The sequence below is a fragment of the Zobellella iuensis genome (assembly GCF_016746085.1).
Taxonomy (GTDB): Bacteria; Pseudomonadota; Gammaproteobacteria; order Enterobacterales; family Aeromonadaceae; genus Oceanimonas; species Oceanimonas iuensis.
The window spans coordinates 341,734-399,404 of record NZ_JAERTZ010000025.1 but is presented as its reverse complement, the minus strand read 5'-3'; the positions used below and the strand labels follow the sequence as shown (position 1 = coordinate 399,404).

Annotated in this window: 46 protein-coding genes, 1 tRNA gene and 1 other RNA gene (1 of these 48 running past the window's edge); 31 read left to right on the top strand and 17 right to left on the bottom strand. The window is 61.5% G+C overall.

What is annotated here, in order from left to right; all coding sequences use genetic code 11:
* Positions 1–66: 66 nt before the first annotated feature.
* Positions 67–143, bottom strand: a tRNA-Pro gene (locus tag JKV55_RS12640).
* Positions 144–321: 178 nt separating this feature from the next.
* On the opposite strand from JKV55_RS12640, the gene tadA reads away from it, so the two are divergent.
* Positions 322–813, top strand: coding sequence for a tRNA adenosine(34) deaminase TadA (tadA, locus tag JKV55_RS12635; RefSeq protein ID WP_202085952.1), 492 nt, complete (start codon positions 322–324; stop codon positions 811–813).
* A 3-nt stretch (positions 814–816) separates the two neighbouring features.
* Here tadA and ppx read toward each other — a convergent pair whose 3' ends face one another.
* The 3 genes from ppx to JKV55_RS12620 form a co-directional block, all read right to left on the bottom strand.
* The gene (ppx, locus tag JKV55_RS12630; RefSeq protein WP_202085950.1) at positions 817–2,304 is read right to left on the bottom strand and encodes an exopolyphosphatase; all 1,488 of its coding nucleotides are present in this window, start codon (positions 2,302–2,304) and stop codon (positions 817–819) included.
* Between the two features lie 6 nt (positions 2,305–2,310).
* Positions 2,311–4,365, bottom strand: coding sequence for a polyphosphate kinase 1 (gene ppk1 / locus JKV55_RS12625; RefSeq protein WP_202085948.1), 2,055 nt, complete (start codon positions 4,363–4,365; stop codon positions 2,311–2,313).
* A 76-nt stretch (positions 4,366–4,441) separates the two neighbouring features.
* Positions 4,442–4,942 carry a glycine cleavage system transcriptional repressor gene (locus JKV55_RS12620; protein ID WP_202085945.1) on the bottom strand — a complete coding sequence of 167 codons (501 nt, stop codon included), beginning with the start codon at positions 4,940–4,942 and terminating at the stop codon, positions 4,442–4,444.
* Between the two features lie 153 nt (positions 4,943–5,095).
* Between JKV55_RS12620 and JKV55_RS12615 the strand changes: the two genes are divergently transcribed.
* Genes JKV55_RS12615 through phoU form a run of 4 tightly spaced genes read left to right on the top strand, consistent with a single transcriptional unit; the run spans position 5,096 to position 10,549 of the window.
* Complete coding sequence (locus tag JKV55_RS12615) at positions 5,096–7,315, top strand: ABC transporter permease subunit (RefSeq protein WP_202085943.1); 2,220 nt, start codon at positions 5,096–5,098, stop codon at positions 7,313–7,315.
* A 15-nt stretch (positions 7,316–7,330) separates the two neighbouring features.
* Entirely contained in the window at positions 7,331–8,980 is a 1,650-nt protein-coding gene (gene pstA / locus JKV55_RS12610) for a phosphate ABC transporter permease PstA (protein ID WP_202085941.1), read from the top strand.
* A 30-nt stretch (positions 8,981–9,010) separates the two neighbouring features.
* On the top strand, positions 9,011–9,829 hold the full coding sequence (pstB, locus tag JKV55_RS12605) for a phosphate ABC transporter ATP-binding protein PstB (RefSeq protein ID WP_304952623.1): 819 nt from the start codon (positions 9,011–9,013) through the stop codon (positions 9,827–9,829).
* Between the two features lie 12 nt (positions 9,830–9,841).
* The gene (gene phoU, locus JKV55_RS12600) at positions 9,842–10,549 is read left to right on the top strand and encodes a phosphate signaling complex protein PhoU (protein ID WP_202085939.1); all 708 of its coding nucleotides are present in this window, start codon (positions 9,842–9,844) and stop codon (positions 10,547–10,549) included.
* 35 nt (positions 10,550–10,584) lie between these two features.
* Here phoU and JKV55_RS12595 read toward each other — a convergent pair whose 3' ends face one another.
* Entirely contained in the window at positions 10,585–11,448 is an 864-nt protein-coding gene (locus tag JKV55_RS12595; RefSeq protein ID WP_202085937.1) for a MurR/RpiR family transcriptional regulator, read from the bottom strand.
* A gap of 879 nt (positions 11,449–12,327) precedes the next feature.
* Here JKV55_RS12595 and JKV55_RS12590 point away from each other — a divergent pair.
* From JKV55_RS12590 to JKV55_RS12570, 5 genes are all read left to right on the top strand, one after another.
* Positions 12,328–13,464, top strand: a complete 1,137-nt coding sequence (locus JKV55_RS12590) for a Gfo/Idh/MocA family protein (RefSeq protein ID WP_202085935.1) — start codon at positions 12,328–12,330, stop codon at positions 13,462–13,464.
* 36 nt (positions 13,465–13,500) lie between these two features.
* Positions 13,501–15,414 carry a bifunctional 5-dehydro-2-deoxygluconokinase/5-dehydro-2-deoxyphosphogluconate aldolase gene (locus JKV55_RS12585; protein ID WP_202085933.1) on the top strand — a complete coding sequence of 638 codons (1,914 nt, stop codon included), beginning with the start codon at positions 13,501–13,503 and terminating at the stop codon, positions 15,412–15,414.
* Between the two features lie 2 nt (positions 15,415–15,416).
* Positions 15,417–17,270, top strand: coding sequence for a 3D-(3,5/4)-trihydroxycyclohexane-1,2-dione acylhydrolase (decyclizing) (gene iolD / locus JKV55_RS12580; protein ID WP_202085931.1), 1,854 nt, complete (start codon positions 15,417–15,419; stop codon positions 17,268–17,270).
* Positions 17,271–17,495: 225 nt separating this feature from the next.
* The gene (iolE, locus tag JKV55_RS12575; RefSeq protein ID WP_202085930.1) at positions 17,496–18,386 is read left to right on the top strand and encodes a myo-inosose-2 dehydratase; all 891 of its coding nucleotides are present in this window, start codon (positions 17,496–17,498) and stop codon (positions 18,384–18,386) included.
* 14 nt (positions 18,387–18,400) lie between these two features.
* On the top strand, positions 18,401–19,903 hold the full coding sequence (locus JKV55_RS12570; RefSeq protein ID WP_202085928.1) for a CoA-acylating methylmalonate-semialdehyde dehydrogenase: 1,503 nt from the start codon (positions 18,401–18,403) through the stop codon (positions 19,901–19,903).
* A gap of 43 nt (positions 19,904–19,946) precedes the next feature.
* Here JKV55_RS12570 and JKV55_RS12565 read toward each other — a convergent pair whose 3' ends face one another.
* A complete protein-coding gene (locus JKV55_RS12565) occupies positions 19,947–22,250 on the bottom strand; it encodes a putative bifunctional diguanylate cyclase/phosphodiesterase (protein ID WP_202085926.1) in 2,304 nt (767 codons plus the stop codon).
* 335 nt (positions 22,251–22,585) lie between these two features.
* On the opposite strand from JKV55_RS12565, the gene JKV55_RS12560 reads away from it, so the two are divergent.
* The 16 genes from JKV55_RS12560 to serA all read left to right on the top strand — a co-directional run bounded on the left by JKV55_RS12560 (position 22,586) and on the right by serA (position 42,681).
* The gene (locus tag JKV55_RS12560; RefSeq protein ID WP_202085924.1) at positions 22,586–24,757 is read left to right on the top strand and encodes a malate synthase G; all 2,172 of its coding nucleotides are present in this window, start codon (positions 22,586–22,588) and stop codon (positions 24,755–24,757) included.
* 188 nt (positions 24,758–24,945) lie between these two features.
* Complete coding sequence (locus JKV55_RS12555) at positions 24,946–26,310, top strand: MFS transporter (protein WP_202085922.1); 1,365 nt, start codon at positions 24,946–24,948, stop codon at positions 26,308–26,310.
* Between the two features lie 78 nt (positions 26,311–26,388).
* A complete protein-coding gene (locus tag JKV55_RS12550) occupies positions 26,389–26,565 on the top strand; it encodes a hypothetical protein (RefSeq protein WP_202085921.1) in 177 nt (58 codons plus the stop codon).
* Positions 26,566–26,804: 239 nt separating this feature from the next.
* On the top strand, positions 26,805–27,836 hold the full coding sequence (epd, locus tag JKV55_RS12545; protein ID WP_202085919.1) for an erythrose-4-phosphate dehydrogenase: 1,032 nt from the start codon (positions 26,805–26,807) through the stop codon (positions 27,834–27,836).
* 21 nt (positions 27,837–27,857) lie between these two features.
* Positions 27,858–29,021, top strand: coding sequence for a phosphoglycerate kinase (gene pgk, locus JKV55_RS12540; protein WP_202085917.1), 1,164 nt, complete (start codon positions 27,858–27,860; stop codon positions 29,019–29,021).
* A gap of 66 nt (positions 29,022–29,087) precedes the next feature.
* Positions 29,088–30,167: a class II fructose-bisphosphate aldolase gene (gene fbaA, locus JKV55_RS12535; protein ID WP_202085915.1), complete on the top strand. Its 1,080-nt coding sequence runs from the start codon at positions 29,088–29,090 to the stop codon at positions 30,165–30,167.
* Positions 30,168–30,539: 372 nt separating this feature from the next.
* Positions 30,540–32,678 (top strand): type I secretion system permease/ATPase, encoded by a 2,139-nt coding sequence (locus JKV55_RS12530; protein ID WP_439654912.1) that lies wholly within the window; start codon positions 30,540–30,542, stop codon positions 32,676–32,678.
* Entirely contained in the window at positions 32,671–34,056 is a 1,386-nt protein-coding gene (locus JKV55_RS12525; protein ID WP_202085911.1) for an HlyD family type I secretion periplasmic adaptor subunit, read from the top strand. The genes JKV55_RS12530 and JKV55_RS12525 overlap by 8 nt, the downstream gene beginning before the upstream one ends.
* 19 nt (positions 34,057–34,075) lie before the next feature.
* A complete protein-coding gene (locus JKV55_RS12520) occupies positions 34,076–35,389 on the top strand; it encodes a TolC family outer membrane protein (RefSeq protein WP_202085909.1) in 1,314 nt (437 codons plus the stop codon).
* Between the two features lie 13 nt (positions 35,390–35,402).
* Positions 35,403–35,999 carry an OmpA family protein gene (locus tag JKV55_RS12515; protein ID WP_202085907.1) on the top strand — a complete coding sequence of 199 codons (597 nt, stop codon included), beginning with the start codon at positions 35,403–35,405 and terminating at the stop codon, positions 35,997–35,999.
* Between the two features lie 15 nt (positions 36,000–36,014).
* Entirely contained in the window at positions 36,015–36,701 is a 687-nt protein-coding gene (locus JKV55_RS12510; protein WP_202085905.1) for a transglutaminase-like cysteine peptidase, read from the top strand.
* A gap of 2 nt (positions 36,702–36,703) precedes the next feature.
* Positions 36,704–38,614, top strand: coding sequence for an EAL domain-containing protein (locus JKV55_RS12505; RefSeq protein WP_202085901.1), 1,911 nt, complete (start codon positions 36,704–36,706; stop codon positions 38,612–38,614).
* A 122-nt stretch (positions 38,615–38,736) separates the two neighbouring features.
* On the top strand, positions 38,737–39,945 hold the full coding sequence (locus tag JKV55_RS12500; protein ID WP_202085899.1) for a retention module-containing protein: 1,209 nt from the start codon (positions 38,737–38,739) through the stop codon (positions 39,943–39,945).
* 45 nt (positions 39,946–39,990) lie between these two features.
* A complete protein-coding gene (locus tag JKV55_RS12495; RefSeq protein ID WP_202085892.1) occupies positions 39,991–40,491 on the top strand; it encodes a hypothetical protein in 501 nt (166 codons plus the stop codon).
* Between the two features lie 55 nt (positions 40,492–40,546).
* The gene (locus tag JKV55_RS12490) at positions 40,547–41,257 is read left to right on the top strand and encodes an SIMPL domain-containing protein (RefSeq protein ID WP_202085890.1); all 711 of its coding nucleotides are present in this window, start codon (positions 40,547–40,549) and stop codon (positions 41,255–41,257) included.
* Between the two features lie 194 nt (positions 41,258–41,451).
* Positions 41,452–42,681 carry a phosphoglycerate dehydrogenase gene (gene serA, locus JKV55_RS12485; protein ID WP_202085880.1) on the top strand — a complete coding sequence of 410 codons (1,230 nt, stop codon included), beginning with the start codon at positions 41,452–41,454 and terminating at the stop codon, positions 42,679–42,681.
* 98 nt (positions 42,682–42,779) lie between these two features.
* Here serA and JKV55_RS12480 read toward each other — a convergent pair whose 3' ends face one another.
* Together JKV55_RS12480 and rimK are read right to left on the bottom strand one after the other, a co-directional pair.
* A complete protein-coding gene (locus JKV55_RS12480; RefSeq protein WP_202085878.1) occupies positions 42,780–43,799 on the bottom strand; it encodes a succinylglutamate desuccinylase/aspartoacylase family protein in 1,020 nt (339 codons plus the stop codon).
* Entirely contained in the window at positions 43,799–44,701 is a 903-nt protein-coding gene (rimK, locus tag JKV55_RS12475; protein WP_202085876.1) for a 30S ribosomal protein S6--L-glutamate ligase, read from the bottom strand. Before rimK ends, JKV55_RS12480 begins: the two co-directional genes overlap by 1 nt.
* Before the next feature lie 297 nt (positions 44,702–44,998).
* Between rimK and acnA the strand changes: the two genes are divergently transcribed.
* Entirely contained in the window at positions 44,999–47,713 is a 2,715-nt protein-coding gene (acnA, locus tag JKV55_RS12470; RefSeq protein ID WP_202085874.1) for an aconitate hydratase AcnA, read from the top strand.
* A 178-nt stretch (positions 47,714–47,891) separates the two neighbouring features.
* On the opposite strand, the gene JKV55_RS12465 is transcribed toward acnA, so the two are convergent.
* The 9 genes from JKV55_RS12465 to JKV55_RS12425 all read right to left on the bottom strand — a co-directional run bounded on the left by JKV55_RS12465 (position 47,892) and on the right by JKV55_RS12425 (position 53,587).
* Positions 47,892–48,665 carry a TOBE domain-containing protein gene (locus tag JKV55_RS12465; protein ID WP_202085871.1) on the bottom strand — a complete coding sequence of 258 codons (774 nt, stop codon included), beginning with the start codon at positions 48,663–48,665 and terminating at the stop codon, positions 47,892–47,894.
* Between the two features lie 65 nt (positions 48,666–48,730).
* On the bottom strand, positions 48,731–49,798 hold the full coding sequence (modC, locus tag JKV55_RS12460; protein WP_202085863.1) for a molybdenum ABC transporter ATP-binding protein: 1,068 nt from the start codon (positions 49,796–49,798) through the stop codon (positions 48,731–48,733).
* Complete coding sequence (gene modB, locus JKV55_RS12455; protein ID WP_202086898.1) at positions 49,795–50,472, bottom strand: molybdate ABC transporter permease subunit; 678 nt, start codon at positions 50,470–50,472, stop codon at positions 49,795–49,797. Before modB ends, modC begins: the two co-directional genes overlap by 4 nt.
* A 54-nt stretch (positions 50,473–50,526) precedes the next feature.
* Positions 50,527–51,282, bottom strand: coding sequence for a molybdate ABC transporter substrate-binding protein (modA, locus tag JKV55_RS12450; protein WP_202085861.1), 756 nt, complete (start codon positions 51,280–51,282; stop codon positions 50,527–50,529).
* 178 nt (positions 51,283–51,460) lie between these two features.
* Positions 51,461–52,120, bottom strand: coding sequence for a ribose-5-phosphate isomerase RpiA (gene rpiA / locus JKV55_RS12445; RefSeq protein ID WP_202085859.1), 660 nt, complete (start codon positions 52,118–52,120; stop codon positions 51,461–51,463).
* Between the two features lie 66 nt (positions 52,121–52,186).
* Complete coding sequence (locus tag JKV55_RS12440; protein WP_202085857.1) at positions 52,187–52,765, bottom strand: 5-formyltetrahydrofolate cyclo-ligase; 579 nt, start codon at positions 52,763–52,765, stop codon at positions 52,187–52,189.
* Positions 52,766–52,833: 68 nt separating this feature from the next.
* Positions 52,834–53,067 (bottom strand): VF530 family protein, encoded by a 234-nt coding sequence (locus JKV55_RS12435; protein WP_202085855.1) that lies wholly within the window; start codon positions 53,065–53,067, stop codon positions 52,834–52,836.
* A 19-nt stretch (positions 53,068–53,086) separates the two neighbouring features.
* Positions 53,087–53,269: non-coding RNA, 6S RNA (ssrS, locus tag JKV55_RS12430), on the bottom strand.
* An 18-nt stretch (positions 53,270–53,287) separates the two neighbouring features.
* Entirely contained in the window at positions 53,288–53,587 is a 300-nt protein-coding gene (locus JKV55_RS12425; protein ID WP_202085853.1) for a cell division protein ZapA, read from the bottom strand.
* Between the two features lie 149 nt (positions 53,588–53,736).
* On the opposite strand from JKV55_RS12425, the gene JKV55_RS12420 reads away from it, so the two are divergent.
* From JKV55_RS12420 to gcvT, 4 genes are all read left to right on the top strand, one after another.
* On the top strand, positions 53,737–54,303 hold the full coding sequence (locus JKV55_RS12420; protein ID WP_202086890.1) for a UPF0149 family protein: 567 nt from the start codon (positions 53,737–53,739) through the stop codon (positions 54,301–54,303).
* Between the two features lie 22 nt (positions 54,304–54,325).
* Positions 54,326–55,516, top strand: a complete 1,191-nt coding sequence (gene ubiH, locus JKV55_RS12415; RefSeq protein WP_202085851.1) for a 2-octaprenyl-6-methoxyphenyl hydroxylase — start codon at positions 54,326–54,328, stop codon at positions 55,514–55,516.
* Positions 55,517–55,519: 3 nt separating this feature from the next.
* Positions 55,520–56,731 carry an FAD-dependent monooxygenase gene (locus tag JKV55_RS12410; protein ID WP_202085849.1) on the top strand — a complete coding sequence of 404 codons (1,212 nt, stop codon included), beginning with the start codon at positions 55,520–55,522 and terminating at the stop codon, positions 56,729–56,731.
* Between the two features lie 320 nt (positions 56,732–57,051).
* Positions 57,052–57,671, top strand: the 5' portion of a protein-coding gene (gene gcvT / locus JKV55_RS12405) for a glycine cleavage system aminomethyltransferase GcvT (RefSeq protein ID WP_202085847.1). The gene runs 484 nt beyond the window's last position; only the first 620 of its 1,104 coding nucleotides appear in the window; the start codon lies at positions 57,052–57,054; its stop codon lies off the right edge, out of view.

Below are 57,671 nucleotides of genomic sequence, written 5' to 3'. Positions count from 1 at the left end.
TTCCGTTGCCGGCCGGATTGCAGGCAACAAAAAACCCACCTGAAGGTGGGTTTTTCGAGGGTATTTTGGTCGGCGTGAGAGGATTTGAACCTCCGACCCCTGACACCCCATGACAGTGCGCTACCAAGCTGCGCTACACGCCGAAGTGGGGCTAACTATATAGATGGCCCGCACCCGCTGCAAGCCTCTTTTTTATGATTTTGGCGCGTTTGGCGCTTTCTTGGGCATTGTTGTGCTTTTTTCATCATTTTCCTTATCAGTTCCGCCTTGGCTTGCAGCCGTGCCGGCTTTTGCCATAATACGCGGCCTACGGAGGCGGTGATGAACGAACAAGACGAATACTGGATGCGCCGGGCCATGACCCTGGCGGCGCGGGCCGAGCTGGAAGGGGAAGTGCCGGTGGGCGCCCTGGTGGTGCTCGACGGCAACTGCATCGGCGAGGGCTGGAACCAGTCCATCGGCAGCCACGACGCCACCGCCCATGCGGAGATCATGGCGTTGCGCCAGGCCGGCCAGGCCATCGGCAACTACCGGCTGCTGGACTGCACCCTTTATGTGACCCTGGAGCCGTGCATGATGTGCGCCGGCGCCATGGTGCACAGCCGTATCCGGCGGCTGGTTTACGGCGCCGCCGACGCCAAGACCGGGGCGGTGGACTCGGTGCTGCGGCTGCTGGCCACCCCAGGCCTCAACCATCAGGTGCTGTGGCAGCCGGGGGTGCTGGCCGAGGCCTGCTCCACCCAGCTCAGCCGTTTCTTCCAGCGCCGCCGGGCGGAGAAAAAGGCCGCCAGGAAGCAGGCGGCCGGACAATAACCGTCAACCTTTCACCAGCACCATCTTCCAGTCCACCTTGGCCTGATAGGCCTGCTCCCGCTCCAGGGTGGTGAGCAGCAGGTGGTTGCTGTCGCACCAGTCGGCGGGCAGGTTCAGGCGCAGTTCGTCGTTGGCTCCGAGGCCGAGCTCGAGGGGGGGCAGCACCCCGTCCTGGCGGCGGCGGTTGAGGGCCACCGCCAGGCGCAGCAGCCGCACCAGGCGCCACAGCTGCTGCTCCGGCAGGTAGTTGAGGGGCTCAAGCTCCGACAGCCTGAGCGCCTTGCGATGAAAGCGCACGAGGGCGGACAGGGCCTTCTGCTCTTCCTGGGTAAAGCCGGGCAGGTCGGCGTTGCTCAGGATATAGGCGGAATGGCGGTGGATACCGGTAAAGTTGATATGCAGCCCCACCTCATGCAGCAGGGCGGCCCCGCCCAGCAGATCGGCGAAGCCCTCGTCCAGCTGCCAGCCGGTGCGCACCTGCGCGAACAGCGCCAGCGCGGTTTGTCTGACCCGCTCGGCCTGGCGGGTGTCGATGGCGTATTCCCGGCTCAGGGCCTGGACGGTGTTGACCTGGGTATCGTGGTGGGTGGCCCGGCCGAAGAAGGCATAAAGCAGGCCTTCGCGCAGGGCGCCGTCGGAAAAGCCCATCTTGTCGAGATTGAGGCTGCGGAAGAGGCCGAGCAGTATCGACAGGCCGGCGGCGATCAGCGGCTTGCGATCCTCGCCCAGGCCGGCGATGTCCGCCTTGTCGATATGACCGGCCTTGATCAACTGGCTCTTGATGTGCAGCAGGCCGGGCAGATCGATCACTGGTTCCTGGGTGATGGCCGAGCACATTTCCAGCAGGGTCTTGATGGTGCCGGAGCAGCCCTGCACCTGGTCCCAGCCCAGGCTGAGGTAGCGGCCCATCACCGGCGCCAGCTGGTACTCGGCCGCCTCGATGGCCTGTTCGAAGTTCTCCTCGGCCAGGCGGCCGTCGGCGAAGTACTTGCGGGTGAAGCTCACGCAGCCCATGCTGCGGCTGGACACCAGCTTGCAGTCGAAATCCCGGCCTATGATAAGCTCGGTGCTGCCGCCGCCGATGTCGATCACCAGCACCTGGCCCTGGGTGTTCTGGGTGTGGGCCACGCCCTGGTAGATCAGGCGGGCTTCTTCGTTGCCGCTGACGATGTCGATGGGAAAGCCCAGGATCTGCTGGGCCTGGCGCACGAACTCCTTGGCGTTGGCGGCTTCGCGCAGGGTGAAGGTGCCCGCCACCCGCACCTGGGTGGCATGAAAGCCGCGCAACCGCTCCCCGAACAGCCGCAGGCAGGCGAGGCCCCGCTCCATGGCTTCCTGGCTGAGCAGGTTCTGGTCGTCCAGGCCGTCGGCCAGCCGTACCCGCTCTTTCAGGCGGTCGACGATGCGCAGGCTGTCACCGTGGTAGCGGGCAATCACCATATGGAAGCTGTTGGATCCGAGATCGATGGTGGCAACGTACTGATCGGTCATGCGGGGTTATCCCTCCAGGGCTTTCAGATAATCATAAATAGCGGTCTGGGAGCGGATTTTACGCCTGTTGCCTCTGTCTACATAGCGATTAGTCTGCTCGGCATCGATGAGCCGTGCCTTGGTGGTGTCGTTGAGCTGGATCTCGAGGATGTCGATGATGCGCTGGCGCAGCACCGGATCCAGGATGGGGGTGGCCACTTCCACCCGGAAGTCCAGGTTGCGGGTCATCCAGTCGGCGGAGGAAATATACACCCTGGGCTGGCCGTTGTTGTGGAACACCATCACCCGGGGATGTTCCAGATAGCGGTCCACTATGCTGATGGCGCGGATATTATCGCTCACACCGCTCACCCCCGGCACCAGGGAGCACATGCCGCGCACGATGAGATCGATACGAACCCCGGCCTGGCTGGCGCCGTAGAGCCGGTTGATCAGGCCTTTGTCCACCAGGTTGTTGAGCTTGAGGGTGATGCTGGCGGGCAACCCCTGACGGGCGTTGGCGATTTCCGCGTCGATCAGGCCGTAGAGGCCGCGCCGGGAGTTGATGGGCGACACCAGCAACTGGTTGAACTTGGCCCGGCGGTAGGGCTGGCGGATAAAGTCGAACACCGCCGCCACCTCGCCCGTGATCTCCGGGTTGGCGGTGAGCAGGGAGAAATCGGTGTAGATATTGGCGGTTTTCTCGTTGAAGTTGCCGGTGCCCACATGGGCGTACTGTACCAGTTGCTCCCCTTCCCGGCGGGTGACCAGGCACAGCTTGGAGTGCACCTTGAGGCTGGGCACCCCGAATTCCACGGTGACACCGGCCTCGGTCAGGATCTTGGCCCATTCGATATTGGCGGCCTCGTCGAAGCGGGCGCGCAGCTCGATCACCACGGTCACCTTCTTGCCGTTGTTGGCGGCATCCAGCAGCGAATACATGATGCGCGACAAGGAGGCCACCCGGTACACGTTCATCTTGATGCTGAGCACCGCCGGGTCGAAGGAGGCCTGGCGCACGAATTCGGTGACATGGCTGAAGCTGTGGTAGGGGAAATACAGCAGTATGTCGCGCCGGCGGATGGCATCGAAGGAGGAGGGGCTGTCCTTGAATTCACGGCTCTTGAGCGCGGGCAGCGGCCTGTTCACCAGGTGCTTGCGGCCGACGTTGGGAAAGCCGATGAAATCCTTGAAGTTGTGGTAGCGGCTGCCGGACATCACCGCATCGTGGCCCTGGATCCTGAGCTTGCGCACCAGGGTCTGCACCATCTCCGGCGGCATTTCCCGGTCGTGCACGAAGCGCACCGGCAGGGCGGTGAGCCGCTGCTTGAGGCCGTCGCTCATCTTTTCGAGCAGGCTCTGGTCGAGCTGGTCGGACAGATCGTATTCTGCGTCCCGGGTCATCTTGAAGGAATAGGCGTGGATATCGTCGTACTCGAAAAAGCCGGCGAACAGCTCGTTCAGGCACAGCCGGATCACGTTGTCCGTGATGAGGATGCTCTTCTTGCGCCGGCTCTTGCCCGGGGGCAGCACCACGAAGCGGGGCAGCACGTCGGTGGGGATCTCCACCAGGGCATAATGGCGCTCCTCGCCCTTGATCATGCCCACGCACAGGTAGGTGTATTCGTCCTTGAGAAAGCGCACCGGATCGATCTCGGCGCGCAGTATGATGGGGGAGAGGTAGGCCCGCACCTCGTTGTCGAAATAGCGCTTGACCCAGGCTTCCTGCTCCGGGGTCAGCTGGTTTTCGTTGAGCAGGAAGATGTTCTGCCGGGCCAGGGTGACGATCAGCTCCTTGTAGACCTCGTCGAAGGTGTTGGCGAGCCTGACCACCTTCTGCTGGATATTCCTGAGCAGGGAGGCGGCGCCGTTGGTCTTGCCCTGATCCGCGTCTATCATCACCTGGCGCTTGACGTCGGACACCCGTACCTTGAAAAACTCGTCCTGATTGTTGGAAAAAATACCCAGGAAGCGCACCCGCTCGATCAGGGGTACGCTTTTATCCATGGCTTCCTGCAAGACCCGTTCGTTAAACGACAGCCAGCTTAACTCTTTTTCCTGATACCACTTGTCCGTGCTCATTATTATTCCTGTCAAACGGGATTCTTCAGTTTCAGGCACTTTTTATGACAGAGTTTTATGACAGTTTTGTGACGACTCAGCCGAGTTCGATGTCCACCACCAGATCGTCGCTCAGGGCCTCCAGCCGGGATTGCAAATCGCCCAGGGTCTGGCCGTGGGGCAGGATCAGGGTGCTGCTGGCCTCGAACAGCATGATGCCGGTAACCGGGGCCGGATGGCTGTCGGTCTTCAGGGTTTTGACGCTGATATGGAGCTGGTTCAGCACGTCGGTGACTTCGTCGACGATACCGAGGCGATCGTTGGCGGTTACGGTCAGGGTCAGGTGCTGGCCCTGGGGCTGGGGCTGCCGGCCTTCCACCAGTTGCACCTGGAAGTCGGGCAGCCGGGTCAGGGCCTGGCTCAGGGCCTGGCAGTGTTCTTCCGGTACCCGGATTTCGACGATACCGGCGAAATAGCCGGCCAGTTCGCTCATGGCGCTGCCTTGCCAGCTGCCGTGGTGCTGTTTGATAAGGGCGGCCAGTTGTTTGACCAGGCCGGTCTTGTCGGGACCAATGAGGGTGGCGACCAGGGTTTTCATCCGTTCTCTCCTTGGAAAAATAAGTTACCGCCTGTTCAAGATACACCTTTCCGACATTTTTTACAGGCATCTGCCCGCTCGGGCCCGGGTGTAACAAAACTGTCATCTGCCCGCCATAGAATGGGCGCAACTGAACATCTACCGAGGTGACTGATGTCAACCGAAACCCAAACCATGGCGCTGTCGGGCAGCAAGGGCCGCTGGCTCAAAGACCGACTGGCACAAATCGGGGTAACCACCGGCGGGATACTGGTGCTGGTTGCCCTCTTGTTGATTTTTTTCTACCTGCTGTACGTGGTGAAGCCCATCTTCGACGGCGCCAAAGTGGAGCCGGGGCAGCAGATCGCCCTGGCAAGCCAAGGCCGTACCCTGCTGCTGGGGGTGGAAGAGCAGAACGAGCTGGTTTACCACTTCGACGACCGGGGGGAAGTCGGCTTCTACTCCCTGCCCCGGCGGGGCGAGCGGGTGTTCGGCGCCCGGGTGGAGGGCGAAGTGACCAGCGTGGCGCGCAGCACCACCGGTAACATGGTGGCCTACGGCCTGGCCGACGGTCGCTTCCTGGTACTGGCACCCAAGTTCAACGTCAGTTATCCGGACAATATCCGTACCATTATGCCCGAAGTCGTGTTTCCCTTCGGTGAGCGTCCGCTGGTGCTGGACGAGCAGGGCCGCAGCCTGAGCCAACTGCACTTCGCCCGCAGCGGCAACAACCTGCTGGCCGCGGCCGTGACCGAGGACGGCCGTGGCATCCTGACCCGCTTCGCCGGCAAGGAGAACTTCCTCACCGGCGAGCTGGAGCTGACGGCGGAACAGGTGACCATTCCCGGCCTGCCCGAGCGGGTCGATCAGCTGTTGTTGACCCCCAACCTGCGTTTTATGTTTGCACGCAGCGGCAACGCCGTGTCCATCTATGACGTGCGCAATATCGACAGGGTAAGTCTGCGCAATGTGCTGGAAATGAATACCCCCGGCGGCAACATCACCACCCTGGCCCTGCTGGCCGGCGGCAACTCGCTGCTGGTGGGCAACGACAACGGCAAGGTGTCCCAGTGGTTCGAGGTGGCCAAAGACGGCAAGCGCGAATTTACCTTTATCCGCGAGTTCCAGGCCGGCGGCGCCGTCGAGCTGATCACCCCGGAAGTCCATCGCAAGGGTTTTATCACCGCCTCCGCCAACGGCAGCCTGGATATCTTCCACACCACCGGCGGCACCCGCCTGTTTTCCGAGCGACTGGCGGGGGACGGGGTCTCGGCCCTGGCCATTTCGCCCCGTAATTCCCTGTTGTTGTTGCTGGACGGCGAGCGGCTGTCTACCTTCCGTATCGAGAACGAGCACCCCGAGGTGACCTGGCGCGCCCTGTGGACCAAGGTCTGGTACGAAGGTTATCCCGAGCCCCAGTACGTGTGGCAGTCCACCTCCGGCAGCAATGATTTCGAAGCCAAGCTGAGCCTGGTACCCATCTCCTTCGGTACCCTCAAGGCCGCCTTCTACGCCCTGCTGTTCGCGGTGCCCATCGCCATCGCCGGCGCCGTCTATACCGCCTATTTCATGTCGCCGGGGCTGCGCAAGGTGGTCAAGCCGACGGTGGAGATCATGGAGGCCCTGCCCACCGTTATCCTCGGTTTCCTGGCCGGACTCTGGCTGGCGCCGCTGATCGAAAGCCACTTGCCGGGGGTGGTGATACTGCTGGTGCTGCTGCCCCTGTCGGTGCTGGTGACGGCCTTCGTCTGGCACCACCTGCCCAAGCAAGTCAAGAACGCGGTGCCGGAAGGCTGGCAGAGCGTGCTGCTGCTGCCGGTGGTGGTGCTGGTGGGCTGGGCTTCCTTCGCCTTCAGCCCGGCGGTGGAGAACATCTTCTTCGGCGGCAATGCCAGGAGCTTCCTCACCAACGAGCTCGGCATCGGCTTCGATCAGCGCAACTCCCTGGTGGTGGGCATCGCCATGGGCTTCGCGGTGATACCGACCATCTTCTCCATCGCCGAGGATGCGGTGTTCTCGGTGCCCAAGCACCTGACCAACGGCTCCCTGGCCCTGGGCGCCACGCCCTGGCAGACCCTGACCCGGGTAGTGATGCTGACCGCCAGCCCCGGCATCTTCTCGGCGGTGATGATGGGCCTGGGGCGGGCCGTGGGCGAGACCATGATAGTGTTGATGGCCACCGGCAACACCCCGGTGATGGATTTCAGCATCTTCGCCGGCATGCGCACCCTGGCTGCCAATATCGCGGTGGAAATGCCGGAAGCCGAGGTCAACAGTTCCCACTACCGGGTGCTGTTCCTGGCGGCCTTCGTGCTCTTTGTATTCACTTTCCTGTTCAACACGGTCGCGGAATTCGTTCGCCAGCGGCTGCGTGACAAATACAGCTCAATGTAAGGGGCGAGACGACTCATGACTAAATGGTTTAAATCGGGGGCGCCCTGGATCTGGCTGACCGGCGGCGCGGTCAGCCTCAGCCTGGTGGCGGTGTTGGGCCTGTTGCTGCTGATCGGCTGGCGCGGCCTCACCTACTTCTGGCCCCATACCATCTATGAATGGCAACTGAGCTCGCCCGAGGGGGAGCGTTATACCGTCATCGGCGAGATCCACGATCGGGAAGCGGTGCCCGTGGCCCAGCTGCGCGGCGCTGGCCTCACCCTGGAAGGGGTGACCGAGGACACCCTGACCCGTTACCTGGTGAAGACCGGCAACCGGGAATTCGTGCCGCTGGACTTCCGCTGGCTGTTGGAGACCAATATTGTCTCCCGCGACACCCCGGCCGGGCTGGCGGTGCTGGAACGCTCCAACCACGGCAACTTCTACGGCTACGTGGAACGGGTGCTGGAAGGCGATCGGGCCCAGGGCGGTGACCTGCGCGAGCAGCTGCAAAGTCGTATCGAGCGGGTGCTCGAACTCAACAAGCAGATGAAGCAGCTGCAGCGGGGCGAGATCGGCAAGATCAACTTCCAGCTGGAAAAGCTGCGCCTGCAACAGCGCAAACTGGAGCTGGACGGCAAGGCCACCGAGGAGGCTATCGCCGATATCCGTGCCCGGGAGCAGCAACTGCGCGCCGACTATCAGGTACTGGAGCGGGAACTGTTCGAACTGCGCGATCAGGCCCGCCGCGACAGCGTGGTGGTGCGCGACATGCGCGGCCAGGAAGTGACCCTGTCGCTCGGCAACCTGCTGGACGTGGCCTGGCCCAACGACATGGGCACCCTGGCCAAGACCGCGCACTGGTTCAAGCAAATCGGCAAGTTCATCACCGGCGAGCCGCGGGAAGCCAACACCGAGGGCGGGGTCTTCCCGGCCATCTTCGGCACCGTCTTCATGGTGATACTGATGGCCATCATCGTCACCCCCCTGGGGGTGGTGGCTGCCATCTACCTGCACGAATACGCGGGCAAGAACAGCCTGACCAAGATCATCCGCATCGCGGTGATCAACCTGGCGGGGGTACCTTCCATCGTCTACGGGGTGTTCGGCCTGGGCTTTTTCGTGTACATGCTGGGGGGCTCCCTCGACAAGCTGTTCTACCCGGAGGCGCTGCCCACGCCGACCTTCGGCTCGCCCGGGGTGCTGTGGTCGGCCCTGACCCTGGCGATACTGACGCTGCCGGTGGTGATCGTCTCCACCGAGGAAGGCCTGTCGCGCATTCCCAGCGCGGTGCGCCAGGGCTCCCTGGCCCTGGGCGCGACCCAGGCGGAAACCCTGTGGCGCATCATCATCCCCATGGCCAGCCCGGCGATCATGACCGGCCTGATCCTGGCCATCGCCCGGGCCGCCGGGGAAGTGGCCCCGCTGATGCTGGTGGGGGTGGTGAAGCTGGCGCCCAACCTGCCGGTGGACGGCAACTTCCCCTACCTGCACGTGGAGCGCAAGTTCATGCACCTGGGTTTCCATATCTACGACGTGGGCTTCCAGAGCCCGAACGTGGAGGCGGCGCGGCCCCTGGTGTACGCGACCTCCTTCCTGCTGGTGACCGTCATCGTCGGGCTCAACCTGACCGCCATCGGCATTCGCAACCACCTGCGTGAAAAATTCCGCTCGCTTGACCAGTGATCAAGACAGCCATAGCTTTGAGGTAACAAGATGATTAACGTAGCACCGACCATGACCCAGGACGCCGTACTCGATATCAGCCAACTGAGCGAAGAGCAGACCGCCCTGGAAATCCGCGATCTCAGCCTGTTCTATGGCGACAAGCAGGCGCTGTTCAACGTGGACATGAAGATCGCCAAGGGCCAGGTGACCGCCTTTATCGGCCCGTCCGGTTGCGGCAAGTCGACCCTGCTGCGCTGCATCAACCGGATGAACGATCTGGTGGACAGCTGCCGCATCGAAGGCGAGATCCTGCTGCACGAGCAGAACATCTACGGCAAGGGGGTGGATGTGGCATCCCTGCGCCGTCGGGTGGGCATGGTGTTCCAGCGGCCCAATCCCTTCCCCAAGTCCATCTACGAGAACGTGGTCTATGGCCTGCGCCTGCAGGGCATCAACGACCGGCGCCGGCTGGACGAGGCGGTGGAGCGCTCCCTGCGCGGCGCCGCCTTGTGGGACGAGGTCAAGGACCGGCTGCACGACAACGCCTTCGGCCTGTCCGGCGGTCAGCAGCAGCGGCTGGTGATCGCCCGGGCCATCGCCATAGAGCCGGAAGTACTGCTGCTGGACGAGCCGACCTCCGCCCTGGATCCCATCTCTACCCTGGTGATCGAGGAGCTGATCAACACCCTCAAGAACCAGTTCACCGTGGTGATAGTGACCCACAACATGCAGCAGGCGGCGCGGGTGTCGGATCATACCGCCTTCATGTACATGGGGGAGTTGATCGAGTACAGCGACACCAATACCCTGTTCACCACGCCCAGCAAGAAGAAGACCGAAGACTATATTACCGGACGCTACGGTTAAGGATCCCGAACCATGGACAAGATCAATCTCAAGAAGCATATCTCCGGCCAGTTCAACGTGGAGCTGGAGGGGGTGCTGAACCAGGTGCTGGTGATGGGCGGCCTGGTGGAGCAACAACTGAGCGACGCCATCACCGCCATCCACGAGCAGGACATGGACATGGCCCGGCAAATCGTGGCCAACGATCACAAGGTCAACGGCCTGGAGGTGCAGATCGATGAGGAGTGCACCCGCATCATCGCCAAGCGCCAGCCGGCGGCCTCCGACCTGCGCCTGGTGCTGGCCATCATCAAGACCATCACCGATCTGGAGCGCATCGGTGATGTGGCCAAGCGCATCGGCATGATGCTGCTGGACAACGCCAACAAGAAGCAGCCGCCGCTGGTGTCGATGGAGAACATGGGCCGACGCACCGTCAAGATGCTGCACGAGGCGCTGGACGCCTTCGCCCGCATGGATGTGGAGGCGGCCATCGAAGTGCACAAGGAAGACGACAAGGTGGATCGGGAATACGAGTCCATCATCCGCGAGCTGATGACCTTTATGATGGAAGACCCGCGTACCATCCCCCAGGTGCTGAACGTGCTCTGGTGCGCCCGCTCCCTGGAACGGGTGGGGGACAGGGTGCAGCATCTGTGCGAATACATCATCTACTTCGTCAAGGGCAAGGACGTACGCCATATCAGCGACGAAGATATCCACAATATGCTGGGCAGGTAGATACGACAAGGCCGCGCGATGCGGCCTGGTGTTACTCAGAAACGCGCGTTAGCGCGTTTTTTTTTACCGCTCGTATCCTTTTCGTCGTGGAAGGCGAGGGACACCGCCAGGGTTTGCACCAGGCACAGGCTGGCGGACTGGGAGCGGAAGGCGTCCACCTGGGCTTCCTTGACCACGAAGCAAATATCGCTGAAGGAAGCCAGGGGGCTGACCTGGCTGTCGGTAATGGCGATCTGCCTGGCGCCCACGCCGGCAGCGGTTTCGGTCAGCACCAGGGTTTCCTGGGCATAGGGCGAGAAGCTGATGGCCACCACCACGTCCTTGGGGCCGATCAGTTCCAGCTGCTCCTTGAACATGCCGCCCAGGCCGTCGATCAGGAAGGCGCGCCGGTTGAGGTGGCGCAGGGCGTAGGTGAGGTAGGTGGCCACGCTGAAGGAGCGGCGCAGGCCGATGACGTAGATGTTCTCCGCCTCGGCCAGGGCCAGCACCGCCTTGTTCAGATCTTCCGCCGAGGTCTGCGCCGCCAGCTGCTGCAGGGCCTGGGCGTTGGCCCGGGCGAATTCGTTCAGGATTTCCTCGGGGCGTTCGGGGGCGGCCTGATCCTCCAGCTCCCGGAACAGCCGTACCCGGTCGGTGTAGTTGGCGGTTTCCTCCACCAGGTGGCGGCGGAACACCTGCTTCATGTCGTTGAAGCCGCTGTAGCCGAAGGCGTTGGCGAAACGGATCAGGGTGGAGGGCGGCACATCGGCCCGTTCGGCGATGATGGCCACGGTGTCGAAGGCGACGCTGTTGGTGTTGTCGAGCACGTAGGCGGCGACCTGCTGCAGCCGTTTGCTGAGTTCGCCGTAGCGGCTGCGGATCACATCCTGTAACTCGGAATAGGTGTTGGGTGCTGACATCATGGCTCTCTGAAGCTTGCTGTTCGCCCGGCCGGCTGCCGGCGATCCTGTATCCAGTGTAAATGAAATATTGCATCGAAATAAACATTCCATTTCATGGTTAATCGATTCAGTGGACAAAAAGATTCCCGATAGTCTCCCATCCCCGCGTACATCCGGCCTCCTGGTTCCATCATAAAAGTATCGGGGAATCAGTCGCTTTCTCTTTCTTTCCGCCCAGGGCGGAACAGGGCGGCAGGGGCTGGAGTACCGATCAGTTTGAAAACTGACCAGTCGGCTATTTGTTGTCTGTTGCAACGCAGAGAAGAGTCAACAGGGCCACCTCCGCCGACACGCCGCAAAATATGACACTCGCCATTTCGGCCTGCTGCGAACATTCATTGGATGTTCGCTCAGGCCGAAATGGCTCGTCACGGCGAGACAAGCTCGCCCCCTGTAGGCTCGCACCTGCCGGATGTCGCGGAAACCGCCGTATCATCGCTTCGCGATGCTGGCGGCGGTGCTAGGCGCTTCGCGCCCCCTGGCAGGTGACGGTCGGCGGAGGCCATCCCTGTTGCCTCTTTCAAGCTCCGCTGTGGTCTGATAACCGTATCAGCAGACGACGCTGGCGCTCTGGAGGAGGACAAAGGGTGCTGCTCTGCCGACCCTCCGCGCCAGGGAGGGCGCGGCGGAGCCCCCAGGGATGGGTTTACGGCGTGTCGGCGGAGCAGGGCGCTTTGGCCGAGTACTGCAGATCATCAACAGGCGCTAAGAAGTGCGTGCCGCATCACATTTACATACAAATATTTCACGTTGGGTTGATAATGAAATAATTGTTTCGTATAAATAAGAAAATGAAATGTGACAGCCAGCCTGGCGCCAGAAATAGAGGTGTTAAAGATGCAGCAAGTACGAGTGGGACTGATCGGGACCGGTTATATCGGGCGCTGCCACGCCATCGCCTACGCCCAGGCGCCGGTGGTGTTCCCGCTCAAGGGGCAACTGGTGCGGGAGATGCTGGCCGAGGTGACCCCGGAGCTGGCGGCCCGCCAGGCCGAGAGCCTGGGCTTCAACCGCGCCACCGGCGACTGGCGCGAACTGGTGGCCGACCCGGCCATCGACGTGGTCGACATCTGCGCCCCCAACTTCCTGCACAAGGAAATGGCCCTGGCCGCCATCGCCCACGGCAAGCACGTCTATTCCGAAAAGCCGCTGGCGCTGTCCACCCGCGACGCCGCCGAAATGGTGGAGGCGGCCCGCCGGGCCGGGGTCAAGACCCTGGTGGGTTTCAACTACATGAAAAACCCCGCTACCCAGCTGGCGCGCCAGATCATAGCGCGGGGGGAGATCGGCGAGGTGGTGCACTTCTACGGCACCCATAATGAAGATTACATGGCCAACCCGGCCACCCCGCTGGACTGGCACTGCCGCAAGGACAGCGCCGGCCTGGGGGCCCTGGGCGATCTCGGCGCCCATATCATCAACATGGCCCACTACCTGGTGGGCTCCCGGGTAGCCAGCGTGAGCGGCGATATGCAGACCATCATCGGCGAGCGGCCGGATCCGCGCGCGCCGTCCCGGCTGCTGCCGGTGGAAAACGAAGACCAGGCCCACGCCCTGCTGCGTTTCGAATCCGGCGTCATGGGCCAGATCGAGACCTCGCGCATCGCCTGCGGCCGCAAGATGGGTCTCGGCTATGTGATCACCGGCACCCGGGGCTGCATCAGCTATACCCAGGAGCGGATGGCCGAGCTCAAGCTTTACCGGCACGACGACGACCAGGGCCGCCAGGGCTTCAAGACCCTGCTGCTGGGCCCCGAGCATCCGGACTATGCCGCCTTCTGCATCAGCGCCGGCCATGGCTTCGGCTTCAACGATCAGAAAACCGTGGAAATCCGCGATCTGGTGGACGGCATCGCCGCCGGCAGCCCCCTGTGGCCCGACTTCGAGGAAGGCTGGAGGGTCTCCCGGGTACTGGACGCCATCGCCCTGTCGGCCGAACGCCGCCAGTGGATCCATGTGGAAGAAATTCAGTAAAAAGGACTAGAGGGACCCGTCCCGGAGGAGAGAAGAATGTCAGCACGAAAGCACCTGGATGTGATTTGCCTTGGGCGGGTGGCCGTCGACCTGTATGGCCAGCAGATCGGCGCCCGCCTGGAAGACATGGGCAGCTTCGCCAAATACCTGGGGGGCTCCAGCGGTAACCTGGCCTACGGCACCGCCCGCCAGGGCCTGAAATCCGCCATGCTGTCCCGGGTGGGGGACGACCACATGGGTCGTTTCCTGCGCGAGGAGCTGGCCCGGCTGGGGGTGGACGTGAGCCACCTCAAAACCGACAAGGACAGGCTCACCGGCCTGGTGGTGCTCGGCATCAAGGACGAGGATACCTTTCCGCTGATCTTCTTCCGGGAAAACTGTGCCGACATGGGCATACGGGCGGAAGACATCGACGAGGAGTTTATCGCCTCGGCCAGGTGCCTGGCCATCACCGGTACCCACCTGTCGCATCCGGATACCCGCGCCGCCGTGGTGAAGGCGCTGGAGATCGCCCGCCGGCACGGGGTGAAAACCGCGCTGGACATCGACTACCGCCCGGTGCTCTGGGGCCTGACCAGCCGGGGTGACGGCGAGACCCGCTTTATCCCCTCCGCCGCGGTCACCGAACAGCTGCAGCAGACGCTGGGTCTGTTCGACGTCATCGTCGGCACCGAGGAAGAGTTCCATATCGCCGGCGGCAGCACCGACACCGTCGCCGCCCTGCAGGCGGTGCGCGCGGTGAGCGGTGCCGCCCTGGTGTGCAAGCGCGGCCCGCTCGGCTGCTCGGTGTTCGAGGGCGCCATTCCCGCGACCCTGGACCAGGGGCTGACCGTGTACGGGGTCAGGGTGGAGGTGCTCAACGTGCTGGGCGCGGGGGACGCCTTTATGTCCGGCCTGCTGCGCGGCTACCTCAACGACGAGGGCTGGGAGCAGGCCTGCCGCTACGCCAACGCCTGCGGCGCCCTGGTGGTGTCCCGTCACGGTTGCGCCCCGGCCATGCCGAGCAAGGAAGAGCTGGACGATTATCTGTCCCGTGCCGAGTCGGTGCCGCGTCCGGATCTGGATGCGCGCCTCAACCACCTGCACCGGGTCACCACCCGGGATAGGGAATGGGACGATCTCTGCATCCTGGCCTTCGATCACCGTCGCCAGTTCGTGGACATGGCCATCGAGGCGGGGGCGGATATCGGCGAGATCCCCCGGCTGAAAAAACTGATCCTCAAGGCCGGCCGCCAGGTGGCGGAGGAGGCCGGGCTCAAGGGCCGTGCCGGCATACTGGCGGACACCACCTTCGGCCAGCCGGTGCTGAACGAGATCACCGGCCAGGGCTGGTGGATAGGCCGCCCCCTGGAGCTGCCGAGCTCGCGCCCGCTGCGTCTGGAGCACGGCAACATCGGCAGCCAGCTGATCGACTGGCCGCTGGAGCATATCGTCAAGTGCCTGGTGTTCTATCATCCGGAAGATCAGGTGGAGCTGCGCCTGGAGCAGGAGCGGCTGATCACCGAGGTGTACCAGGCCTGCTGCAAGAGCGGCCACGAACTGCTGCTGGAAGTGATACTGCCGGCGGACATGCCCAAGACCGACGAGCTCTACGTGCGTGCCATCAAGCGCTTCTACAACCTGGGGGTCAAGCCCGACTGGTGGAAACTGCCGCCGCTGTCGAGCACCGGCTGGGACGAGGTCACCGCCGTGGTCACCGAGCGCGACCCGCACTGCCATGGGGTGGTGATCCTGGGCCTGGATGCGCCCCAAGCCGAGCTGCAGGCCGGCTTCAACGCCGCCGCCGGCAAGGCGCTGGTCAAGGGCTTCGCCATCGGCCGCACCATCTTCGGCGCGCCCAGCCGCGACTGGCTGGCCGGCCGGCTCGACGACCAGGGTCTGATTGAAGCCATCAAACGCAATTACCATCATCTGATCGCCCTCTGGCGTCAGCGTCATCAAGGAGAATGAAGATGTCCCACACCCTTCGTCTGACCATGGCCCAGGCCCTGGTGAGGTTTATGACGGCGCAGAAAGTGGAGCTCGACGGGGAAATCCTGCCCCTGTTCGAGGGGGTCTTCGCCATCTTCGGTCATGGCAACGTGGCCGGCGTGGGCGAGGCGCTGTACCAGGCCCGCGACGTGTTGCCCACCTACCGGGCCCACAACGAGCAGGGCATGGCCCACGCCGCCATCGCCTTCGCCAAGACCCACAACCGCCGGCGGATGATGGCCTGTACCGCTTCCGCCGGTCCGGGTTCCACCAACATGGTGACCGCCGCCGCCGTGGCCCACGTCAACCGCCTGCCGGTACTGTTGCTGCCGGGGGACACCTTCGCCACCCGCCAGCCGGATCCGGTGCTGCAGCAGGTGGAGGTGTTCAGCGACCACACCATCACCTCCAACGACTGCTTCAAGCCGGTGAGCCGCTTCTTCGACCGCATCACCCGCCCCGAGCAGCTGCTGACCTCGCTGCCCCAGGCGATGCGGGTGCTGACCGATCCGGTGGAGTGCGGCCCGGTGACCCTGGCGCTGCCCCAGGATGTGCAGACCATGGCCTACGACTACCCGGCGCACCTGTTCGAGGAAAAGGTGCACCGGCTGCGCCGCCAGGCCCCGGACCAGGTGGAACTGGCCGAGGCCATCGCCCTTATCAAGGCCGCCAAAAAGCCGCTGGTGATCGCCGGGGGCGGGGTGCACTACGCGGGCGCGCTCCAGGAGCTGGATCAACTGGTGAGCCAATACCAGCTGCCGGTGGGCGAGACCCAGGCCGGCAAGGGCGCCCTGCCCTGGGATCATGCCCAGAACATGGGCTCCATCGGCGTCACCGGCGCGGCTTCGACCAATGCCTTGTCCGCCGACTGCGACCTGATCCTGGCGGTGGGCACCCGGCTCGGCGACTTCGCCACCGGCTCCCGCGCCATGTACCACCCGGATGCGCGCATCATATCCATCAACGTCGGCTCCTTCGATGCCTACAAGCACAAGGCGCAGCCCCTGGTGGGCGATGCCAAACTGACCCTGTCCAGGCTGATTGCCGGGCTCGAGGGCTGGCGGCCCGAGGGTAGCTGGGTGGAAAAAGCCGCCGAGCTGCGTGCCCGCTGGCTGCATGCCCAGGAGGTGGCCACCACGGATCGCGGCACCGAACTTCCCACCGACGCGGAAGTGGTGGGCGCGGTCAACCGTGCCGCCGGGGAGCAGGACATCGTGGTCTGCGCCGCCGGCGGCCTGCCCGGCGAGCTGCAGAAACTGTGGCGTACCCGTTACCACAAGGGCTACCACATGGAGTACGGCTATTCCTGCATGGGCTACGAGATCGCCGGCGGCCTGGGGGTGAAGATGGCAAGGCCCGAGTCCGAGGTGTTCGTGATGGTGGGGGACGGCTCCTACCTGATGCTGAACTCGGAGATCGCCACCTCGGTGATGCTGGGCCAGAAGATGATAGTGGTGGTGCTCGATAACCGCGGCTACGGCTGTATCCACCGGCTGCAGCAGTTCTGCGGCGGCCCCGGCTTCAACAATATGCTGGACGACTGCCTGACGGTGGAAGGCGGCGCGCCCAAGACCGACTTTGCCGCCCACGCCATCGCCCTGGGTGCCAAAGGCGAGAAGGTGGGCAACATCAAGGAGCTGGAAGCGGCGCTGGCGCGGGCCAAGGCCTCGGACGTTACCTATGTGGTGACCCTGGACACCGACGCCCTGGTGGTGACCGAAGAGGGCGGCTCCTGGTGGGACGTGGCGGTGCCGGAAGTGTCGCCCCGCAGCCAGGTGCAGGAAGCCCGCGCTCGCTACGAGGCCTACAAGGCCCGCCAGCAGCAGAATTTGTAAACGACGGCACCCGACAGGCAACGACGTTGCCTGGGGGAGGACAAAGGGAGCGGCTCCGCCGACCGTCACATGCCAGGGATGGCATGTGCGAGCATACAGGGATGTATTCACAGCGTGTCGGCGGAGTCGGCCCTTTGGCCGACCGGCACTGGGGCACAAGTTTTATCCGTTACCTGGAGCAGTCAAACATCGGGCTTCAGGGAGAACCGAATTTTGGAGAACACCATGAGCGTAAAACTGGGCATCAACCCCCTGACCTGGACCAACGACGATCTGCCGAGCCTGGGCGGCGACACCCCGCTCGCCACCTGCCTGACCGAAGGCAAGCAGGCCGGCTTCGCCGGCTTCGAGCTGGGCCACAAATTCCCCCGGGATCCCGAGCTGCTCAAGCCCATACTGCAGCGCCACGAGCTGGAACTGGTCTCCGGCTGGTATTCCGGCTACCTGCTGGAGCGCTCGGTGGAAGAGGAAATCGAAGCGGTGCAGAGCCACCTCCAACTGCTCAAGGCCATGGGCTGCAAGGTGATGGTGTTCTGCGAAGTCACCGGCTGCGTGCATGGCGACCAGGGCAAGCCGGTGAGCGAGCGTCCGCCTTTCCCCGCCGAGCGCTGGGAGGAGTATGGCGCCAGGCTCACCGAGTTCGCCCGCTACACCCTGTCCCAGGGGGTGCAGCTGGCCTACCACCACCATATGGGCACCGTGATCGAAACCGAAGCCGAGGTGGATGCGTTGATGCAGCACACCGGCCCCGAGCTCGGGCTGTTGCTCGACACCGGCCACATGACCTACGCCGGCGGCGATCCGGTCGAGGTGGCCAAGCGTTGGGCCAGGCGCATCAACCACGTGCACTGCAAGGACATCCGCGCCAACATCCTGAAGGAAGCGCGCAACCGCAACTCCAGCTTCCTCAACGCCGTGCTGGACGGTGCCTTCACCGTGCCCGGCGACGGCTGTGTCGACTACCCGGCGGTATTCAAGGTGCTGAAAGACAACGACTACCAGGGCTGGCTGGTGGTGGAGGCCGAACAGGATCCGTCCGTGGCCCACCCCCTGACCTACGCCACCCTGGGCCATAACAACTTACATGCGTTCGCCAGGAACGCCGGCTTGCTGTAACGGAGAAACCCAGCATGGAACAAGTACTGAACTTTATCGGCGGTGAGATCACCGAAAGCCACAGCGGCCGTACCGCGCCCGTTTACAACCCGGCCACCGGCGAGCAGAGCCGCGAAGTGGTGCTGAGCTCGGCGGACGAAGTGCGCGGCGCCATTGCCGCCGCCCAGAAAGCCTTCCCGCGCTGGGCCGGCACCAGCCCGCTGCGCCGCGCCCGCATCCTGTTCAGGTTCAAGGCGCTGCTCGAGGAGAACATGGACGAGCTGGCGCGCCTCATCTCCAACGAGCATGGCAAGGTCTATTCCGATGCGGTGGGCGAGCTGACCCGCGGCCTGGAAGTGGTGGAATTCGCCTGTGGCATCCCCCACCTGCTCAAGGGCGAGCATTCGCTCAACGTGGGCACCGGGGTGGACAGCAACTCGCTGATGCAGCCGCTCGGGGTTTGCGCCGGCATTTCCCCCTTCAACTTCCCGGCCATGGTGCCCATGTGGATGTTCCCGGTGGCCATCGCCTGCGGCAACACCTTCGTGATGAAGCCCTCCGAGAAGGATCCTTCCACCAGCGTGCGCCTGGCCGAGCTGCTGAAGCAAGCGGGCCTGCCCGACGGTGTGTTCAACGTGGTGCACGGCGACAAGGAAGCGGTGGACGTGCTGCTGACCGACCACCGCATCCAGGCGGTGAGCTTCGTCGGCTCCACCCCTATCGCCGAATACATCTACAGTATCGCCAGCAGCCATGGCAAACGCTGCCAGGCCCTGGGCGGCGCCAAGAACCACGCGGTGATCATGCCCGATGCCGATCTGGATCTGGCCGCCAACGCCCTGATGGGCGCGGCCTTCGGCGCCGCCGGCGAGCGCTGCATGGCGATTTCCGTGGCGGTGGCGGTGGGCGATGAGGTGGCCGACCAACTGGTCGCCCGGCTCAAGCCCCAGGTGGAAGCCCTGCGCGTCGGCCCCGGCGTGGTCGAGGGCCAGGAAAACGACATGGGTCCGCTGGTGTCGGCGGTGCATCGCGACAAGGTGGTGGGTTATATCGACCAGGGCGAAGCCGAAGGCGCCGAGCTGGTGGTGGATGGCCGCGGCCTCCGGGTGCCGGGTCATGAAGCCGGCTATTTCGTCGGTGGCACCCTGTTCGATCGGGTGACCCCGGAGATGACCATCTACCGGGAGGAAATCTTCGGCCCGGTGCTGGCGGTGGTGCGGGTACCCGATTACGCCTCGGCCCTGGCGCTGGTGAACAGCCACGAATACGGCAACGGCACCGCCATCTTCACCCGCGACGGCCACGCCGGCCGCCAGTTCAGCCATGACGTGCTGGCGGGCATGGTGGGCGTCAACGTGCCCATCCCGGTGCCGATGGCGTTCCACTCCTTCGGCGGCTGGAAGCGCTCCGTCTTCGGCCCGCTCAATGTGCACGGCCCCGATGGCGTGCGCTTCTATACCCGGATGAAGACGGTGACCAGCCGCTGGCCCTCCGAGCCGCAGCAGGGCGCCGAGTTCTCCATGCCGACCATGAAGTAAGCGCCACGCCGCCAACCGAAGCCCGCCCAGTGCGGGCTTCTCGTTATTGCTGCTCCGCCAGCCAGGCGGCCAGCTGCGCCAGGGGCATGGGTCTGGCGTACCAGTAACCCTGGATTTGGTCGCAGTTGAGCTGGCGCAGCAGGGCGGCCTGCTCGGCGGTTTCCACTCCTTCCGCCACCACCGTCATCGACAGGCCGTGGGCCATGCGGATGATGGCGTCCACTATGCTGCGATCGTCCGCGTCCTGCTCCATCTCGGTGATAAAGCTGCGGTCGATCTTGAGGGTATCCACCGGAAAGCGCTTGAGGTAGCTCAGGCTCGAGTAGCCGGTGCCGAAGTCGTCGATGGCGATGGACAGCTGCGCCTGGCGCAACCGGCGCAGTATGCCGGCGGCGCGGGTCGGCTCCTGCATCAGCGAGCTTTCGGTCAGCTCCAGGGCCAGCCGCTGGGGCGGCAGGCGGTGCTGGCGCAGCCGGGCCAGCACCTGCTCGGCGAAATCGTCCTGGGTCAGCTGACGGGCGGCGATATTGACTGCCACCGGCATGTCGATGCCGAGGTCGGCCAATTGCCGCAGATCGGTACAGGCCTGCTCGATCAGCCAATAGCCCACCGGAATGATCATGCCGGTGTCCTCCAGTATGGGGATAAACACCGCTGGCGACACCGGGCCGGTGCCGTGCAGATGCCAGCGCAACAACGCTTCGAACCCCGCCAGCCGGCCGCTGGCGATGTTCATCTTGGGCTGGTACCAGAGCTCGAATTCCTTGTTCTCCCAGGCCAGCCGCAGGGCGTTTTCCAGGCTGACCTTGCCGATGGGCAAGGTGGTTTTGGCGGGATGCTGGTAAAAGCAGATGCTGTTGCGCCCCTGACGCTTGGCCTGGGCCAGGGCATGATCCAGGTGCCGCAACAAGGTGTCCGGATCCCGGCCGTCTTCGGGAAAGCGGGCGATGCCGAGGCTGGCGGTGATGAACAGGGGATGGTGGCCGAGTTCGAAGGGCTGGGCCAGGTTGCGGCTGAGCCGGTCGGCCCAGTCCCGGACGTTGGCGCCCTGCTCCTGGTGATGGACGATCAGGGCAAACTCATCGCCCGACAACCGGGCCAGCAGCCCTTGCCCGTCGCGCACGCCTTCCAGCCGTTGTGCCACCTGTTTCAGCAATGCATCGCCGGTGTCGTGGCCCAGGTTGTCATTGATCTGCTTGAACCGGTCCAGCCCCAGCAGCAGCAGGGAAAAGGGGGAGGCCCCGGTACAGGCCGAGGCCAGGTAACTGTGGCAGTTGATGCGATTGGCCAGGCCGGTGAGGCGGTCGAAATTGGCCAGCTCATAGAGTCGTTGCTGCTGTTCCTTTTCGTGGCTGATATCGCTGAGCACCCCGATCACCCGGACCAGTTTTCCCTGCTCGAACACCGGGTAGGTACGGTGCAGCAGCCAGAGCTGGCTGCCTTCTTTGGTAAACCAGCGGTATTCCAGCTCGATGGCCGCCTCAGGGTGTTCGGCCAGGGTCTGCTCAACGTTGTCCAGATCTTCCGGGTGGATACGGCTGAAGGGCAGGCTGGCGTCCTGCTTGAGCTGGCGCAGGTTGATTTCCAGCATGCGTACAAAGGCCGGGCTGATGTATTGGTGGGAGCCCAGCTCCAGGTCGAATACCCAGAAGGCCTCCGGGACCTTGCTGACCAGCTCGGTAAAGCGGGCTTCGCTCTGGGCCAGGGCCCGCTCGGCCTGGATCTTGTCGGTCATGTCCCGGGCCAGCACCAGCTGGGCCAGGGTCTCCTGGTAGCGCATGGCATAGACGGTCAGCTCCATGATCATCAGCTTGCCCTGGCGATGCCGGTGATGCTGGAGGCCGTTTTGAAAGCGTAATGCCAGGCCGCCGCTCAGGCGGTGTGGCGTCAGCTTCAGAAATTCGTGCAGTGTATAGCCATACTGCAGACAGGCCGCCTGGTTGGCCTCCAGCATCCTGCCGGCATCGGCTTCATACACCCACATGGCGGTGGGATTGTCGATAAAGGCGCTTCTGAAAGCCAGTTCGGAGTCATGCAAATGCACATGGGCTCGCCAGGCCTGATTGATCAGGTAGCGGGTCAGGCCGAACAGGGCCAGGCCGGTGACCAGCACGAAGCCGATACCCTTGGCGGTATGCAGCCAGTCCAGGCCGGGGCCGTAGTGGGCGATCAGCCTGTTGGCCAGGATGTCCGAACCCAGTATCCAGGTGAAGGCGATAACGAAATAGAAAAACAGCAGCCGGGCGGGCATGTTCCAGAAGGAAGGGGGAAAGTGATGCTTGCCGGAACGAGTCTCCAGGCTGGGGGACAGGGGCGTTCGGATAGGCGAAACGGCCGGTTTTTCCATAAGGTATCCAGATGCTGGTGGATGGGGGCAGAGCGCCGGTCGCCCGTGCCGACACGGGGCGCTCGTCTTGAATTGTAGGTAATGGGACTCATGGTGTTCAGCGTTTTCTCATTCTGGCACTTTTGCATAAGATCGAGGGGATATACCATTGAATTGCTAGCTATATCACAAATTTAGCGACTGTTTATGCACAATTTGTAAAGATTGTGTGACCAAATATTGCAATTCTGCTTTGCCACTTTGTCCCTTCACAGGGTAAACTGGGACGCCCGAGCAATCAGGGTCAATAATCGGTCTATACATAACTACTGACAACTACAATAGAAGAAGCAACTATGACGGAACGTATTCACCTCGGCACTTTACAAGTCGCTACCGTTCTTCATGATCTGGTAGTCAATGAAATCATCCCCGGTACTGGCATCGAGCCTGCCGCCTTCTGGGCCGGTATGGAGCAGATCGTCAAGGATCTGGCGCCCAGGAATCGCGCCTTGCTGGAAAAACGGGAACTGCTGCAACGCCAGATCGACGACTGGCACCGGGCCCGTGCCGGCCAGTCCCATGATGCTGCTGCCTACAAGCAGTTTCTGGCGGACATCGGTTACCTGCTGCCGGTGGTCGACGACTTTACTATCACCACTTCTAACGTGGATGCCGAGCTCGCTACCCTGGCCGGACCTCAACTGGTGGTGCCGGTCAACAATGCCCGTTATGCACTGAATGCCGCCAACGCCCGTTGGGGCAGCCTGTACGACGCCCTCTATGGCAGCGATGCCATTCCCGAAACCGACGGCGCCGAAAAAGGCAAGGCCTTCAATCCGCGCCGGGCCGCCAAGGTGATTGCCTGGGGGCGGAACCTGCTGGATCAGGCCGCGCCGCTGGCAAACGGCAGCCATGCGGCCGCCACCGCCTACCAGGTGGTTGACGGCCAGTTGCGGATCCGCCTGGAAAACGGTGAGCAAACCACCCTGGCCCGGGCCGAGCAGTTCGCCGGCTATAACGGTGATGCCGCCGAGCCCCTGGCCGTGTTGCTGCGCAACAACGGCCTGCACATCGAGCTGCAGTTCGATCGCAACAACCCGGTGGGCAAGGACGACAAGGCGGGCATCAAGGATCTGCTGCTGGAATCCGCCCTGTCCACCATCATGGACTGTGAGGACTCGGTGGCCGCGGTGGATGCACAAGACAAGGTCGGCGTCTATCGCAACTGGCTGGGCCTGATGCAGGGCACCCTGACCGAGAAGGTCCAGAAGGGCGACAAGGATATTGTCCGCACCCTGAACCCGGATCGGGAATACCTCAGCCCGCAGGGCGAGACATTCAGCCTGCATGGCCGCAGCCTGCTGTTCGTGCGCAACGTGGGTCACCTGATGACCAACGAGGCGGTGCTGGATCAGGACGGCAACGAAGTGCCCGAAGGCATTATCGACGGTCTGGTGACCTGCCTGATCGCCCTGCACGATCTCAAGGGCAACGGCAAGTTCAAAAACTCCCGCACCGGCAGCGTCTATATCGTCAAACCCAAGATGCACGGTCCGGAAGAAGTGGCCTTCGCCTGTGAGCTGTTCGGTCGCGTCGAACAGGTGCTGGGCCTGGCCAAAAACACCCTCAAGGTCGGTATCATGGACGAAGAGCGTCGTACCAGTGCCAACCTCAAGGCCTGCATCTACGAGGCCCGCGAGCGGGTGGTGTTTATCAACACCGGCTTCCTGGATCGCACCGGCGACGAAATCCATACCAGCATGGAAGCCGGCCCCGTGGTACGCAAGGGGGCCATGAAGCAGCAGGCCTGGATCCAGGCGTACGAGAACAACAACGTGGACGTAGGCCTGGCCGCCGGCCTGCAGGGCAAGGCCCAGATCGGCAAGGGTATGTGGGCCATTCCCGACAACATGGCCGACATGCTGAAGGAGAAAATCGTGCATCCCCTGGCCGGTGCCAACACCGCCTGGGTGCCGTCGCCCACCGCCGCCACCCTGCATGCCACCCATTACCACCAGGTGAATGTACAGGCGCGCCAGGACGAGCTGAAGAGCCGCGCCCCGGCCAGGCTGGACGACATCCTGACCATCCCCCTGCTCGCCGAACCGGCCAGCCTGAGCGCGACCGACATCCAGCAGGAGCTGGACAACAACGCCCAGGGCATCCTCGGCTACGTGGTACGCTGGATAGATCAGGGCGTGGGCTGCTCCAAGGTGCCGGATATCAATGACGTGGGCCTGATGGAAGACCGCGCCACCCTGCGCATCTCCGCCCAGCACATCTCCAACTGGCTGCGCCACGGCATCTGCAGCAAGGAACAGGTGACGGAAACCATGCAGCGCATGGCCGCCATCGTCGACCAGCAGAACGCCGGTGATCCGCTGTACCGCAACATGGCGCCGGGCTTCGACGGCATCGCCTTCCAGGCCGCCTGCGCCCTGGTGTTCGAAGGCACAACCCAGCCCAGCGGTTACACAGAGCCGCTGCTGCACGCCTACCGTCGCAAGCTGAAAGCCCAGGGATAAGCATACCGACGCTCAACAATCCCCGGCTGGTCCGGGGATTTTTTTGTCCATGACTTTTTCTCATGCCCTCATGCGTAATAATCGTGACGCCGGTTGGATAAAAACCGCCAGGGGCACTGTTAACGATCCGGCTTTCCTGTCACCCTAGCGGGTAATTCCGTTCAGCCATGTCGACAGCGGGCCTCCCCATGATAAAACGCCTGGTCATTTCACTTTCTTCGTTGATTTTCAGTGTCTTCCTGCTGATGGGCGGCAATACCTTCGTGATGACCCTGCTCGGGGTCAACCTGGGATTGAAAGGCGTTGAACCGACCCTGATCGGCAGCATCATGGTGTGTTATTCGGTGGGCTTCGTGCTGGGCTCCCTCTATGGCCCCCGGGTCATCAAAAGGGTGGGGCATATCCGTGCCTTTGCCGTGTTTAGCGCCTTCCTGGCCAGCTCTACCCTGATCTTTCCGCTGACCGACAGCATCCTCATCTGGGCATTGCTGCGGGCCCTGAGCGGAGTGGCGGTGGCCGGCAGTTTCGTGGTGATCGAAAGCTGGTTCAGCGCCGTCGCCACCAACGACAACAGGGCCACCCTGTTCTTCGCCTACCAGATTTGTGCCTACCTGGCGGCCACCGCCGGCCAGCTGCTGATCGGTTTTACCGATCCCGCCGCCTTCGTGCCCTTTACCCTGGGCGCCATAGTGCTGACCGCGGCCCTGGTGCCCCTGTCGCTGACCCGGATGGAGGCGCCCACCATAGAGCACAGCGAGCGCCTGAGCGTCAAGGCCATCTTCCGGGACGCCCCGGTGGGACTGCTGGCGGCCCTGTGCAGCGGGGTGCTGCTCAGCAGCTTCTACTCCATGGCGCCGGTTTACGCCATCCAGGTCGGGCTGCCGGTGGATCAGCTGTCCTATTTTATGGCGGTGTCGGTCTTTACCTTTATTCTGTTCGCCTGGCCCCTGGGCCGCCTCTGCGACCGTCTGGATCGGGGCAAGATGATGATCTGGATAAACGGCGTCATCGCCTTGAGCGCCCTGGGGGTGGTGTTCGCCGGCCATTACCATCTGTGGTTGCTGATCGGCTTCTCCTCCCTCTATATGGGCATGGTCGCCTCCATCTATCCGGTGGCGGTGGCCATCACCAATGACCGCATGGAAGCCCAGCATATTGTTGCGGCCAGCACCACCCTGCTGCTGAGCTACGGCCTGGGCAGCTCGCTCGGCCCCTTGTTCAGCGCCAGCATGATGACCTGGCTCGGCGCCCAGGGGCTCTACTACGGTTGTGCCGGCGTGGCCTTGCTGCTGAGTGGTTACGCCTGGATCTGGCGCCTGCGCAGCAAGACGGTGGCGGTGGCCGATCAGGCCCATTACATTCCCACGCCGGTCGAAACGGCGGGTGTCATCACCGAGCTCGACCCCCGGAACGAAGAATTCGTGGATGTGCCGATGGAGGAGGTGTTCCCGGATCTGGAGCAGGAGGCCATCGCCCAGGCCCAGGCCAGCCAGCTGGATCTGGAACTCCCCGAGCCGGAAGCCGGTGCCGAATCCGTTATCGTGGCGCGTTGAGCCCGCCAAGGGGCATTGTCATTTAAACGTCAACTGGCGGCGTTAGCCTGGGATGACTCCATTCCCGAGGACGAAACGATGCCTTATACGCCGGCGCCGAGCAGTGTCACCCCATCCCCGTCAGTATTGTCGTCACCCTGCTGTGAGGCGGTGGACGATTGCTATCCGCTGCAACTACTGCTCTGGTTGCAGCGTCAGGCAGGTGCGCCCGGACGAGTGGCGCAGGGGGTGGAAGAGGCGCTGGAGGTGGTGTAGTTTACCGAACGTCGCGGAGTTGTCCGGTACCGCACCCGGCGGTGAGCCAGCCTGGGGGCGGAAGACGGCCAGCGCCAGACGGAGTGTGCTCATGGTCGCGCCGAGGGCGCGACGCTACTGCTGCAAACTGCCTCCCGACCATTCCCCTTGCTTTCAATCCCCGTTAGACTTGAGCCTGTATTTCGCACCGGAGGCGAACATGCCGGTGCCGCCTTTAAGCCCAGCAGGAACAACAAGTAATGATTCGACTAGCCATCAACGGCTACGGCCGTATTGGGCGCAGTGTATTACGGGCTTTTTACGAACGTGATCTGCACCGGTATATGAAGATAGTGGCCATCAACGAACTGGCCGATCCCGAGGCCATGGCCCACCTGACCCGTTACGACTCCAGCCATGGCCGTTTCGGTCATGAGGTGCGCCTGCTGCCGGGCGCCTTTGAAATAGAGGATGATGTGATCCGCTTGTGCCACGAGCCGGATCCGGCCAGGTTGCCCTGGGCCGAACTGGGGGTCGATCTGGTACTGGAGTGCACCGGTGTGCTGTCGAGCCGGGCCGACGCCGATCTGCACCTGGCGGCAGGGGCGAAAAAAGTGCTGTTTTCCCACCCGGCCGACAATGATGTGGATGCCACCATCGTTTATGGTGTAAACCACCTACAACTGACCGGTAACGAAACCATCGTGTCCAATGCTTCCTGTACCACTAACTGCGTGGTGCCCGTAATTGAGACATTGCACAAAGTTTTTAATATAAAATGTGGTAATATTACTACCATTCACTCAGCCATGAATGACCAACAGGTGATCGATGCCTATCATTCGGATCTGCGCCGGACCCGGGCTGCCAGCCAGTCCATCATCCCGGTCGACACCAAACTGGCCAAGGGAGTAGAGCGCATCTTGCCCCATTTCGCTGGCAAATTTGAGGCCATTTCCGTACGGGTGCCGACCATCAACGTGACCGCCATGGACTTGAGCGTGATCGTCGAGAGCAAGGCCACCGTCGAGGCCGTCAACCAGGTGCTGCGCCAGGCCGCCGAAGGCCCGCTGCGGGGCATCCTCGGCTATACCGAGGCGCCGCTGGTGTCGGTCGATTTCAATCATGATCCCCATTCCTCCATCATCGACGGCACCCAGACCCGGGTGAGTGACGCCAATCTGATCAAGATGCTGATGTGGTGCGATAATGAATGGGGTTTTGCCAACCGGATGCTCGATACCAGCCTGGCCTGGCTGGCGGCCACTGAGACCGTTTCTAAAAAACACTAGTACTTTAATAGAGGACGTTTTATGTCTGTCATCAAAATGAATGAACTCGATCTGTCCGGCAAGCGGGTACTGATCCGTGCCGATCTGAACGTACCGGTAAAAGATGGCAAGGTTACCTCCGATGCCCGTATCCTGGCTTCGTTGCCCACCATCGAAGCGGCATTGGCCCAAGGCGCCAAGGTGATGGTCACCTCTCACCTGGGTCGGCCCACCGAGGGCGAATATGCCGACGAGTTCTCGTTGCAGCCGGTGGTGGACTACCTGGCCACCAAACTGGACGCCCCGGTGCGCCTGGCCAAGGATTACCTGAACGGGGTGGACCTGGCCGCCGGCGAGCTGGTGGTGCTGGAAAACGTGCGCTTCAACAAGGGCGAGAAGAAAGACGACGAAACCCTGTCCAAGCAATACGCCGCCCTCTGTGACGTTTTCGTGATGGATGCCTTCGGCACCGCCCACCGGGCCCAGGCCTCCACCCATGGCGTGGCCAAGTTCGCGCCCGTGGCCTGTGCCGGCCCGCTGCTGTCCGCCGAGCTGGAGGCCCTGGGCAAGGCGCTGGACAACCCGGCCCGGCCCATGGTGGCGGTCGTCGGGGGCTCCAAGGTCTCCACCAAGCTGACCGTGCTCGAGTCCCTGTCCAAGATCGCCGATCAACTGGTGGTGGGTGGCGGTATCTCCAACACCTTCGTGGCCGCCGCCGGTCACAATGTGGGCAAGTCCCTGTACGAGCCGGACCTGATCCCGGAAGCCCAACGCCTGATGGAAAGCTGCGATATTCCGTTGGCCACCGATGTGCGCACCGCGCCCGAATTTTCCGAAACCGCCCCGGCCACCGTCAAGCTGGCATCGGAAGTGACCGACGACGAAGAAATCCTGGATCTGGGAGACGAATCCGCCCAGCGCCTGGCCGACATCCTGAAAAACGCCAAGACCATCATCTGGAACGGTCCGGTCGGGGTATTCGAGTTCGAAAACTTCCGTCGTGGCACCGAGATCGTGGCCCGGGCCATCGCCGAGAGCGATGCGTTCTCCATCGCCGGCGGCGGCGATACCCTGGCGGCCATCGACCTGTTCGGTATCAAGGATCAGATTTCCTACATCTCCACCGGCGGCGGCGCCTTCCTCGAGTTCGTGGAAGGCAAGACCCTGCCGGCGGTGGCCATGCTCGAGCAGAGAGCCAAAGGCTGAGTTAACCTTATCCATTTAAAGCGGCCGGTTCACACCGGCCGCCCGAATTTCAACAGGAGCAAGAGAATGTCCCAGAAAATTTTTGACGTAGTAAAACCGGGTGTGGTCAGCGGCGACGACATGCAGAAGATCTTCGCCATCGCCAAGGCCAACGAGTTCGCCCTGCCGGCGGTCAACGTGGTGGGTACCGACTCCATCAACGCCGTGCTGGAAGCGGCCGCCAAGGCGAAAGCCCCGGTGGTGGTACAGTTCTCCAACGGCGGTGCCGTTTTCTTCGCCGGCAAGGGGCTGAAGCTGGAAGGCCAGCAGGCCGCCATTCTCGGTGCCATCTCCGGTGCCAAGCATGTGCACGCGGTGGCCGAAGCCTACGGGGTGCCGGTGATACTGCACACCGACCACGCCGCCAAGAAGCTGCTGCCCTGGATCGACGGCCTGCTGGACGCCGGTGAGAAACACTTTGCCGAAACCGGCAAACCGCTGTTCAGCTCGCACATGATCGACCTGTCCGAAGAGAGCCTGGAAGAGAACATCGAAATCTGCGCCAAGTACCTGGAGCGCATGAGCAAGATCGGCATGACCCTGGAGATCGAGCTGGGCTGCACCGGTGGCGAGGAAGACGGTGTGGACAACACCGGCATGGACAGCTCCATGCTCTACACCCAGCCGGAAGACGTGGCCTATGCCTACGAGAAGCTGAGCGCCATCAGCGACAAGTTCACCATCGCCGCCTCCTTCGGCAACGTACACGGCGTGTACAAGCCGGGCAACGTCAAGCTGACCCCGCAAATCCTGGACAACTCCCAGAAGTACGTGTCCGAGAAGTTCGGCCTGCCGGCCAAGTCCCTGAACTTCGTGTTCCACGGCGGCTCCGGCTCTTCCGCCGAGGAGATCAAGGAATCCATTGGCTACGGCGTGATCAAGATGAACATCGACACCGATACCCAGTGGGCCACCTGGGCGGGCGTGATGGATTACTACAAGGCGAAAGAAGGCTATCTGCAGGGCCAGATCGGCAACCCGGACGGCGACGACAAGCCCAACAAGAAGTACTACGATCCGCGCGTCTGGCTGCGTGAAGGCCAGAACAGCATGATTGCCCGCCTGGAGCAGGCGTTCAAAGAGCTGAATGCAGTTAACGTTTTGTAATCATTAGCTGTTTTTATCTCTTCCCATACCGGCCTCAGGGCCGGTATTTTTTTGTCCGGCAATTACCCGCAGGTTGACGACTGGTTGAATGTTGACCATACCCTTGCCGGCGGTTTGGTGTATTTCCAATAAGCAACTAGATTTCAAGAAGAAACCCCTCCCTGAAAAACAGCACAGCAAGCCAGATTTTGTGCAACAAAAGGGAAAGGGTCGGGAATGCAGTGGCGAGGTACTGGCTGGTAACATTGGTTTTTTACCTTAAACACCAGTACGGGTTGTCCGATTCTGTGCAGGGCAGCATAGGGGCCGGCGGCCGATCTGCGGCATGGTGATTTTGCATAACGTGTAAGGATACACATTCCAATGCAGCACATTCATGCGGAAATTCAGGATCCCTTGTTGCAAAGCTTGGTGTTTCTGACCAAATTCTATGGCCACCCCCATCAGGGGGAGGCGCTGATATCGGGCTTGCCGTTGCCGGATGGCAAGCTGACCCCTTTGCTCTTTTCCCGCGCCGCGGAAAATGCCGAGCTGTCGGTGCATCATGCCGCCCAACCGGTCACGGGAATATCCGATCTGTTGCTCCCCTGCATATTGCTGCTGAAGGAGGGAGGGGCGGCGGTGCTGCTTGAGCGAGAGCTGGATGCTTCTCGTTGCAAGATTATACGGCCCGGCGTCGATGAGGCAGAGCAATGGATAGACCTGCAGACACTGCTGGACAACCATACGGGCCGGGTACTCTTCGTTAAGCCGAAATTTCGCTTTGATGAGCGTTCTCCCAAGGTGTTGGGTACTCATGAGGGACACTGGTTCTGGGGTACCTTGAGGCAGTCCGGCTCTATCTACCGGGATGTCTTGATAGGCACTTTATTGATCAACCTGTTCGCGGTTGTGACCCCGCTGTTCACCATGAATGTCTACGACAAGATAGTGCCTAACCTCTCTTTCGACTCGCTGTGGGTACTGGCTATCGGGGCCGGGATAGTGTTTCTGTTTGACTTTGTCATGCGCATGCTGCGTGGCCATTTTATCGATATAGCAGGGAAAAAATCCGATGTGCTGTTGTCCGCCCAGATCTTCGCAAAAGTGATGGGCATGCGAATGGAGGCCAGGCCACCCTCGACCGGCGCTTTTGCCAAGCATTTGCAAGAATTTGAATCGGTGAGAGATTTCCTCACCTCCGCCACCATAGTTACGCTGGTGGATATCCCCTTCAGCATCGTGTTCATACTGGTCATCTGGATATTTGCCGGCGATATGGTGTGGGTTCCGATCTCGGCAATACTGTTGTTAATCCTATGCAGTCTCTTGGTGCAGGGAGCACTGAGACGCAGTATTGAAGCCGGGTCCAGGCTGGCCTCCCAGAAAAACGCCAACCTGGTGGAAGGGATCGCGGGCCTGGAAACCATCAAATTGTTTGGTGCTCAGGGAGCCTTCCAGCATCGATGGGAACAGGCGGTCAGCCATATTGCCGGTTGGGGGATGAAAACTCGCCGTCTCACCAATTCGGTGTCTGCCCTTGCTCACGTTACCCAGCAACTGACCACGGTGAGCCTGATTGTCGTGGGGGTGTATATGATTGCCGGTGGGAATTTATCGATGGGGGGGCTGATTGCCGCCGTGATGCTGAGCAGCCGCGCCATCGCACCCATGGTGCAGTTGTCGGTATTGTCGACCCGTTATAACCAAGCCAAGTCGGCCATGGCCGTACTGGAAAATATCATGGACTCGCCGGATGAGCAGGAAAAAGGGCGGCGTTACATCCATCACCCCGTGTTCCAGGGCGATATCCTGTTTGATCAAGTTTCTTTCAGATATCCGGGGTCAGAGCAAAATGTCATTCAACGTTTGTCGTTTCATATCAAGGCCGGAGAAAAGGTGGCCATTATCGGCCGCATTGGCTCGGGAAAAACAACCCTGGAGCGCTTGATCGTCGGCCTTTATAAGCCAACGGAAGGGGCTATCCGTATCGATGGCATAGACATCGGCCAGCTACAACCGGCGGCGCTCAGGCGCAATATCGGCTGCGTTCCCCAGGATGTGAATCTCTTTTTTGGCTCTATCAGAGACAATATTGTCATTGCCAACCCCTTGGTCGATGAGCACAGAGTCATCAGAGCGGCCGAGAGGGCCGGGGTGTCCCGTTTTACCAATCAGGATCCGGCGGGTCTGGACAGGCAAGTAGGAGAAGGTGGGCGTTTGTTGTCGGGCGGGCAGCGCCAGGCGGTTGCCATAGCCCGCGCCTGGTTAAACGATCCCGTCATGCTGATCATGGATGAGCCTACCTCCAATATGGACATACGCTCCGAACGGCATGTTCGACAGGAATTATCCAGGCTCAGGCCGGAGCAGACGCTGCTGCTGATTACCCACAGATCCTCCATGCTGGAAGTTGTGGATAGAATCATTGTGCTGGAGCAGGGCCAGATAGTGGTGGATGGACCTAAAGAGCATGTGCTGCAGCAACTCCAGGCCGGTAATCGCCCAGGACAGGAGGTGAGCAATGGCTAAGCAATCGTTGCCTCCCGAGTTACTGGATTATACCAATGACACCGCGGCCGCGGTGTTGCTGAATACCCCCCGGAATGGCCGGATATTACTGTGGTGCATGTTGCTGTTTGTGATGGTGGCCTTGGTATGGGCTCGTTACGCGGAATTGGAAGAAGTCACTTCGGGAAGAGGGACAGTTATACCTTCCCAGCAAATCCAGGTGGTGTCGAACCTGGAAGGCGGCATCGTCAGGGAGTTGTATATAAGAGAAGGTCAGCAGGTAGAAAAAGGCCAGGCCCTGTTACTAATCGACGATACCCGCTTCTTGTCTGATCTGCGTGAAAGGGGGCAGGAAATTGCGGCACTGCATGGGGATGTTCGACGACTGGAAGAGGAAGTCGCCGCCATTCGGATCAGAGATGAAGTGAACCTGCCCTGGCGGGAACAGGTTGTGGTTCAGGGGGGGAGGCTGACTTTTGCCGATGATTTTACCGAACAATATCCGGGGCAAGCCGACATTCAGCAAGCCTTGTTCGATGAAAGGCTGACTTTTCTACAAAATCAGCTGTCTATCTTCGCCAACCAGATAGAGCAACGGGAGCAAGAGATTGTAGAAACTAACGCCAAGGTAAGCTCCTTGCAGCGAGGTGTCTCCCTGGCTGCGCGCGAGGTTGACATGAGCCGCCCCCTGGCTCGGGAAGGCATAGTTCCTCAAGTAGAAATTCTTCGTCTTGAGCGTCAATTGAATCAGATGAAGGGCGAGCAGGAGTCGGCCCGGTTATTGTTGCCCAAGCTGGATGCCTCCCTGCGGGAGAATATCTCCAAACGTAAAGAGGCCGCGCTGACTTTTCGCTCCGAATCCCAACGTATATTGAATGAACGCCGCAATCGGCTGGCTCAGTTACAAGAAGGGGAGGTGGGCTTACAGGACAGGGTCCGGCGTACCCTGGTGACATCACCGGTTAAAGGTACCATCAAAACGTTGCGGGTCAACACCGTAGGGGGAGTGGTTCAACCTGGGGTGAGCCTGGTTGAGATTGTTCCCTTGGAAGACACCTTGCTGGTAGAAGCTCGTATTCTCCCTAAGGACATTGGTTTTTTACGCCCCGGGCTGGAGGCGCTGGTCAAGTTTACCGCCTATGATTTTACTATCTATGGGGGGTTGGCAGGAGAAGTGGAGAAAATCAGTGCCGACTCGATACAAGATGATGACGGTAATACTTATTTCCTGGCAACCATCCGTACTCAGGAAAGCTATCTGGGTACCGAGCAAGCATCCTTGATGATTATTCCGGGGATGCAGGCGGGGGTAGACATTATCACGGGTAAAAAGACCGTGTTGGATTATTTATTAAAACCAATATTAAGAGCAAAACAGGACGCTTTGCGTGAGCGTTGATTCATAGGGAGTAATAACAATGAAAAAAACAACAATTGCAGTATGGGTGGGGGCATCCCTGGTGCTGCCACTACAGGCACAGACCCTGGAGGAAGCGGTCACCCAGACATTGATGACGCATCCTAAGGTCAAGGAGTCGTTCCATCTCTATCAATCCCGCCAATATGATCAGGATGCGGCCTTTGCCGGTTACCTGCCCACATTGGATGCCAGTGCCGGTATCGGTTATGAATACACCAATAGTCCGGGAACCCGGGATGGTGGGCCCCGGGCCGACAAGACGCTGACCCGTAAGGAAGCGGGGTTATCATTAAGACAGATGCTGTTCGACGGATTCAAGACCCCGAGTAATGTCGGCAGAACCCAGGCTGAGGCGGATGCGCAACGCTACGCTTTGTTGTCTGATGCGGAAAATATTGCACTGAGAGTAGCCGAAGTCTACCTGGAAGTATTGCGGCAAGATGAAGTTCTGGAGCTTTCCCGCCGTAACCTGGAAACACACGAACAAATTTATTCTGATATTCGGCGGCGTACCGACTCCGGGGTTGGTTCTTCCGCCGACTTTACCCAGATCCAAGGTCGGGTAGCCCGGGCATATTCCAATATGACGGCAGCGGAGAATAACCTCAGGGATGCCCAGAGCCGGTTTATCTCCCTGGTCAATCAGACGCCAGAAGGTTTGCGCCAGCCTCAGCCAGACGCCAATTATATGCCATCGACGATGGACGAGGCCCTGACGCAGGCGCAGGAAAATCATCCCACCCTGGTCTCGGCATCCTTTGACGTGGAAGCCGCTCGTTATCAGCACAACGATGCAAAATCAGGCTTTTACCCCAAGATCAGCCTGGAGCTGGACAAAAACTGGGATGATGACATAGATGGCGTCCGTGGCCACAACTACGATTTCACCGCCATGGTTCGCATGCGTTACAACCTGTTCAGCGGCGGTGCCGATGTAGCGCGTAGCCGTTCTACTTCCGCCCTGGAGATGCAAGCGAAGGATATTCAGATGAATGCCCATCGCCAGGTTGGAGAAGGTATTCGTTTGGCTTGGGCAGCTTATGAGTCCCTTAGTCGGCAGAAGGACTTTTTGCGTCAGCATGTGGAAGCGAGCTACAACACGGTAGACGCCTACAAGAAGCAATTCTCTCTTGGCAGCAGAACCTTGCTTGACGTTCTGAATACGGAAAATGAGCTGTTCGAAGCCCGGCGCTCCTATATTCAGGCCGAGTATGATCAACTTTTGGCCGAATACCGCATTATGAATGCCACTGGTCAATTGCTGGAAGCGCTACGGTTTACTCAGCCCGAGCAGTGGCAGGCCAGAAATTGATAGGAGAAAGAAAATGAAAACATGGACTCTGTTAGCGTTAATTATTCCACTCACTGCCTGTGGCAACCTTAATCTGACCGCGGAGCCTGAGCGTGAAACCCGACCTGCCTATGATCTGAGCGATCCGGATTGGGATGGGGTCATTACGGCCAGGGACAACTGTCTGGATTCACCGACGAGATCCTCGGTAGACAATGATGGGTGTCATCTTGGTGATACTCAGATTTTACAGCATGATCTGACGATTCTTTTTGCTCATGACAGATCCCTGATAACTTCTGAATACCAGGATGAGATCAATCAGATGGCTGCGTTTATGGAGGACAACCCCAACTTAAGATTGTTGTTGGAAGGCCACGCCAGCCAGGTTGGTCCTCGTGATTACAATGTCGCCTTGTCCAAACGGAGAGCCGAAACAGTACGGCAGGCATTGATACAAAGTGGTGTCAGTGGAGAGCGGTTGGAGATCATTGGCTATGGTGATACCCGCCCGATGCTGATGGGGAGCGACGAGCAATCTCATGCGGCTAACCGACGGGTGGTAGGTGCCTTGACCAGTTCCCGGGGTGCCGTCAGGATGCGCTGGGATGTATACAGTGTTGAGCGTTGATCCCCCTTTTCTTTAATGTGGCGGCGGCTTTCCTGGTGGTTGGGGCTGGTGGTCTGGGGGGGCGTACTCGGACTGCCAGCCCAGTCGTTACTGGGAGAGGATGAAAATATGATTGTGGCGGTACGCCAGTTTTATGGTGAGCCTGCCGCCCGGCGAACACAACATTGGCGGCAGCTTATTCGCGAGGGCCAGTCTGCCGGATGGAGTGAGCAAGAAGCGCTGTCTCGGGTCAATCTTTTTTTTAACCGCCAGCTGTTTATCGATGATATCAAGCTCTGGGGTAAAGATGATTACTGGACCACCCCCCTGGAGTTTTTAGGTGCGGGGGGCGGCGACTGCGAAGACTTCAGTATTGCCAAGTATTTTTCCCTGCTGGAACTTGGTATTGACGACGCCAAGTTAAGATTGGTTTATGTCAAGGCGTTACGTCTGAATCAATTCCATATGGTAGTAGCCTATTACCCCACTCCCAACGCTATACCCCTTATTCTGGATAATCTTGAATTTAGTATCAGAGCGGCGACAGAGCGTACCGATCTTGAACCTATTTACAGTTTTAACGGGCAGCATCTATGGCTGATGCGGGCAAGAGGGCAGGGGGAACTGGCGGGAGAGTCCTCCCGGCTTTCACTTTGGAATGAGTTACGCGGCAGGGTTGATGTGAGGCGGCTGCAGCGACCGATTATAAACCTGGATGAATGACTATGACCCTGTACCGACAACTCCTGTTGACCATGCTATTGCTGTTTGCCGTGCTGTTTGTCACGGCGTATTCGGTGCAGTTCAGCTCTACTCGAAGCTATTTGGCACAACAACAACATACTACGGTGTCGAATACGGTGACGGCTCTTGGTCTGGCGTTGACGCCATACCTGGAGAGCAGCGATACCCTTGGAGCTGAATCCATTATCAACGCGGTTTTCGATGGTGGTTTTTATCGGATGGTACGCCTGGACTTACTGGCTTCGGAACAACAGATTGTACGCGAGCACAGGGCCTTGCCATCACGGGTTCCGGCATGGTTTATCGGCCTGGATCTCTTCGAGGGGGCAAGACAGGATGCCGTGCTGACTTCGGGATGGATGCAGCTGGGCCACTTGTATGTGGAAGGGCATCCCGGGCAGGCTTACTATGAGTTGTGGCAGGGGATGAGTCGGCTGGCGACCTGGTTTCTGGTTTGTTTCTTCCTGAGTTGGGGGCTGTTGGTGGTGGCGTTACGCTACCTGTTGAAACCCCTGCATGATATTGAAGTTCAGGCCCGGGAAATAGAGTTGCACCACTTCGGCAAGCCCATTCCCTTACCGGTCACCCGGGAACTCCGGGAGGTCGTGGCAGCGATTAATACCATGGCGACCAAGTTGGAAATGCAGTTCAACGAGCAGGCCGATGAGGCGGAACGGCTACGCCACAAGGCCTTTCTGGATGAAACATCGGGGCTGGGAAACCGGGCTTATTTCATTTCCCAGAGTCAGTCCTGGATGGGGGATGGCAGCGGCGGTGCCGTGGTGCTTGTATCGGTCGACGTACTTGAACGGCTTTATCAGGAAAAGGGATTTGCTGCGAGGGACCAGATGATTTTCTCTGTAGGTGAACGTCTGCGTCAACTGTGCCGTCAGTTTGGTGATCATGCCCTGGCTCGTCTTTCAGCCTATGAATATGCCTTGCTTATACCTGTTTCAGACACCGAGTTGCTGACCCGGTTCGGGGAGACAATCAACGGCACCATTGGGGAGCTGATGGTGGAGCTTCTCAGTGAAGGGGAGGCGTCAGTCGTGGGCATGGCCGTCATTCAGCCAGGCGATGATATTGGGCTGCTGCTGGCGCGTGCCGACAATGCCCTGGGTAAGGCGAGAAGGGAGCATACCGGAGCCGTTGTGGTGGAGCAGGGGCGAACCGCGGATGATATGGGGCGCCAGGCCTGGAAGCAGCTGGTTGAAACGGCCCTGGCAGAAGATGGATTTGAATTTACGACCCAGGCGGTATTGGACTTCTCGGGTGAGCATGTTCATGACGAGCTGTTTGCCCATATCCGCCAAGGCAGCAAGCTCTACCATGCCGGTGAGTTCCTGCCAGTGATTGAACAGTTCAAACTCGGTGTGCTACTTGATCGCCATATTTTAACTCGGGCGTTGTCTTTTCTTGCGGCCCGGCCAGATCTCAAGCTTGCCGTCAATCTTACCCCCCAAAGCTGCCACCAGCCGGCATTCTGGTGTTCCTTGGAAAAGCTGCTGGAACAACATCGGGGCCCGGCGCAGCGATTGGTGTTGGAAATACCGGAAAGTGCCTTTGCCTTCGGCATGGGAGACTTGACTAGGGTTCTGGCCAAAGTGGAGCTGAGCTGGGGAATTGACCATTTCGGCCGTCACTTCGGCTTGCTGAGCCACCTGGGTAAACTCAGGCCCTGCTATGTCAAGCTGGATCACGGCTATACGGCTCAGGTGACCGAACCGGACTTTGATGAGGCATTTTTGACAGCCATATGTCGCCTTGCCCGCCATATGGAGGCCATGACCATTGCCACCCGGGTGCAGTCCGGCCACCAGGTAGAGCTGCTCAAAAGACTGTATATTGATGCTTATCAGGGCTTTATCAGCCCCCCTCGGATACTCGACTAATCGTTCTGTTTTTTCGTATGAACAGGCATTTTTTCCCTGGTAAGCACCTATTTTTTCTGTAGGACGTACGCGGTTTTCGGCCCTAGCCTTGATGTATGACAGGCGAAAAAGGGAAGAGAGCCATGAACACAAGCAGGATAGATAAAGCTGTTCAAATAGTCAGCATGGAAGGCCGGGCTTATATCATCAGCCAGGACGGTACCTTACAGTCCGTTGCACCTGGGCAGGTCTTGTTAGCGGGCGTGATTTTGGTGACCGACGATAATACCCGAATTGTCTTTGACGATAATCTCCAGTTAGCGGGGGAAAACCTTGCGCTGGTGGATGACGCAGCAACCCAGGATATTGAGGCGATTCAGGAAGCCATTCTCGCCGGTCTGGATCCGACCGAATTGTTTGAGGCGCCGGCAGCCGGTCCGGCAACCGCAACTGCGGCTGCCGATGAAGGAGATATCAACAGTGGCAACGGCGGCTTTGTTGTGGTTGAACGTATTGGTGGTTACACCCAGCCGGAAGCGGGTTTTTTAACCGCGTTCAATCCCATCGCTTTCGATAATCCGCGAGAAACCGATTTGGATGCATTGCTTCGGGCGGCCGAAGCGACACTACCGGGCGGCGGTGATAACGGTGGCGGCGGTGATAACGGTGGCGGCGGTGATAACGGCGGCGGCGGCGATAACGGTGGCGGCGGTGATAACGGTGGCGGCGGCGATAACGGCGGAGAGAATCCCGATTGCCCGGTAGACCCGAAAGATCCGAAGGACCCGATAGATCCGAAGGACCCGATAGATCCGATAGATCCGATAGACCCCATAGACCCCATAGACCCCATATGTCCGATAGACCCGATAGACCCGATAGACCCGATAGATCCGAAAGACCCGATAGGTCCGAAAGACCCGATAGGTCCGAAAGACCCGATAGGTCCGAAAGACCCGATGGATCCGAAGGACCCGAAAGACCCGATGGATCCGAAGGACCCGAAAGACCCGATGGATCCGAAGGACCCGAAAGACTCGATGGATCCGAAGGACCCGACAGATCCGAAGGGCCCGACAAGCCCGCTGGCCCCGAAAACAATGGGTGAAGGCAAAGCAGAGAATAAGGATACAAACGAGGACGATTTCGAACTCAGTGATCTGCTCACGGAAGGGGAGGACGATCTGTTCGGCGATCAGAGCGGTGGCCAGGATAACGCTTCGTTCCATCAACATGGGCAGTCGTCAGGCCATTCTGGAGATACGGACTTGCTGGCGGGATCGGGAGCAGGGAGTGATCTACACCTGATTCAGCACATGCTTGATGATCCATCTATCGGTGTAGATAAGTAGGTAATGGGTGGCCATGGGCCGCCCAGTTTTACTGCGGAGCCTGTGATGGCAAAGATACAAGAGGTACTGCTCCAGGGCGTCAGTTACCACTGGAACGGACAGGACATACTGGTGGACGATGGCATCAATATGCCATGGCTGTTGCCGGGCAGTACCCTGGAGCAGGTTGAACTGTTCGATGGGGAAGGGGAGCCGCTGGCGGCCTTCTCCATCGACTTTGCGGCTCAACAGTGGTCCTTGCTGGGCCCGGGGGGAGCCGATGAGGTAATACTGCTGGATGAACGGGGTGATCGTCTGCTGTCGCCGATGGAGGACGGAATCCATGATATTTTACTGCAGGACGAGCCCCTGTTGCCGCCCTCCGAGCCGGCGATGACCGACAATACCGTCAGTGAACTGGTGCTGCCGGATATAGATGACATTCTGGATGAAGTGATGGCGCCGGAAGAAATCCCCCCTGCGACTGGCCCTGGCACAGCCGGGCTGAACAGCGAGATAATCGACGATGTGATCAACTGGCTGGCGGTGTATCATCATCATGATTGAACCGGTCGGTCCCATCCGGGTCAGACCCAGGTCACTTCCATCATGAGGCATTGTCATGCGTATTTCCCCTCTCGGCAGCCTGTCGCTGCTCCCCCTGCTGTTCAGTTCCGCCACTTTCGCCATCGCGGTGCCCGATGCCCCCCATCTGGTCACCCAGGGGCAATCGGAAATCCGGGTTGAGCCCGACATGGCGACCCTGTCGGTGTCGGTGACCGCACTCAAGCCGGAAAGCCGGGAAGCGAAGGAAGAGGTCGACACCAAGGTCGCCACCCTGTTCAGCAGTCTGGCTACGCTGGGCATCGGCAAGGAAAATATCGACAGTGGCAATGTCATTACCCGCCCCGACTATCGTTATCCGAAAGACGGTGGCGGCCCCGAGCTGAACGGTTACCTGGCCGAGCGGCAAATCACGGTGCGGCTGTACGATTTGGAACTGTTGAGCCCGGCCCTCAACAAGATACTGGAGCAAGGCATCCAGAGCATCCAACAGGTCAGCTACGGCAAGCGTGATGCCGACGAGGTGCGCCGGGAGGCCCGGCTGGCGGCGGTGGCCAATGCCAGGAGTCTGGCCGAGGAGCTGGCCAAAGGCTTCGGCCGCAGCCTGGGCGAGGTCTATGCCATAGAGTACCAGAGCCAGGGGCCCATACTGCCGCGGCCTTTCGGCATGATGGCAAAGATGGCTTCGGCGGAAAGTCTGGACGCCAGCTATGTACAGAACGACATCCAGTTCAGTGATTCGGTGCAGGTGGTGTTCACCCTGAAGTAAGTCGTGCCGGGGAAGGGCAATCTTCCCCGGATTTGTTGTTCGGAGCCGGCCGATAGCCGAGGCCGGGCCCCCCGCAATGATTAAAAAAAAATTTATAACTTAAAAAAACGTGACCTTGATTACAGAAATTCCCTAAAGCCGATGTTTTTGATACTTTATGGTCCTATAACGCAGTTGTCATAAAGGACCAGGTAATGGCTAACTATTCTTTAGATAAAGAAAAAATTAAAATTTTATTACTGGAAGGGGTGCATCCGGGTACTGTTGATTCCTTCAAAAATGCTGGCTATAGCAATATCGACTACCTGAAGACCTCCCTGGCAGAAGATGAACTTAAGGAACGCATCAAAGACGTGCATTTCGTCGGTATCCGTTCCCGCACCCAACTGACCGAAGCCGTACTGGACGCCGCCGACAAGCTGGTGGCCATCGGCTGTTTCTGCATCGGGACCAACCAGGTCGATTTGGCAGCGGCGGAAATCCGCGGCATTCCGGTGTTCAACGCCCCTTTCTCCAACACCCGCAGTGTGGCCGAACTGGTGCTGGGCGAGCTGCTGCTGTTGCTGCGCGGCATTCCCGAACGCAATGCCCAGGCTCACCGGGGCATCTGGCAGAAGACTGCCACTCATTCTTTCGAAGCGCGGGGCAAGAAGCTCGGCATTATCGGTTACGGCCATATCGGTACCCAACTGGGCATTATTGCCGAAGGCATCGGTTTGCAGGTGTTCTATTACGACATCGAGAACAAGCTGTCCCTGGGTAACGCCACCCAGATTGCCAGCCTGGAAGAACTGTTGAACATGTCCGACGTGGTGTCGCTGCATGTGCCTGAAACCGTTCAGACCAAGAACATGTTTGGTGCCGAAGAGCTGGCGATGATGAAGCCGGGCGCCATCCTGATCAACGCGTCCCGCGGCACCGTGGTCGATATCGACGCCCTGGCCGCCGCCCTGGCGAGCAAGCATATTGCCGGGGCCGCCATCGATGTCTTCCCGGTGGAGCCCAAGTCCAACGATGAAGAGTTCATGTCGCCGTTGCGGGAGTTCGACAACGTCATCCTGACACCCCATATCGGCGGCTCCACCCAGGAAGCCCAGGAAAACATCGGCTACGAAGTGGCCGGCAAGCTGGTCAAATACTCCGATAACGGCTCCACCCTGTCGGCGGTCAACTTCCCGGAAGTGTCCCTGCCCGAGCATTCCGGTACCAGCCGCCTGCTGCACGTTCACCACAACAAACCCGGTATCCTGAGCCAGATCGCCCAGGCGTTCGCCAACGATAATATCAATATCGCGGCCCAGTATCTGCAAACTTCCCCGAAAATCGGTTATGTGGTGATCGACGTGGAAACCGCCCAGAGCGAGCAGGCCCTGGCCAAACTCAAGGCCATCGACGGCACCATTCGTGCCCGGATCCTGCACTAGAAGCTAGAAGCTAGAAGCTAGAAGCTAGAAGCTAGAAGCCCGGGAAACCGGGCTTTTTGTTGCTCCCATCGCCGGTTGTTCCCTTTGCCCGTTGCGGGCTATAGCATTTCCGGGCGGATATCCAGCTCGTCCACGAAGCGCTCCACGCTGATTTCCGCCTGTTTCACCGCATCAAAGCTGGCGATATGGCAGATCGCATCCCCCTCGTTGACCAGCGGCATGGTCAGACAACCGATCACGATACCGCTCTTGGGGGCGATGACCTCGCAGCCATTCGCGCCCAGCGGTGCGGTAATGGTGCCCAGGCACTGGCCCTTGCCGACCCGGTCGCCCAGCCGGGCCTTGAGGTGCAGCAGACCGTCCTGCTCGGCACGGATCCAGGTACTGGATTTGGCTATCATGGGCTGGACCTTGGCTTTGCCGCTGACCGGTTTCAGCATGCCGAGGGTGCGCATCACGTTCAGGATCCCCCGGGTGCCGGCCTTGATGGCCAGCGGTTCGAAGCGCAGCGCTTCTCCCGCTTCATAGAGGATCACCGGTATGCCACGGCTTTCCGCCACCGCCCTGAGCGAGCCGTCGCGGATACTGGCGTCCAGGATCACCGGCGCGCCGAAGGTATCGGCCAGCTGCCGGGTGATATCGCAGTCGAGCTTGGCCCTGATCTGGGGCAGGTTGGATCTGTGGATGGCGCCGGTGTGCAGATCCACGATATGGGTGCACTTATTGACGATTTCATCCACGAAAAAATGGGCCACCCGCGAGCCCAGAGAGCCCTTTTCCGAGCCGGGAAAACAGCGGTTCAGGTCCCGTCGGTCGGGCAGGTAACGGGACTTGTGGATAAAGCCGAACACATTGACCACCGGCACCGCCACCAGGGTGCCTTTCAGCCGGGCCGGGCTTATCTTGGCCAGTACCTGATTGACGATTTCGATGCCGTTGAGTTCATCGCCGTGAATGGCGGCACAGATCAGCAACACCGGGCCGGGCCGCCTGCCGTGTACCACCTCCAGCGGCACCGTCAGTGGCGACTGGGTGTAGAGCTGGGCCAGGGCCAGTTGCAGTACCCGGCGGCTACCGGGCGCAATCTCGGTGCCGGCGATATGAAAGGGCGCGACCATCAACCGCGCTCCCGGGTCTTCGATTTTTTGTGAGCGTGTTTTTCGATGTACTGGATCATCAGCTCCGCCACATCCTTGCCGGTGGCCTGCTCTATGCCTTCCAGGCCCGGTGAGGAGTTGACTTCCATCACCAGGGGGCCGCGCTTGGAGCGCAGCAGGTCTACCCCGGCGACGTTCAGGCCCATGGCCCTGGCGGAGGCGATGGCGGTCTTGCGTTCTTCCGGGGTGATGCGGATCAGCTGGGCTTCGCCGCCCCGGTGCAGGTTGGAACGGAACTCGCCTTCCCTGGCCTGGCGTTTCATGGCCGCGATGACCTTGTCACCCAGCACGAAGCAGCGGATATCGGCGCCGTTGGCCTCTTCGATAAACTCCTGCACCATGATATTGGCCTTGAGGCCCATAAAGGCCTCCAGCACGCTCTCCGCCGCCTTGCGGGTTTCCGCCAGCACCACTCCTATGCCCTGGGTACCCTCGAGCAGCTTGATCACCAGGGGGGCGCCGCCGACCATGTCGATCAGGTCCGGTACGTCATCGGGTTTGCAGGCAAAGCCGGTAATCGGCATGCCCACGCCCTGGCCGGACAGCAGTTGCAGTGAGCGCAGCTTGTCGCGCGAGCGGCTGATGGCGGCGGAATGATTGAGTGAATAACAGCCCATCATTTCGAACTGACGCAATACCGCCGTGCCGTAAAAAGTAATGGTGGCGCCGATGCGCGGGATCACCGCGTCAAACTGATCCAGCTCCCGCCCACGGTAATGGATGGAAGGCTTGTTGTCGTTGATGTTCATGTAGCACTTGAGGGCATCGATAATGGTGACCTCATGCCCCCGGACCTCGGCCGCTTCCTGCAGGCGGCGGGTGGAGTAAAGGGATGCATTGCGTGAAAGGATGGCTATTTTCATGTGTTCGGCACGGCTCTCTATCCGTTGTGCTACCAGGGAGAAAGTTCAGGCCCTCTATCTACGCTATCCGGTGGGGTTGCGCCAACAAGAAAAAACGGGGCTGAACCGAAAAATATTCGTTTCTGCAGTTTCAGTAACAGTATTGCCTACTTATCCGGCGCAAAAAGGGCGGGCCGGTCTGATTTTAACCAGTCGCTTTATTTGTTGTCCCGACTGTGCCTAAATAATTGTTCAACGGAGACAAGCGGCAAGTCGTCCGCTTTGCCGCCGGCCATGCCCAACAAGCAAGGAGGAGCCATGTCTTTCCGTCCGAATGCGCCCTTTACCGGTACGCTGACGCTGAACCAGCAGTCCTATCTTTACTACAGCCTGCAAAAACTGCCCGATGGGCAGGCCCTGGCCCGCCTGCCCAAGTCCCTCAAGGTGCTCGCCGAAAACCTGCTGCGCCACCAGGGCCAGGACGGCGTGGGCCCCGATGATATCGCCGCCATGGCCGACTGGCTGAATGGCGGTACCAGCGAGCGGGAGATCGCCTTTCGTCCGGTGCGGGTGTTGATGCAGGATTTTACCGGGGTACCGGCGGTGGTGGATCTGGCCGCCATGCGCGAGGCGGTGAAGCGCCTCGGTGGCGAGGTGGAAAAGGTCAACCCGCTGTCGGCGGTGGATCTGGTGATCGACCATTCGGTGATGGTGGACGCCTTCGCCGATGACCAGGCCTTCGCCACCAACGTGGACCTGGAAATGGCCCGCAACGGCGAGCGCTACGCCTTCCTGCGCTGGGGCCAGCAGACCTTCGACAACTTCCGGGTGGTGCCGCCCGGCACCGGCATCTGCCACCAGGTCAACCTGGAATACCTGGGCCAGACGGTGTGGCGCCTGCCCGGCGAGGGCGACCCCCTCGTCTGCCCCGACACCCTGGTGGGCACCGACTCCCACACCACCATGATCAACGCCCTGGGCGTGCTCGGCTGGGGCGTGGGCGGCATAGAGGCGGAGGCGGCGATGCTGGGCCAGCCGGTGTCCATGCTGATCCCCGAGGTGGTGGGCTTCAAACTGAGCGGCCGGCTGCGCGAGGGCATCACCGCCACCGATCTGGTGCTCACCGTCACCGAGATGCTGCGCAAGAAAGGGGTGGTGGGCAAGTTCGTGGAATTCTACGGCGACGGCCTGGCGACCCTGCCGCTGGCGGACAGGGCCACCATCGCCAACATGGCACCGGAATACGGCGCTACCTGCGGCTTCTTCCCGGTGGATGAAGAAACCCTGCGCTATCTGCGGCTGACCGGCCGCGACGACGAACATATCGAACTGGTCGAGGCCTACTGCAAGGCCCAGGGGCTCTGGCGCCATCCCGGTGACGAGCCGGTGTTCACCGACACCCTGAGCCTGGACATGAGCCAGGTAGAAGCCTGCCTGGCCGGGCCCAAACGGCCCCAGGACAGGGTGCCACTGTCGCGGGTGCCGGCGGCCTTCGGCCTCAACAGCCAGATCAGGGTGGAGGCGCCCCAGCAAAGCCGGCTCGAAGACGAGGGCGGTCAGACCGCGGTGGGCGCCGACCGATCATTGGAGGGTACCGAATTCACCCTCGACGGCCAGAGCCATCGGCTACAGGACGGCGCCGTGGTGATCGCCGCCATCACTTCCTGCACCAATACCTCCAACCCCAGCGTGCTGATGGCCGCCGGCCTGCTGGCCAAGGCGGCGGTGGAAAAAGGCCTGGCCCGCGCGCCCTGGGTCAAGAGTTCCCTGGCCCCGGGCTCCAAGGTGGTGACCGACTATCTCAAGCAAGCCGGGCTGATGCCCTATTTGGAGCGGCTCGGCTTTTATCTGGTGGGTTACGGCTGCACCACCTGTATCGGCAACTCGGGCCCCCTGCCCGAGCCCATCGAGCAGGCTATCCGGCAGGAGGACATGACCGTCGCCTCGGTGCTGTCGGGCAACCGCAACTTCGAGGGGCGCATCCATCCCCTGGTCAAGACCAACTGGCTGGCTTCGCCCCCCCTGGTGGTGGCCTACGCCCTGGCCGGCAGCATGAAGATCGACCTGAGCCAAGACCCGCTCGGTACCGGCAAGGACGGCAAGCCCGTTTACCTCAAGGATATCTGGCCTTCCCAGCAGGCCATCCATAAGGCGGTGGAGCAGGTGAACAGCGAGATGTTCCGCAAGGAATACGCCGAGGTGTTCGAGGGCGACGCGCGCTGGCAGGCGATTCAGGTTGCCGGTGGCAGCACCTTCGAGTGGCAGCCGGATTCCAGCTATATTCAGCATCCGCCGTTTTTCAGCACCATGGCAAAGGAGCCCGAGCCGGTGCGCGATATTGAAGACGCCCGGTTGTTGGCGATACTGGGCGACTCGGTTACCACCGACCATATCTCCCCGGCCGGCAACATCAAGGCGTCCAGTCCGGCCGGGAAGTATCTGCAATCCTTGGGGGTGGCGGAGCGGGACTTCAACTCTTACGGTTCCCGACGCGGCAACCACGAGGTGATGATGCGCGGCACCTTCGCCAATATCCGCATCCGCAACCTGATGCTGGACGGGGTGGAAGGAGGGGAAACCCGCCATTACCCCAGCGGCGAGCAACTGGCCATCTATGACGCGGCCATGCGCTACCGGGAGGAAGGGATCCCCCTGGTGGTGGTGGCCGGCAAGGAATACGGCACCGGCTCCAGCCGCGACTGGGCGGCCAAGGGCACCCGCTTGCTCGGGGTGCACGCGGTGATTGCCGAGTCCTTCGAGCGTATCCACCGCTCCAACCTGATCGGCATGGGCGTGCTGCCGCTGGAGTTTATCGGCGACAGTGCCGCCGGCCTGGGGCTAAAAGGAGACGAGCGGCTCGGCATCCGCGGCCTGAACGCGCTGACGCCCGGCAAGACGCTGACGGTGGAGATAACGGATGCCGACGGCAAGGAGCGGGCGATCCAGGTGCGCTGCCGTATCGACACCGGGGAGGAACTCACCTACTACCGCCACGGCGGCATACTGCACTATGTGATCCGCAAAATGCTCTGAAGCTGGATGCTTGAGGCTGGAAGCTGGAAGCAAACCGAGTGGGTGGGCAGACTCGGCTTCCGGCTTTTGTTTATGTGGTGCCGTACCGCCGTTACCTCAATATTGACGGGTACGACGCCGGCTCAGCAGGCAAAATGGTTTTACTTCCAGCTTCCAGCTTACGTCTTCCAGCTGTTTTTTAACCCAGGGTGGCGAGGATCACCTGGTCGGGGGCGAAGCAGGCGAAGGCGCGGCTGCCCGGGGCGGGCAGGGGCTCCTGGGCCGGGCGCAGGGCGTGGATATCATGGCCCTGATCCAGCCGCAGGGTAATTTCGTTGAACTGCTCGCCGCTGGCCACCTCGACGATGGTGCCGGCCAGGCGGTTGCGGGTGTCGTCTTCCGGCGCCGTTTCAACGGCGACCCAGGGCGCCTTGATCAGCGCCAGTACCTCCTTGCCCGGCGTCAGTCCCAGCCGCCGGCAGCTTTGCTCGGTGATGTCCGCGTAGAGCAGGGCGCCGCCGTCCAGCCGCAGCCGGACCTTGCGGCTGAGATCGCTCGGGTCCAGCCCTTCCACCCGGGCGAAGAACTGGTTGCGGGCGCTGGTCTGCAGGCCGAAGCGCGCCACCACCGCCAGCAGGCTGTCGAGGGAGGCGGCCTCGTCCTGCAGGGCGTCCACCGCCATCCGCTCTATCTGCGCCAGCAGATGGTAGATCTTGAGCAACCGCCCGCCATAGGGGGTAAGGCGGGCGCCGCCGCCGCCCTTGCCGCCGGCCTCGCTCTCCACCAGGGGGCGGCCGGCCAGCTCGTTCATCTCGCGCACCGCGTCCCAGGCCGACTTGTAGCTGATGCCGGCGGCCTTGGCGCCCTGGCTGATGGAGCCCTGTTCGCGAATGCATTCCAGCAGGCGGATGCGCTTGGGGTTGACGAACAGCCGACCCTCGCGGTGCAGGCTGAGCAGGAGTTCCAGATCCATATTCATCTACCGAGTAAAAAGGGCATTGTCCCCGGAAAGCCGGGCGGCCTCAACTGCCCGGCGCCTTATTCCAGCAGGGCCATGGACTTGATAAGGGCATGGGCCGACATGCCCGGGGCCAGGGCCAGCTCGGCCACGGACCAGGCGGTCAGCTCCGCCAGCAGGGGCTGGCCGTCGGCCAGCCGGCAGATCACCAGTTGGTGGCCTTCCACCGCCGGGCCGATTTGCGTGATGTGCACCGGCAGGCGGTTGCGGATGCTGAGGCGGCCCGGTTCCTCCAGGGCCAGGCTGACATCCCGGGCCAGGATGCGCAGGCGCCGGCTGGTGGCGGGCGGGGTGCCCCGGGCGCCGGCCCAGAGGGTGGCGGCCGCCGTGTGGAAGGGATAAAGGCCGTGCCGGTCACGCTCGCCCAGCCGACCCTCCAGCACGGAAACCGGCCCTTCCTCGTCGAACAGGGGAGAGTCGGGGCGCACCAGGGCTTCCCGCAGGGGGGAGATGGCGTCGACCCGTCCCCGGCTCATAAACAGCACCCGATCCGCCAGCCGCTCCACCTCCTCCGGGGCATGGGTCACCATCAGTATGGGCACGCCGGCCTCCCGGGCCAGGCGGGAGAGGAAGGGCATGATCTCCCGCTTGGTCTGGGTATCCAGGGCCGACAGGGGTTCGTCCAGCAGCAGCAGGCGGGGGCTGGCGAGCAGGGCACGGCCCAGGGCCACCCGCTGGCGCTGGCCGCCGGACAGCCGGTCGATGGCGCGCTCGAGCAGCGCCTCTATGCCCAGCATGGCCGCCACCTCGGCCAGGCTCAGGCGCCGCTCCGCCACCGGGGTGCGGCGCAGGCCGTACTCCAGGTTGCCCCGCACCGACAGGTGGGGCAGCAGGCTGTGCTCCTGGAACACCAGGCCGATGCGCCGCCGGTGCAGGGGCAGGAAGTGGCGGCCCTGCTGCCAGCGCTGGTCGCCGAAGCGGACCTCGGCCTCCGGCACCTTGTCCAGGCCGGCGATCAGGCGCAGCAGCGTGGTCTTGCCGCAGCCGGAGCGGCCGAACAGGGCGGTGACCCCGTCCAGCGGCAGGGAAAAGTCCACATCCAGCTCGAAATCCTGGCGTTGCAGCCGGGCTTTGACAACAAGGCTCATAGGCGGACGCTCTCGAAACGGCGGCTGACGGCATAGACCACGAACAGCACCAGAAAGGCGAACACCAGCAGCAGCAGCGACAGGCTGTGGGCCGCGTCGTAGTTCATGGCTTCGGCGTGATCGTAGATGGTGGTGGACAGCACCTTGGTCTGGCCGGGGATGCTGCCGCCCAGCATCAGTATCACCCCGAACTCGCCCAGGGTATGGGCGAAGCTGAGGGTGGCGGCGATCACGAAGCCGCCCCGGCTGAGCGGCAACAGCACGGTGAAAAAGCGATCCAGGGGGCCGGCGCCGAGGGAGGCGGCCACCTCCAGCGGGCGCCGGCCCAGGGCGGTAAAGGCCTCCTGCAGGGGTTGCACCGCGAAGGGCAGGGAGTAGATCACCGAGCCTATCAGTATGCCCTCGAAGGTGAAGGCCAGATGATTGAGCCCCAGGGACTCCAGGGTGCCGCCGATCCAGCCGCGGGGGCCCAGGGTGATCAGCAGGTAGAAACCGAGCACCGTCGGCGGCAGTACCAGGGGCAGGGCCACCAGCGCCTGCACCGCGATGCGCAGGGGGGAGCGGGGGCCGGCCAGCCACCAGGCCAGGGGGGTGGCGATGACCAGCAGGATCAGGGTGCTGTACAGACAGAGCTTGAGGGTGACCTGGATGGCGACCCAATCGCTGGGACTCAGGCTGAGCATAACAGGGTCTCCTTTCTCGTTGACAAGGGCCCTCGGCCCGGCGGTTCAGGGCTGGCTGGCGGGCAGCAGAAAGCCGTATCTTTCCATGATGACGTGGGCCGGTTCGGTTGCCATATAGCGGGCGAAGCCCCTGGCCGCCTCGTTGTGCTCGGCCCTTTTGGTGACCACATAGCCCTGGGTCAGGGGCTGGTGCAACCGGTCGTCGATCAGGTAATGGCCGTGGCTGGCCAGATCCGGAAAGCGCGCCAGGGAGAGGGCGATGATACCCACATCGGCCGCCTCCGACGCCACCATCTGGGCGGTGTGGGCGATATTTTCCCCGAACACCAGCTTGTCCTGTACCTGGTCCCAGACGCCGGTCGCGGTCATCGCTTCCTGGGCTCGGGCGCCGTAGGGGGCATGGGCCGGCTGGGCGATGGCAATACGTTTGATGTCGTCCCGGGTCAGATCCGCCAGGGTGAGCCGGCTGGCGTCCTGGGTCTTGCTCCAGAGCACGATGCGGCCGATGGCGTAGACTTCCGGCTCGGTGGCGGTCAGGCCTTCCTCCTTGAGCTTTTCCGGGAAGGCTATGTCGGCGGAGAAGAACACGTCATAGGGGGCGCCGTTGATGATCTGGGTGGTCATCTTGCCGGAAGAGCCATAGATCACCTCCACCCGCTGGTCCGGGTGTTCGGCCTTGTACCCCTCGAGGATCTCGTCCAGGGCGTAGCGCAGATCCGAGGCGGCGGCGATGGTGAACTTTTCCGCCTGGGCGGTGAAGGAAAGCCCCAGGGCCAGCAGCAGACCAGGTATCCATTTCATCGGTGTTGGCTCCATCCAAGGTAGCAGGGTGTCATTTAGCGTTGTATAAAAAAGTAATAGCGATTGGCGTAATGTAGAGGGTTATATAGCCCTTGGCAAGATCTGTTTTTATGTGAAAATAATTAGGGAGGTATAACGGAAGGAGAAGGGCCAGACAGAACGCCTGGCCCGGGCGGGATCAGGCGCCCTTGCGCACCACGCCCTCGGGGGTGCCGATCAGCAGCACATCGGCGCCACGCTCGGCGAAGAGACCGTTGGTGACCACGCCGACGATGGCGTTGATGCGGTTTTCCAGGTCCTTGGGATCGGTGATCTTCAGACCGTGGACATCCAGGATCTGGTTGCCGTTGTCGGTGACCACCCCTTCCCGGTAGACGGGGCTGCCGCCGAGCTTGGCCAGCTCCCGGGCCACGTACTCCCGCGCCATGGGGATCACTTCCACCGGCAGCGGGAAGGTGCCCAGCACGTCCACCGTCTTGGTGCCGTCGACGATGCACACGAACTTGTCGGCCACGGCGGCCACGATTTTCTCCCGGGTCAGGGCCGCGCCGCCGCCCTTGATCATCGCCATGGCGCCGTCGATTTCATCGGCGCCATCCACATAGACCGCCAGTTCGCTGACGTCGTTGAGATCGAAAATCTCGATGCCCAGTTGCCGCAGCCGGGCGGTGGAGGCCTCGGAGCTGGACACGGCGCCCTTGATCTGGTCCTTGATGGAACCCAGGGCGTCGATAAAGTGGTTGACGGTGGAGCCGGTGCCCACGCCCACCAGGGTGCCCGGGGTCACGTACTCCAGCGCCGCCCAGCCGGCGGCCTTTTTCATTTCGTCTTGTGTCATGACTGTGCTGTCTCCTGCAAAGGTGGCGCGCATTATAGCAAAGGCGGCCTGCCTTGCATGCGGCTTTTACCAGCGCCAGTGCCGGTTGGGGGTGAGCAGCTCGGGCAGGGGCACGTCCCAGTGGTCGGTGGGAATGGCGGCCAGTTGCTGGCAGTCGTGGGCCAGGCCCACCGGGCGCGGACCCTGGCCCCGGTGCCAGCCGGACAGGGTTCTGTCGTAGAAGCCGCCGCCCATGCCCATGCGGTTGCCGGCGGCGTCGAAGGCCACCAGGGGAGTGTAGATAAGCTCCAGCTCCGCCTTGGGCAGCAGCAGGCGCACATCGAGCCGGGGCTCGGGAATGCCGAAGCGGTTGGCGATGAGCGCCGTGTCCGGATCGTAACGCAGAAACAGCAGGTGGCCCGGGCTGAAGTGGTGCAGCACCGGCAGGTAGACCTGGGCGCCCCGGGACCAGTACCAGTCGATCAGCGGCTGGGGGTCGAGCTCGCCGTCGTTGGCCAAGTACAGCGCCACCCGCCGGGCCGAGGCCAGGTGGGGGGTGCCGGCCACCCGCTCTGCTATGATGCGGGCCGCGGCGTCCTGCTCGGTCTCGGTCAGCCGGCGGCGGGCCTGGCGTATCTGCTGCCTGATCTGGTGTCTGTCACTCATGGCGGGTTCCGGTAAAAAGAGACTAGCGGCAGCTTATCGCAGTCTTCGCCGGCAATGCAAAGCGGCCGTCAGCGGTTCCAGGGGCTGTTTTTCAGGCGCAGGTAGAGCGCCTCGACCTCGGTGCGGGCCCAGGGGGTGCGGCGCAGGAACTTGAGACTGGACTTGATGCTGGGATCCTGCTTGAAGCAGTTGATATTGACCCGCCGAGCCAGCTCTTCCCAGCCGTAACGCTCGACCAGCTCGGTCAGCAGGGCTTCCAGGGTAATGCCGTGCAGGGGGTTTTTGGGTTGATCTTGGACCATGAATTCGCCGGACTAGAAGAGGGTCCCCAGGGTGCCGTTGCAGGTGTTAGTCCTTGAACCCTATGGTTCAAGGCGGAAACCCGGTACCTGCCGCAGGCGTCTCGGTCGGGCCGAGCATGCTCAATAGCAGATAACGCGACTTTCCTGTGCTGTTGATATCGGCTCAGGGACGCCACCCAACTGACGAACACCCCAGGGAAAACAAAACTGATTGTAACGCCTAACCTACTTTGCTGACCAGCGCATCCTCAATGGTATGCTGCAACATCTTGATGCGTTTATCCATGGCGTCAGCATATTGATGATTCTTGTCTTTTTCAAGCTCGAGCTCATGGCAGACGTTGAGCGCCAGCATGATGGCGATCTGCTCGTTGGACGCCGACTTGCCGCCTTGCTTGAAGCTGCGGATCCGCTCGTTGAGCATGGTGGCCGCCCGCTGCAATGCCGCTTCCTGTCCCGCGGGACAGGCCACCTTGTACGGGCGCCCGAGAATAACGATGTCGATTGCCGCTGTGGTCATGTGGTCCTCAGGTGGCTTGCAATAGGCAATAAAATTGTGGCGACTATATAGCGGCGAACCAGAAGTTTCAAGGGGTTGCTGGCCTGGGCTGGGCCACAGTGCTAGGATCCGGGATAATATGAGCCACCTTTTCGCCAATCGAGTAAATGATGAACGACAACGCCCGTCTCAACTACGATGCCTTCACCACCCTGCTGGAACAACATAATATGGTGGCTACCGCCGCCGAGGTGCATGGCGTTATCTGCGGTTTGATCTGTGGTGGCATGGCCAAGGACGATGCCCGTTGGCAACAGCACTTCAACGATCTGCTGAATGACGGCTTCGGATTATCTGCCGACGTGAAAAAAGCGGTGAATATGTTGTTTTACCGGGTATACGAGGAACTGCTCAGCCAGAGCCGCTTCGAGTTGCTGATGCCCGAGGACGATGAACCGCTGGATGACCGTCTGGATGCCATGATGGAATGGGCCGGCGCCTTCCTGGCCGGATTCGGCATGGTGCAGCAGGAGCTGAACAAGGCCTCGCCCGAATTGCAGGAGATGATCCAGGATATCAGCAATATCACCCAGGTTTCCGGCGAATTCGAGCAGGAAGACGAAGAAAGCGAAGCCGCTTTTGTGGTGTTGTACGAACACCTGAAACTGGGTGCCACCCTGGCTTTCGAAGAGTTCGGCACCGGCCAGCCGGTTGCCCGGCGGCCCACCCTGCATTAATAACGATACTGCTAGCAGCGCTATGACCCATTTTGACGTGGTAATCAACGGTGCCGGCATGGCCGGCGCCGTCCTGGCCCTCGGCCTGAGTGCCTTGCGCCGGGCCGACGGTTCGGCGCTCAATATCGCCGTGATCGAGGCCGCCGCTCCTGATTTCGAGGCCCATCCGGGGTTCGATGCCCGCAGCATCGCCCTGGCCTGGCACAGCCGGCAACTGCTGGAACAGCTCGGGCTCTGGGAGCGACTGGCGCCACTGGCGACCCCCATTACCCATATACAGGTATCCGACCAGGGCCATTTCGGTCAGCTGCAGATGGCGGCCTCCGAATACCGGGTGCCGGCCCTGGGCTACGTGGTGGAGCTGAATCCGGTGGGGCAAGTGTTATACCGGCAGATGGCCGAGCGGCCCAATATCCGGCTGCTGTGCCCGGCCAGGATCAAGGCATTTGTCCAGCAGCCCGATGACATAGCGCTGACCCTGGACGACGGCGCCGCCTTCAGCGCCTCCCTGTTGGTGGCCGCCGATGGCCATCGCTCGGTGGTGCGCCGGCAACTGGGGCTGGCCAGCCGGCAACTGGATTATGGCCAGAGCGCGGTGATCGCCAATATCCAGGCCGCCGAGCCCCCCCGGGGGCAGGCCTTCGAACGGTTCACCAGGGAAGGCCCTATCGCATTGCTGCCGATGAGTGCCGATCGTTGTTCGCTGGTGTGGTGTGCATCCACGGCCCGGGCCGAGGCCATTATGGCGCTCGACGACGAGCACTTCCTGCGGCAGTTGCAGCGGGAGTTCGGCTACCGCCTGGGGCGCTTGCAGCGCACCGGCGTGCGCCACTGTTATCCGCTGGTGCTGGACGAGGTAGAGCGGCCCTGGCACCACCGGCTGGTGCTGGTGGGCAACGCCGCCCACCTGCTGCACCCCATCGCCGGCCAAGGCTTCAACCTGGGGCTGCGCGACGTGGCGGCCCTGGTGGCGGCCCTGCGACAGGCGCTGGCCGAAGGGCGGGATATCGGCAGCCATGGCGTCTTGTCGGGCTACGGCCGGGAGCGGCAGCCGGATCAGGCCGCCGTGGTCGGCCTGACCACGGCGCTGACGCTGCTGTTTTCCAACGACAACCCGGCCCTGGCGGCCGGACGCAACCTGGGGCTGATGGCCATGGCGGCCTGTCAGTCGTGGAAGGATCAACTGGCCTGGCGGGCCATGGGCAAGAGGTAAGCAATGCAAGCGGCAGACATTATCGTGATCGGTGGCGGCATGGTCGGGCTGACCCTGGCCCTGGCCCTGGAACACGGCGGGTTCAAGGTGGCGGTGATCGAAGGGCAGGAGGACAAGGGTGAACTGCCCGCCATTCCCGACAACAGGGTCAGCGCCATCAATCTGGCCTCGCAGACCCTGCTCGAACGGCTGCAGGCCTGGCCGGCCCGGAGCGGGCGCCTGGGGCCCTATGTCGAGATGGAAGTGTGGGAAGCGGACAGCACCGCCCGCATCGGTTTTTCCGGCGCCCTGCTGAACCAGCCCCACTTGGGCCATATCGTGGAAAACCGGCTGTTGCAGCAGTCCCTGCTGGCCCGGGCCCGGCAATGCCCCCATATCAGCCTGCACCTGCCGGCCCGGGCCCGCTCGGTTTCGGTGAGCGAGCAGGGGGCCTTCGTGCTGCTCGACGATGGCACCCCGATCACCGGCCGGCTGCTGGTGGGGGCCGACGGCGCCCGCTCCTGGCTGCGGGCGCAGTTGCAGCCGGGCATGACCGAGTGGGATTACGATCACAGCGCCCTGGTGGCGACCGTGGCCACGGCCGAGCCCCATGGCCAGACCGCCCGGCAGATTTTCCGCGGCAACGACATCCTGGCCTTCCTGCCCCTGGCCGATCCGCACCAGTGCTCCATCGTCTGGTCCTCTGCCCCGGAGCGGGCCGAAGCCCTGGCGGCCCTGCCCGAGGACGAGTTCAACAAGCAGTTGTCCTCGGCCTTCGATCTGCGCCTGGGGTTGTGCGAGGTGCTGGGGCCGCGCATGGCGATCCCCCTGCGGGCCCGCTTCAGCCAGCAGTTCTGTGGTCCGCGCTGGGCCCTGATCGGCGATGCCGCCCACACCATACATCCGCTGGCGGGGCAGGGGGTCAACCTGGGGCTGCAGGACGCCGCCGCCCTGGCCGACACCCTGGCCCGGCTGCACGACCAGGGGCGGGACATCGGCCAGTTGCAGGGGCTGAGGGCCTTCGAGCGCTGGCGCAAGGCGGAAGCGGCCACCCTGCTGGCGGCGATGGAAGGCCTCAAGCGGCTGTTCGGCACCGCCCATCCGCTGGTGAAGGGGATGCGTGGCCTGGGGCTGGGGCTGACCGACAGGCTGATCCCTCTAAAACGCAAGCTGGCGGCTCATGCGCTGGGTGTCGGCGGCCTGCAGCCGGCGCTGTCCAGCCTTGAGAAAAACTAATCCGACAGGTTTTCATGATTAGTTTTTCTATGGCTGTTTTTCTGCGCCCTTTGGCCAAACTATTTGCGCTTATGCTTATCAATAGGGATTAACATAATTTAAATATTGATATTTTGTTAATTTTTGAAGTTTTGAGCTGATTCAAACGCTTTCTTTCGTTAAAACGGCTAGTGCTTGTCAGCTCACATTTTATCCTCAAAAATTAAACGATAAGTTTTTTTTGAGTGTGGTGCGGTTTTATCCCGGGCCGGCTTGAGTATAATCGGGGGGCAATACCGGATTATCGCTCACAGGCCAGGCCTCAAACAAAAGGAAGCGCCATGACTCAGCAAACAGTTCTGCACCCCCAGCACCTGGAAGCCGGTGCCAAGATGGTGGATTTTCACGGTTGGGACATGCCCATCAACTATGGCTCCCAGCTGGAAGAACACCATGTGGTGCGCCAGGACGCCGGCATGTTCGACGTTTCCCACATGACCATAGTGGACGTCAAGGGCAGCCAGGCCAAGGCCTTCCTGCAGAAGCTGCTGGCCAACGACGTGGGCCGCCTGACCCAGCCCGGCAAGGCCGTGTACAGCGGCATGCTCAACGAACAGGGCGGCGTCATCGATGATCTGATCACCTATTATTTCGCCGCCGACAACTATCGCATGATAGTCAACTCCGCCACCCGCGAGAAAGACCTGGCCTGGATGGCCAAACAGGCGGCCGGTTTCGACGTGACCCTCACCGAGCGGCCCGAACTGGCGATGATCGCGGTGCAGGGACCCAAGGCCAAGGCCAAGGCCGCCACCGTGTTCAGCGCCGGGCAGAATGCCGCCGTGGACGGCATGAAGCCCTTCTTCGGGGTGCAGGCCGGCTCCCTCTTTATCGCCACCACCGGTTACACCGGGGAAGACGGCTATGAAATCGTGGTCCCCGCCGACGAGGCCGGCGCCCT

What these genes read in the sequence shown, in the direction of transcription:
- JKV55_RS12480 (WP_202085878.1), bottom strand. Translation starts at nt 43,799, where the DNA reads ATGGTCGCGCCCTTTCATATCGCCGGCACCGAGATTGCGCCCGGTAGC.
- iolE (WP_202085930.1), top strand. Translation starts at nt 17,496, where the DNA reads ATGAGCGTAAAACTGGGCATCAACCCCCTGACCTGGACCAACGACGAT.
- JKV55_RS12515 (WP_202085907.1), top strand. Translation starts at nt 35,403, where the DNA reads ATGAAAACATGGACTCTGTTAGCGTTAATTATTCCACTCACTGCCTGT.
- JKV55_RS12520 (WP_202085909.1), top strand. Translation starts at nt 34,076, where the DNA reads ATGAAAAAAACAACAATTGCAGTATGGGTGGGGGCATCCCTGGTGCTG.
- modC (WP_202085863.1), bottom strand. Translation starts at nt 49,798, where the DNA reads ATGAGCCTTGTTGTCAAAGCCCGGCTGCAACGCCAGGATTTCGAGCTG.
- ppx (WP_202085950.1), bottom strand. Translation starts at nt 2,304, where the DNA reads ATGACCGATCAGTACGTTGCCACCATCGATCTCGGATCCAACAGCTTC.
- JKV55_RS12555 (WP_202085922.1), top strand. Translation starts at nt 24,946, where the DNA reads ATGATAAAACGCCTGGTCATTTCACTTTCTTCGTTGATTTTCAGTGTC.
- epd (WP_202085919.1), top strand. Translation starts at nt 26,805, where the DNA reads ATGATTCGACTAGCCATCAACGGCTACGGCCGTATTGGGCGCAGTGTA.
- phoU (WP_202085939.1), top strand. Translation starts at nt 9,842, where the DNA reads ATGGACAAGATCAATCTCAAGAAGCATATCTCCGGCCAGTTCAACGTG.
- pstA (WP_202085941.1), top strand. Translation starts at nt 7,331, where the DNA reads ATGACTAAATGGTTTAAATCGGGGGCGCCCTGGATCTGGCTGACCGGC.
- JKV55_RS12615 (WP_202085943.1), top strand. Translation starts at nt 5,096, where the DNA reads ATGTCAACCGAAACCCAAACCATGGCGCTGTCGGGCAGCAAGGGCCGC.
- modA (WP_202085861.1), bottom strand. Translation starts at nt 51,282, where the DNA reads ATGAAATGGATACCTGGTCTGCTGCTGGCCCTGGGGCTTTCCTTCACC.
- rimK (WP_202085876.1), bottom strand. Translation starts at nt 44,701, where the DNA reads ATGAAAATAGCCATCCTTTCACGCAATGCATCCCTTTACTCCACCCGC.
- rpiA (WP_202085859.1), bottom strand. Translation starts at nt 52,120, where the DNA reads ATGACACAAGACGAAATGAAAAAGGCCGCCGGCTGGGCGGCGCTGGAG.
- fbaA (WP_202085915.1), top strand. Translation starts at nt 29,088, where the DNA reads ATGTCCCAGAAAATTTTTGACGTAGTAAAACCGGGTGTGGTCAGCGGC.
- JKV55_RS12495 (WP_202085892.1), top strand. Translation starts at nt 39,991, where the DNA reads ATGGCAAAGATACAAGAGGTACTGCTCCAGGGCGTCAGTTACCACTGG.
- JKV55_RS12620 (WP_202085945.1), bottom strand. Translation starts at nt 4,942, where the DNA reads ATGAAAACCCTGGTCGCCACCCTCATTGGTCCCGACAAGACCGGCCTG.
- JKV55_RS12595 (WP_202085937.1), bottom strand. Translation starts at nt 11,448, where the DNA reads ATGTCAGCACCCAACACCTATTCCGAGTTACAGGATGTGATCCGCAGC.
- JKV55_RS12465 (WP_202085871.1), bottom strand. Translation starts at nt 48,665, where the DNA reads ATGGATCTGGAACTCCTGCTCAGCCTGCACCGCGAGGGTCGGCTGTTC.
- tadA (WP_202085952.1), top strand. Translation starts at nt 322, where the DNA reads ATGAACGAACAAGACGAATACTGGATGCGCCGGGCCATGACCCTGGCG.
- ubiH (WP_202085851.1), top strand. Translation starts at nt 54,326, where the DNA reads ATGACCCATTTTGACGTGGTAATCAACGGTGCCGGCATGGCCGGCGCC.
- iolD (WP_202085931.1), top strand. Translation starts at nt 15,417, where the DNA reads ATGTCCCACACCCTTCGTCTGACCATGGCCCAGGCCCTGGTGAGGTTT.
- JKV55_RS12525 (WP_202085911.1), top strand. Translation starts at nt 32,671, where the DNA reads ATGGCTAAGCAATCGTTGCCTCCCGAGTTACTGGATTATACCAATGAC.
- JKV55_RS12410 (WP_202085849.1), top strand. Translation starts at nt 55,520, where the DNA reads ATGCAAGCGGCAGACATTATCGTGATCGGTGGCGGCATGGTCGGGCTG.
- pstB (WP_304952623.1), top strand. Translation starts at nt 9,011, where the DNA reads ATGATTAACGTAGCACCGACCATGACCCAGGACGCCGTACTCGATATC.
- JKV55_RS12435 (WP_202085855.1), bottom strand. Translation starts at nt 53,067, where the DNA reads ATGGTCCAAGATCAACCCAAAAACCCCCTGCACGGCATTACCCTGGAA.
- acnA (WP_202085874.1), top strand. Translation starts at nt 44,999, where the DNA reads ATGTCTTTCCGTCCGAATGCGCCCTTTACCGGTACGCTGACGCTGAAC.
- JKV55_RS12565 (WP_202085926.1), bottom strand. Translation starts at nt 22,250, where the DNA reads ATGGAAAAACCGGCCGTTTCGCCTATCCGAACGCCCCTGTCCCCCAGC.
- JKV55_RS12420 (WP_202086890.1), top strand. Translation starts at nt 53,737, where the DNA reads ATGAACGACAACGCCCGTCTCAACTACGATGCCTTCACCACCCTGCTG.
- pgk (WP_202085917.1), top strand. Translation starts at nt 27,858, where the DNA reads ATGTCTGTCATCAAAATGAATGAACTCGATCTGTCCGGCAAGCGGGTA.
- JKV55_RS12590 (WP_202085935.1), top strand. Translation starts at nt 12,328, where the DNA reads ATGCAGCAAGTACGAGTGGGACTGATCGGGACCGGTTATATCGGGCGC.
- JKV55_RS12560 (WP_202085924.1), top strand. Translation starts at nt 22,586, where the DNA reads ATGACGGAACGTATTCACCTCGGCACTTTACAAGTCGCTACCGTTCTT.
- JKV55_RS12505 (WP_202085901.1), top strand. Translation starts at nt 36,704, where the DNA reads ATGACCCTGTACCGACAACTCCTGTTGACCATGCTATTGCTGTTTGCC.
- JKV55_RS12585 (WP_202085933.1), top strand. Translation starts at nt 13,501, where the DNA reads ATGTCAGCACGAAAGCACCTGGATGTGATTTGCCTTGGGCGGGTGGCC.
- JKV55_RS12425 (WP_202085853.1), bottom strand. Translation starts at nt 53,587, where the DNA reads ATGACCACAGCGGCAATCGACATCGTTATTCTCGGGCGCCCGTACAAG.
- JKV55_RS12510 (WP_202085905.1), top strand. Translation starts at nt 36,015, where the DNA reads ATGTGGCGGCGGCTTTCCTGGTGGTTGGGGCTGGTGGTCTGGGGGGGC.
- JKV55_RS12440 (WP_202085857.1), bottom strand. Translation starts at nt 52,765, where the DNA reads ATGAGTGACAGACACCAGATCAGGCAGCAGATACGCCAGGCCCGCCGC.
- ppk1 (WP_202085948.1), bottom strand. Translation starts at nt 4,365, where the DNA reads ATGAGCACGGACAAGTGGTATCAGGAAAAAGAGTTAAGCTGGCTGTCG.
- JKV55_RS12550 (WP_202085921.1), top strand. Translation starts at nt 26,389, where the DNA reads ATGCCTTATACGCCGGCGCCGAGCAGTGTCACCCCATCCCCGTCAGTA.
- JKV55_RS12490 (WP_202085890.1), top strand. Translation starts at nt 40,547, where the DNA reads ATGCGTATTTCCCCTCTCGGCAGCCTGTCGCTGCTCCCCCTGCTGTTC.
- serA (WP_202085880.1), top strand. Translation starts at nt 41,452, where the DNA reads ATGGCTAACTATTCTTTAGATAAAGAAAAAATTAAAATTTTATTACTG.
- JKV55_RS12500 (WP_202085899.1), top strand. Translation starts at nt 38,737, where the DNA reads ATGAACACAAGCAGGATAGATAAAGCTGTTCAAATAGTCAGCATGGAA.
- JKV55_RS12570 (WP_202085928.1), top strand. Translation starts at nt 18,401, where the DNA reads ATGGAACAAGTACTGAACTTTATCGGCGGTGAGATCACCGAAAGCCAC.